The organism is Microbacterium sp. NPDC003461 (assembly GCF_053588335.1).
This window is the reverse complement of sequence record NZ_JBSFPT010000007.1, coordinates 1-55,534: the sequence shown is the minus strand read 5'-3', so window position 1 is coordinate 55,534 and position 55,534 is coordinate 1. Positions and strand designations below refer to the sequence as shown.

Genomic DNA, 55,534 nt, shown 5'->3' with positions numbered 1-55,534 from the left:
CTCGACGCGGCCACGCGGTCGCGCCATCAGTCCCGCTTCCTGCGCGAGGACGGCGTCGTCGTCGTGGCGACCATCGCCTTCGGCATGGGCATCGACAAGCCGGACGTGCGCTTCGTCGCCCACATCGACCTGCCGAAGTCCGTCGAGGGCTACTACCAGGAGACCGGCCGCGCCGGTCGAGACGGCGAACCGGCCGTCGCGTGGATGGCCTACGGACTGGGCGACGTCGTGCAGCAGCGGCGCATGATCCAGCAGGGCGAGGGCGACCGCGCCATCCGGCAGCGCCAGCAGCAGCATCTCGACGCGATGCTCGCCCTGTGCGAGACGGTGGACTGCCGCCGTCAGAACCTGCTCGCGTACTTCGGGCAGGAGTCGGGCCCGTGCGGCAACTGCGACACCTGCCTCGAGCCGCCCGAGGTGTGGGACGGCCTCGTGCCCGCCCAGAAGCTGCTCTCCACGATCGTGCGGCTGCAGCGCGAGCGCAATCAGGCGTTCGGTGCCGGTCACCTGATCGACATCCTGAGGGGGGCCTCGACGGATCGCATCCGCAAGATGCGACACGACGAGCTGTCGACCTATGGGATCGGCAAGGACCTGTCGGAGCAGGACTGGCGCAGCGTCATCCGCCAGCTGCTCGCCCGCGGCCTGCTCGTGGCCCAGGGCGAGTACGGCACCCTCGCCACGAGTCCGGCCGGTGCGGGCGTGCTCCGCGGCGAGACGCCGGTGCGCCTGCGGCGCGATGTGATCGGCCGCGTGTCGCGCGCGAGCGGCGCGAAGAAGTCGTCGACCGCCGAGCAGCTCGCCCCCGACGACCGGCCGCTGTTCGAGGCGCTGCGCGCCTGGCGCGCGGAGCAGGCGCGCGAGCAGGGGGTGCCGGCCTACGTGGTGTTCGGCGACGTCACGCTGCGCGCCCTCGCCGAGCACCGCCCCGCCTCGATCGCCGATCTGGACGGCATCACGGGCATCGGCGCGAAGAAGCGCGACGCCTACGGCGACGCCGTGCTCGAGGTCATCGCCGCGCACTGACCGGCACCGTGCACCGGCCGCGGTCCGCGGGCGCCACGTCGCCGCGGTGCGCCCTCGCCGGGCGTCATCCGAGCGCGCCCGAGCACAGCGCGAGCGCGCCCTCGGTGAGCTCATCGCCGCGCGGCGGACGCCCGCCGGGCCAGCCCTGCCCGGGCATCCGAAGGGCGTAAGGCGGATTCCGCGATCCATCAGCAGCTCGGCCTGACCTTCGTCACCGACGGCGTCATCGACAGCGCGGGGATCGAGCTCGGCGCCGTCTCGTCGACCGCCACCGCGACCGGCGATCCCGTGACGGGCGCGGTCGACATCGCCTCGCAGTACCAGATCGCCGACGCGCAGCTGGAGCTGTCCAGCCCGCTCGTCGCCGGCCTGACGACCACGCTCGACAGCGTGCTGACCCAGGCGATCGGCTCGACGCTCGACGCGGCGGTGGGACCGGAGGGACTTCTCGGATCCGCCCTGGCGGCCGCCGATCTCAACCTGTCGGTCCTCGGTCTCGCGACGGTCGACGTCTCGACCGGCACCATCGGCGTCGACGGCGTCGAGGAGGGCGTCGACGCGCTCATCCAGCAGCTGCTGCTCACCCCGCTGCAGGACGAGGCGGGCATCGCGTCGATCGACCTCGCCAACGGCCAGATCACGGTCGACCTGCAGCGCATCTCGTACGCGGAGGGCACGACGGGCCTGAACGGCCTGCCGGCGAACACCTCGCTGCTGAACGCCGCGACGCTCACGGCCATCACCGACGCCGTGGCCGAGGCGCTCGGCGCCCTGACGGCGCGCGTGCAGGCGGGTCTCGCCGGCCTCATCGGCAACCTCTCGGCTCACGTCGAGCTCGGCGCCGAGCTCGACCTGCTGTTCGGTGTCCTTCCGGCCGCGGACATCACCCTGGAAGGCCGTGGACGTCACGTGGAACGACACCCCGGCCGGCAACCGCTACCTGATGATCCAGGACGGCGAGTTCACCGAAAGCGCCGAGCGCACGGAGGACGACTACTGGATGGTGGACCGCTTCCTCGCCGACTACGCCACGAGCTGAGGTCTGTACCGCGCGCACAATCGCGGCCGTCCGTCGGGCGGCGGGGCGGTGTCGATGGTGCACAACGATCGTGACGCGCCTCTGTGGAGTCCCTAACGTGGTGTCATCCGCCGATCGCGCGTCCCGCGCGCGTCCGAAAGAGGTAATCCCGCATGGCCGACACCGTGGTCCGTCCCGTCGAGAGCGCCGAGCACGCCGACGCTCGCATCGACATCTCCCTCGTGAACGACGCCCTCCTGGGCACGTGGGCCGACATCCGCCGCGAGGCGCGCGAGATGATCAAGGATCCCGCGTTCTGGCGCATCGAGGGGCAGCCGATCGCCGAGCACCGCGAGCGCACGCTCGCCCAGCTCGACCTGCTCGTGCAGCACGGCGCGTCGATGCGCGCCTACCCGAAGGAGTACGGCGGCCTCGAGAACCAGGGCGGCAACCTCGCCGGCTTCCAGGAGCTCGTGGCCGCGGACCCCAGCCTGCAGATCAAGTCGGGCGTGCAGTGGGGCCTGTTCGCCTCGGCCATCCTGCAGCTGGGCACCAAGACCCACCACGATCGCTGGCTGCGCGACGCCGGCGAGATGCGGCTGCCCGGCGCCTTCGCCATGACCGAGACCGGGCACGGATCGGACGTGCAGGCGATCGGCACGACCGCGACGTACGACCCGGAGACCGAGGAGTTCGTCATCCACACGCCGTTCCGCGGCGCGTGGAAGGACTACCTCGGCAACGCCGCGCTGCACGCGAGGGCGGCCACCGTCTTCGCGCAGCTCATCTCGAACGGCGTCAACTACGGCGTGCACTGCTTCTTCGTGCCGATCCGCGACGAGGACGGCGCGTTCCTGCCCGGCGTGGGCGGCGAGGACGACGGCCCCAAGGGCGGCCTGAACGGGGTCGACAACGGCCGCCTGCATTTCGACAACGTGCGCATCCCGCGCGATCACCTGCTCAACCGCTACGGCGACGTCGCGCCCGACGGCACCTACTCGAGCCCGATCCCCAGCCCCGGCCGCCGCTTCTTCACGATGCTCGGCGCGCTCGTGCAGGGCCGCGTCTCGCTCGACGGCGCCGCCACGTGGGGCTCGGCGCTCGGCCTCTACATCGCCGTGACGTACGGCAACCAGCGCCGCCAGTTCGACAACGGCGCGGGCGAGACCGTGCTGCTCGACTACGGGCGTCACCAGCGGCGGCTGCTGCCCCTGCTGGCGACCACCTACGCCCAGGCGTTCGCGCACGACGAGCTGCTGCAGAAGTTCGACGCGGTCTTCAGCGGCGCGAACGACACCGACGAGAGCCGCCAGGACCTCGAGACGCTCGCGGCGGGTCTGAAGGCGCTGTCGACGTGGCACGCGCTCGACGCGCTGCAGGAGTGCCGCGAGGCGTGCGGCGGATCGGGATTCCTCGCCGAGAACCGCATCGTCGGGCTGCGCAGCGACCTCGACGTCTACGTGACCTTCGAGGGCGACAACAACGTGCTGCTGCAGCTGGTGGGCAAGCGCCTGCTCGGCGACTACGCCAAGCAGTTCAAGGGCAAGCAGCCGGCGGAGCTCGCGGCGATGGTCGCCGGCCAGACCGCCGGTCGCGTGTTCCACGGCGCCGGCCTGCGCCGCCTCGGCCAGGCCGTGGCCGACCTCGGCTCCACGGCCCGGTCCGTGGAGCTCGGGCTGCGGGGCAAGGACCAGCACCAGCTGCTCGCCGACCGCGTGCAGACGATGGTGGCCGACGTCGCCGCCCGCCTGCGCCCGGCGTCCAAGATGTCGGCCGCCGACGGCGCCGCGCTGTTCAACGAGAACCAGAACGAGCTGCTCGAGGCCGCGCGCGCCCACGCCGAGCTGCTGCAGTGGGAGGCGTTCACCGACGCGCTCGAGCGCATCGACGACGCGGGCACGAAGCAGGTGCTCACGTGGGTGCGCGACCTGTTCGGCCTCGGGCTGATCGAGAAGCACCTGTCGTGGCACCTCATCCACGGCCGGCTCTCGACGCAGCGCGCCGCGGCCGTCTCGCGCTACATCGATCGGCTCTGCGCGCGGCTGCGCCCGCACGCGCAGGATCTCGTCGACGCGTTCGGGTACGAGCCGGAGCACGTGCGCGCGCCCATCGCGTCGGGCGCCGAGCAGGCGCGCCAGGACGAGGCCGCGCAGCACTACGCCACGCTGCAGGCCTCGGGGAAGGCGCCGAAGAAGGAGCCGAAGCCGCCGCGGCGATGAGGTTTCGGGCCGGACGGATCCGCGACTCGCGTGGGCGCGATGTCGCGGATTCGTCGCATCCGCGGTGCGTGTGCTGACATGATCATCTGTGACGCTCCCGCGCGCGCTCGCGAGCGGCGCGGCGATGCAGGGAAGGATGGGTGAGATGAGCACGCCCCAGTACCCCGGCCACCTGCCGGATCCGTACGGGCAGCCCGCTTACCCGGGACAGCAGCAGTTCCCGGGAGCGGACAGCTACGGCCAGCCGGTCGCCGATCCGTACGCCGCCCCCGGGTACCCGTCCGCCCCCGCGGATCCGTTCGCCGCGTCCCCCGGCTACCCGCCGGCCCCGGCCGAGTACGCGGCGCCCGCGCCCGCCCACCCGGCCGCGCCCGCGGAGCACGCCTACGGCGGCGCGCCCGCGAACCCCTACGGCGGCGCCCCCGAGTACGCGCAGGGCGCCTCCGCGTACCCGCCGCCCGATCCCTCGTACCCGCCGGCCGATCCCTACGCCCGCCCGGCGTACGGCGTCGGCCTGCCCGCCGAGCCGGGCCGGCGCGTGGTCGCGTTCCTCATCGACTCGCTCATCGCCGGCGGCATCGCCGTGGTGTTCGGCGCGCTGGCGGTCGTGCTCACCCTCACGGTCGACATGGCCGCAGGCATGATCGCGCTGCTCGTGATGTACGCGGCGGTGCTCGCCTGGTTCCTCGTCTACACCGGCATGCAGGGCGGATCCGGATCGATCGGCGCGCGGGCGCAGAAGATCCGGATCGTGCAGGCCGACACCGGCGCGCCGCTGGGGTTCGGCAGGGCGCTGCTGCGCAACATCGTGCTCGGCGCCACCGGCACGATCCTCCTGCTCGGCTACTTCTCGATCCTGTTCGACAAGTCGGGGCGCCGCCAGGGGTGGCACGACAAGGCCGCCGGCGCCATGGTCGTCGACGCCCGGCCGGCGGAGCAGGATCCGTACGGATCCCCGCTCGACGCGTACGGGGCGTACCAGGGCGAGACCTACGGCGCCGCGCCCTCATCGGCCGGCGAACCGTACGGCGCGCCGCACGCCGGCTACGCGCCGGAGGCGCCGGCCGCTCCTGCCCACGACCCCTACGGGGCGCCGGCGAACCCCTACGACGGCGCGGCCGATCCGTACGCGGCCCCCGCCGACCCGTACGCCGGCCCGGTCGATCCCGTCGCCACGGCGGCCGTGACGATGGACCCGTCCGCCGCGGAGGCCGACCCGTACGCGCCGCCGCCGGCCGCCTACGCGCCGCCGCCGGCCGTGCCGCCTCGCCCCGCCGATCCGGTCGCCGACGCCTCGGCCACGGCCATCCCCGAGCCGTCGGCGTTCTCGGCCTCGAATCCGCCGTTCCCCGCGGCGGCACCCGCCGCGCAGCCGGGGGCGTCGCTCATCTCGTCGGTGCCCGGCGTGCCGGTGGCCGCGCCCGAGCCGCGCGAGACCGCCCCGCAGCGTCGGGAGCCCGTGCCGCCGCCGGCCTCCGACGACTTCGTCGACGACACCGTGATCGTGCAGCGTCACCGCCCCGGCGCGATCAAGCGCGCCGTGTTCGTGTGGGACGACGACATCCGCCACGTGGTGACCTCCCGCACGGTGTTCGGCCGCAACCCCCCGCCCGTCGAGGACGCCGAGGTCGTCGCGGTGCGCGACACCACCCTGTCGCTGTCGAAGACGCACTTCGCGATCGACGTCGATCCGACCGGCGCCTGGCTGACCGACATGCATTCGACCAACGGCGTCGTGATCGTGCGTCACGGCGATCGGGTCGAGGTCACCCCCGGCCTGCGCACGCCACTCGAGCCCGGCGACGCCCTGGAGATGGGAGACCGGGTCGTCACCTTCGAGGCGCTCGCGTGACGGCCCCGATCGTCGTCGAGAGCGGCGCCGCCACCGACGTGGGGGCGCGCCGCACGCTGAACGAGGACGCCCACCTCGCCGAGGCGCCCGTGTTCCTCGTCGCCGACGGGATGGGCGGGCACGAGGGCGGCGAGCTCGCCTCGGCGGCGGCGCTCGAGGCGTTCGCGCCGTTCGTGGGGCGGCCGAGCGTGTCGGTGAGCGAGGCGCGCGACGCCTTCGACCGCGCGCGGCGCAGCGTCGACGGCCTCTCGGCGGCGCGCGAGCGCGGTGCGGGCACGACGTTCGCCGGCCTGATCGTGACCCACGTCGACGGCATCGGGTACTGGCTCGCGATCAACCTCGGCGACTCGCGCGTGTACCGCATGCGCCGCGGCGAGCTCGAGCAGATCAGCGTGGATCACTCCCTCGTGCAGGAGCTGCTCGACGCCGGCGAGATCACGGCCGAGGAGGCGGCGCACGACCGACGCCGCAACGTCATCACGCGCGCGATGGGGGCCGGCAGCCACGCGCAGGCCGATTTCTGGATGCTGCCGGCGGCGCGCGGCGACCGGATGCTCGTGTGCTCCGACGGCATGTCGAACGAGCTGACCGCCGAGCGGATCGCCACGATCCTGCGCCTCGAGGTGCTGCCGCAGACGGCGGCGGACCGCCTCGTGCGCGAGGCCCTGCTCAACGGGGGCCGCGACAACATCACGGCCGTGGTCGTCGACGCGGTCGCGGTCGCCTCCTCGCGCGATCACGACATCGACGAGGACACCCGCCCCCGCGAGGCCGTCTCGCGCTGAGCCGGCCGATCAGGCCGTGGCGTCGTGCAGGTGCCGCGCGCCGTGGCTGAGCACCTTCACGACGATGCCCTTGCGGCCGAGCGCCGCGACCGTGCGCGCGCCCTCCGCCGCATCGCGCCCGAGCGCGCGGATGCCCGCCACGACGAGCACGTCCCCGGGCCGCAGCGTGTCGAACAGGCGCCTCAGGCGCTGCTCCCAGGTCTCCAGGATGTCGGGCGCCGGGTGGCGGAAGCCCTCGATCGGCACGCCGAAGCGCGCCAGGTCCTCGCGCTGCTGCACGACGGGCGGCATGTCCTCGCGGGCGACGACGAGGCCGACCAGCCGCGCACCCTCGGGGCGCGCCTGCCACCAGCCGCGATCGCGCTGCAGCTCGATGAAGCACTTCGGGCACTCGGCCGCGGCGTGCGGAAGATGCAGCGGGCTCGTCTCCGCATCGATCGTGTCGACCACGCGATCCTCCTTCGTCCCCTCTATTGTGCCGGCTCCGGCCGGGTGAGAAGGAGTCCGCGAGCCGCGGATCCGCCAGGCTCGAGTGTCAGATCAGGTTGAGCTCGCGCAGCTTCGCCTCGACGTCGGCGTTGCTGGGCTCGACGTGGTGGCTCGAGTCGGGGTACACGACCACCGGGATGTTGGTGCGGCCGGAGATCTCCTTGGCCACGTCGGCGGCCGCGGGCTCGGCCTCGAGATCGATGTACTGGTAGGCAACGCCCAGCTCGTCGAGCTGCGCCTTGGTGCGGCGGCAGTCGCGGCACCACTCGGCGCCGAACATGCGGATCTCCTGCGAAGTCGTCATACATCCAGGTTACGTCCGCCGCGGGCGGCCGGCTCGGGACGGTGCGCGCGGTCACAGCCGCGCATGGAACGATAGGCAGGTGCGCCCCGCTCCCGAGGTGACGGTCATCGTCCCCACGCGCGACGAGAGTCCGAACGTCGCGCCACTCGTCGCGCAGATCGCGGCCGCCCTCGCCGGCCGCGGCGCGGAGATCCTGTTCGTCGACGACAGCGACGACGACACCCCGGGTGAGATCGCCCGCGTGGCGGCATCCGCGCCCCTGCCCGTGCGCGTGATGCACCGGCCGCACGGAGAGCGCACGGGCGGGCTGGGCGGAGCCGTGGCGCGCGGGCTCGCCCTCGCGGGCGCCGACGTGTGCATCGTGATGGACGGCGACCTGCAGCACCCGCCCGCGCTGCTGCCGGAGCTGCTGGAGCGGTACGAGCGCGGCGGCGTCGACGTCGTGCTCGCGTCGCGGTACATGCGCGGCGGCGACGGCGAGGGGCTGGGCACGCGGCTGCGCGCGGCCGTGTCGCGCGTGTCCACGGCCGTGACGAAGGCGATGTTCCCCGTGCGGCTGCACGGTGTGAGCGACCCCATGACCGGGTTCTTCCTGGTCGACCGCCGCCGCATCGATCTGGCCGCGCTGCGCCCCAACGGCTTCAAGATCCTGCTCGAGATCCTGGCCCGCGGCGACCACCGCACGGCGGAGCTGCCGCTGCGCTTCGACCGCCGCCGCGACGGGATCTCGAAGGCGACGCTGCGGCAGGGCGGCGCATTCCTGGCGCACCTGGGCCGGCTGCGGTTCGGCAAGATGTCGATCTTCGCGCTCATCGGCGCGGCCGGCGCCGTCGCGAACATCGGGATCGTGTGGGCGCTCACGGCGCTCGGGGTCGACTACCTGTGGGCGGCGATCGCGGCGGCGGAGATCACGATCGTGGCGAACTTCCTGCTGCAGGAGCGCTTCGTCTTCGCCGACATGCGCGATCAGGCCGCCGGGTTCGGGCGGCGCTTCGCCACCTCGTTCACGTTCAACAACGTCGAGGCCGCCATCCGCATCCCCGTCATGGCCCTCATGGTCGAGACGTGGCACATCTCGAGCGTGCTCGCCACGGCCATCACGCTCGCCGTCGCGTTCCTCGCGCGCTTCGTCTTCCACTCGCTCGTGGTCTACCGCCCGCGCCGGCCCGCCGAGCTCGCCGCCGACACGGGTGCGCTGCGCATCCTCGACGACATCGCCGCGCACCGCGAGCGGGAGAGGATGGATGACATCGCGGGGGAGCGGAGGGAGAACCGATGAGCGTCGCCGTCGTCGGCAGCATCAACATGGACGTCGTCGCGCGCGTGCCGCGCATCCCCGGCCCGGGCGAGACGCTGCTCGCGTCGAGCTCGTCGCGGGGCGGCGGCGGCAAGGGCGCGAATCAGGTCGTCGCGGCGGCGCGGGCGGGTGGGGCGCCCGCGGCGTTCATCGGCGCGATCGGCGACGACGCCGACGGCGCGCAGCTGCGGGCGCTGCTCGAGGCCGACGGCATCGACGTGTCGGGGCTGTCGCTCTCGCCCGAGCAGACCGGGGTGGCGCTCATCGCGGTGGCCGACGACGCCGAGAACGCGATCATCGTCGTGCCGGGGGCCAACGGCGCCCTGCAGGGGCTCGAGGCGCACCAGCGCGAGCTCGTCGCGGCGGCCGACGTCGTGGCCGCCCAGCTCGAGATCCCCGTGCCGCTCGTGGTGGCGGCGGCCGAGGCGCGCTCCGAGGGCGCGCTGTTCGTGCTCAACGCCGCCCCCTCCGCGCCGCTCGCAGACGCCGAGACGGCGGCGCGGGTGCTGCCGCTCGTGGACGTGCTCATCGTCAACGAGCACGAGCTGACCGACATCGCGGGCACGGCGGATCGCGAGGCGGCGATCGAGGCGCTCGCGTCCCGCGTGCCGGCGCTCGTGGTGACCCTCGGCGCATCCGGATCCATCGTGGTCCTCGGATCCGAGCGGGCGACGGTGCCCGCGTTCCGCGTCGACCCCGTCGACACGACCGGCGCCGGCGACACGTTCTGCGGCGTGCTCGCGGCGCGCCTGGGCCGCGGCCCGCTCTCGCTCGACGCGCTCGCCGAGGCGGCGCGCGCGGGCGCGGCGGCCTCGGCCATCGCCGTCACGCGCGTGGGCGCGCAGGCCGCGGTCCCCACCGCCGCCGAGGTCGAGGCCCTCCTCGCCCGCTGATCCCGCCGGGTCAGGCCGCTGCGGCCTCGGCGTGCCTCCCGCAGGCCGCCGCGTCGCCGCACGACGCGCACAGCACCACGCGCGAGCGGCACGCGTCGTCGGCGCAGTTGACCATCCGGTCCTCGGGTGCGCCGCACGACGCGCACCGGCCGATCACGGCGGCGTCGTCGCCGAAGGTCATCGTCTCGCGGCCGTCGAACACGTACAGCGAGCCCTCCCACAGCCCGGTGTTGCCGAAGGTCTCGCCGTAGCGCACGATCCCGCCGTCCAGCTGGTACACCTCCTCGAAGCCGCGCGAGCGCATGAGGCCCGAGAGCACCTCGCAGCGGATGCCGCCGGTGCAGTACGTGACCACCGGCTTGTCCTTGAGGTGGTCGTAGCGGCCCGACTCGAGCTCGGCCACGAAGTCGCGCGTCGTCTCGACGTCGGGCACGATCGCACCCTTGAACCGGCCGATCTCGGCCTCGAACGCGTTGCGCCCGTCGAAGAACACGACGTCGTCGCGCGACGCGACGAGCTTGTGCAGCTCGCCCGGTCCCAGGTGCGTGCCGCCGCCGACCACGCCGTTCTCGTCCACCCGCAGCTGCTCGGGCGCGCCGAACGACACGATCTCGTCGCGCACCTTCACCGACAGGCGCGGGAAGTCCCGGCTCCGACCCTCCTCGTCGAGCCCCGTGCCCGGGGACCACTTGAAGTCGATCGCCTTGAACGGCGCATACTGCTTGGTCTTGCGCACGTAGGTCTTCAGCGCCGCCATGTCGCCGCCGAGGGTGCCGTTCATCCCGTGCTCGGAGATCAGGATCCGCCCGCGCAGCCCCAGCAGCTCGCACAGGTCGCGCTGCCACAGCCGCACCGCCTCGGGATCGGCGAGGGGCGTGAACACGTAGTAGAGCAGGATCTTGGCGACCATGCCCCCAGATTATTCGGCGCCGGATGGACATCGGCCGGGCGCGGGCGGGCGGCGGGCGGTCTGGGATGATCGAGGGGCGCGACGGCCGACGGAAGGGGATCCATGCCTGACGCCCCGCTCGAGGCCGCCGCGGGCATGACGAAGATCGCGCGCCCCTGGGGCACCCGCGCGGTGCTGTGGATCGACCCGTCCTGGGTCGAGGCGCCGCCGCCCGTCCTGCGCCCGCTGCTCGAGCGCCGCACACCGGAGGAGTTCTTCGTCGCGTCCGACGGGGATCGCCTCTTCGTGTGCGAGTCCTCCCGCGAGGACGAGCGAGCCGTGCTCGATCGCCTGCGCTACGGCGACGACATCCTCCGCGCCCTCGGGGCGTGACCGGCGGCGGCCCGAGGGCGCGGCGCCGACCGCGGGTCCAGGAAAAGCGCCGCGTTTTGGAGGCGGTCCACAAAGGCCTTCGGGGCGTGCGGCAGGGCTGGTTCACTCGATGCCGTGAACCTGTACTTCCGGCTGTTCCTGCTGTGGCTGCGCAGCCGCCGCGCGCCGCGGGTGTCGCTGTGGGGCGAGGGGCGCACGACGTTCCGTGTGCTGCCGACGGATCTCGATCCGCTCCTGCACATGAACAACGCCCGCTACCTGGCGCTGCTCGACCTGGGCCGCACCGATCTGCTCTTCCGCTCGGGGTTCTGGGCCGAGGTGAGCCAGCGCGGCTGGTACCCCGTGGTGACGGCGCAGACGATCAGCTACAAGCGCTCGCTCACGCTGTGGCAGCGGTTCGAGCTGGCCACGCGCGTGCTCGGGTTCGACGAGCGCCACGTCTACATGGAGCAGGAGTTCCACCGCGGCGGCAAGGTGATCGCGCGCGCCGTGGTGCAGGCGCGCTTCCTTCGCAAGGCGGGCGGCACCGTCGAGCCGCCCGAGCTGCTCGAGGCCGCCGGGGGAGCCCCCGGCCACCTGAGCCTGCCCCACTGGGTCGAGCCCTGGGCCGCGGCGGTGCGGATCTCCCACTCGCAGGCCTGAGCGGGCCGGTCCGGATCAGGCGGGCGCGGCGAGACGATCCCGCAGCCACGCGAGCTGCGCGGCGCGCTGGTGCGGGCCGCCGCCCTCGTGCTCGTTGTACGGGTAGATCTCGATCGCCTTGTCGTCCGACGCCCACGCGTTGTAGGCGGCGAACACCGTCGAGGGCGGGCAGATCGGATCCATAAGCGCCACCGAGAACAGCGCGGGCGCCGTCGCGAGGGCCGCGAGGTGGGCGCCGTCGAAGTACGACAGCGTGCGGTGTGTCTGCTCGACCCGGTCGCGGTGCCCCGCGAGGTAGGCCACGATCTCGCGATACGGATTCGTGCTGACGAGCGAGACCGCCCGCGGGAAGTCGCACAGGAACGGCACGTCCGGCATCGCCCCCGCCACGGCGCCCCCGGAGAAGGCATCCAGCGCGACGGCGGCGATGGTGAGCCCGCCGCCCTGGCTGCCGCCCGTCACGAAGACCGGCAGATCGTCGCCCGCCAGCCCCCGGGCGACGTCGATCGCGAGCGCGGCGTCGGTGTAGAGCCGGCGGTAGTAGTAGGTCTCCGGGTCCTCGATGCCCCGCGTCATCTGCCCCGCGGCGGCCGCACCGCCGCTGCCGTGCGGGTCGGGCGTGTGCCCGGGCGACCACGCGCCGGTGCCCTGGCCCCGGGAGTCGACGAAGAGGTGCGCGCATCCGGCCAGCGGCCACTCCTCCTGCTGGTGCGCGAGGCCGCGGCCGCCGCTGTATCCCTGGAACTGCACGACGACCGCGCGCGGTGCGCGATCGGCGGGGACGTGCCACCACGCGCGGATCGGGTCGCCGTCGTAGCCGGCGAAGGTCACGTCGCTCGTCTCCACGAGCTCGAGCCCGGTGTCGACGCGCTCGACGCGCGGCTCCCACGCCTTGCCGCGCGCGTCGGCGAGCGTGCGGCGCCAGAAGTCCGCGAGATCGGACGGCGGCTCCTGGGCGATGCGGTGCTCGCGCAGCAGGTCGAGGGGCAGATCGAAGAACGGCATGGGTCTCGCTTTCCGGCGTCGGCGGCGGGTACTGCATCAGACCTACCATGGCGCGGCGCCCGACGCCGCGCGGAGGTCGCCCGCGCGCCGCGTCGTCGGTAGCGTGGGGGAATGGTCGCCGCCTCTCCCGTGGTCGTGATGGGCGTCTCCGGCGCCGGCAAGTCGACGGTCGGAGCCGCGCTCGCTGCGCGGCTGGGCGTCGAGTTCGTCGACGGCGACGAGCTGCACCCCGCGCGCAACGTCCGCAAGATGGAGGCGGGCATCCCGCTCGTGGACGAGGATCGCGCCGACTGGCTGGACCGGATCGGCGAGGTGCTGGCGCGCGGATCGGTCGTCATGGCCTGCTCGGCGCTGAAGCGCTCCTACCGCGACCGGCTGCGCGCGTCCGCTCCCGGCACCCGCTTCGTCTATCTGCGCGGCGACCGCGAGCTGCTCGCCGCCCGCGTGACCGGCCGTCGAGGCCACTTCATGCCCGCGACCCTGCTCGACTCGCAGCTCGCCGCCCTCGAGGAGCCCGGCGACGACGAGCGCCCGGTCCGGGTCGAGGCGGCCGACGAGATCCCCGCGATCGTCGAGGCCGCCGCGCGCGTGCTCACGGGCGAGGCCGCCTCGCCCGAGTGATCAGGGGCGCAGACCGGCCAGGACGACCGAGAGCAGCAGGTCGCGGTCGCCGCCGTCGCCGAGCCGCACCGCGTGCTCGGCGCCGCAGACCAGACGCTGCACGTGGTCGACGGTGATCTCGGGGCGCACCGCGCCGGCGCGCATCCGTTTTGAGGAGGGCACATGTCCTGGAATCCCGACCGTCTCCCGGATCTGCGGGGCCGCGTGTACGCCGTGACCGGTGCGACGGGCGGCATCGGCTACTTCGCGGCCGAGCAGCTCGCCGCCGCGGGGGCGGAGGTCGTGCTCGTCTCGCGATCCGCCGCCAAACTCGAGGTGGCCGCCGCCGCGATCCGCGGCCAGGCGCCGAACGCCGTCACGCGCCCCGTCAGGCTCGACCTCACCTCGCTGGCGTCCGTCGCCGAGGCGGGGGAGCAGCTTGCGGCGCTGCCGCGCCTGGACGGCATCTTCCTCAACGGCGGGCCGATGGAGTTCTCGACGCGCGCGGTGACGCGCGACGGTCTGCCGCTCATGCTCGGCGCGCACACGGTCGCCAACGTCGCGCTCGTGGCGCGCCTGCTGCGCGATGCGGATCGCCTGGCGGCAGATCGGCCGCTGCGGATCGTCCACACATCCACCGGATTCGTGCAGCGCTTCGGGGCCGATCCGCGCGAGGCCCGCCGCACGCCGCGCACGGGCGTGGGTGCGTACACCAAGGCCAAGGCGCTCACCGAGGTCTACGCGTTCGAGCTCGACCGCCGGCTGCGCGCCGCGGGCGTGCGGGCCGCGTCGATCGTGACGCGGCCCGGCGTCGGCGTGGATGCGCGCACGCCCGAGCGCCCCGGCATCCGCGACGCGACCGTGCCGTACCGGCGGAACCCGTTCACGCCGTGGGCGCAGGGCAAGGATGCGGCGGCGTGGCCGGGCGTGCGCGCGCTGACGGACCCCGCGGCCACGGGCGGCGAGTACTACGCGCCCGAGCGCGCCATGCGCGGCCGGCCGGTGCCGATCACGCCCGACCCGCGCACGGCGGCGTCGCCCGCCGCCGCGGACATCTGGCGCGAGCTGCACACGCTCGCCGGGGTGCCCGTGTCGGTCTGAGCCGGGACGACGCGGGTTGCGGCGGTCGCTTCATCTCCGCGCCCTCCGGGCGCTCCGTTCAGCAACCGATCGGGCCGGCCCGCGCGCCGCGCCCCCTCCCGCGGCGCGCGGAGTCCGGGTCAGGCGCGGGCGACGTCGAACTCGACGACCGCCCACGACAGCGGCGGCAGGGTGGCGCGCAGCGCGCCGTCCTCCACGCCCACCTCGCGCAGCGGCACGAGGCCCACGTTGTCCTGCTCGGTCTCGGTGTTCTTCGCGTGGCGGTCGCCGCCCTCGGGCACCGTGAGCACCTCGGCCGAGCGCAGCTGCCCGGCCGACAGGCCGCGCAGGTCGACGGTCACGCTCGCGGCGTCGTCCAGCGACCGGTTGGCCAGGAACAGCGCGATCCGCCCGTTCTCCTCGTCCCACGTGGCGGCCGCGTCGACGGCGTCGACGTCGCCGAACTTGGGCGTCGGCACCTGCGAGGAGTCCACGGCGAGGCGCAGGATGCGCCCGCGCGCGGCCTGCGCGATGCGCGCGAAGGGCCAGAAGATCGACTGCCGCCACGCGGGACCGCCCTCCTCGGAGCGGATCGGCGCGATGACGTTGACCAGCTGGGCCTGATTGGCGATCTTCACGCGGTCGCCGTGGCGCAGCAGGCTGTGCAGGAACGTGCCGACGACGACGGCGTCGGTCACCGAGTAGGTGTCCTCGATGAGCCGCGGGTGCTCGCGCCACCCGGCGGCGACCTTGTGCGGCTGGTCGTCGGTGTCGAGGCCGCGCTGGTACCAGACGTTCCACTCGTCGAACGAGATGTTCACCTGCTTGCGGTGCTTGCCGGCCGCCTTCACGGCGTCGATCGTCGCGACGACGCCGTCGATGAACGCGTCCATGTCGACCGCCTCGGCCAGGAACGACGCGGCGTCGCCGTTCTCCTCCTGGTAGTACGCGTGCATCGAGATGTAGTCGACCTCGTCGTACGTGTGCGTGAGCACCGTGTGCTCCCACGATCCGAACGTCGGCATGCCGCGGCCCGACGAACCCACCGCCACGAGCTCGATGGTCGGATCGACGAAGCGCATCGCCTTCGCCGTCTCCTGCGCGAGGCGCCCGTACTCGTCGGCCGTCTTGTGGCCGATCTGCCACGGGCCGTCGAGCTCGTTGCCCAGGCACCACAGCCGGATGTCGAACGGCTGCTCGGCGCCGTTGCGGCGGCGCATGTCGGACCAGCGCGTGCCGCCCGGGTGGTTGGCGTACTCCACGAGCGCGCGGGCCTCCTCGACGCCGCGCGTGCCGAGGTTCACGGCCTCCATCACCTCGACGCCGGCCTCCTTCGACCAGTCGACGAACTCGTGCAGGCCGAACGCGTTCGTCTCGATCGTGTGCCACGCGCCGTCGAGGCGCCGCGGCCGCTCCTCGACCGGGCCGACGCCGTCCTCCCACAGGTAGCCCGAGACGAAGTTGCCGCCCGGGTACCGCACGACCGTGGGGCCGAGCTCGCGCACGAGCTCCAGCACGTCGCGGCGGAAGCCCCGCTCGTCCGCCTGCGGGTGCCCCGGCTCGAAGATGCCGGTGTACACGCAGCGCCCCATGTGCTCGACGAACGAGCCGAACAGGCGGCGGGGCACGTCGGCGATCGTGAAGTCGCGGTCGATGGTGATGCGGGCGTGGGTCATGATTCTCCTGTTCTGAGGTGGGGGTCTACTGGCCGCCGAAGCCGGTGGTCGCGACGCCCTTGACGATCTGGCGCTGGAAGAAGAGGAAGACGACGATGAGCGGCAGCGCGGCGAGCACGGCCTGGGCCATGACCTGCGCGTACTGCACACCGTAGGCGCTGATGACGGTCTGCAGTCCGACGGGCAGCGTCATGAGCGTCGTGTCGTTGATGACGAGGAACGGCCACAGGAAGTTGTTCCACGCCCCGATGAACACGAAGATCGACACGGCGCCCAGGATGGGCCGCGACAGCGGCAGCACGATCGACCAGAACACCCGCAGCCGGCTCGCGCCGTCCACGCGCGCGGCGTCCTCGAGCTCGATCGGCACGGCGTCGAAGAACTGCTTGAGGATGAACACCATGGCCGGTGCCACCACCTGGGGCAGGATGAGGCCCCAGTGCGTGTCGATCATGTTGAACGCGAGCATCTCGTAGAACAGCGGGATGATCAGCACCTGGGGCGGCACGACGATCGACGCGATGACGACGACGTAGAGCCAGCGGCGCCCGCGGAACGACAGCCGCGAGAACGCGTAGGCCGCCAGCGCCGAGATCGCGACGGTGATGAGGGTGACGGCGGCCGAGGTCCACAGGCTGTTGAACGCCCAGATGTAGACGTTGCCCTGCGAGAGGATCGCCTCGAACGCGGCGGTCGTCGGTCCGCTCTCGCCGATCCAGGTTGCCGCGCCCGCGGCATCCGTCTCGGTCTTGAACGCCGTCGCGACGGCCCACAGGAACGGCAGCAGCCAGCTGATCGCCAGCAGCAGCAGCACGACGAAGGCGAGGATCCGCGCGATGCCGAACGGGCGCTCGCCCGGCTTGCGGTGGCGCACGCGGTCGCCCAGCGGCGGCGCGACGAGGGTCTCCGTGGCGGTGGCGGTGGTCATCGCGATTCCCTCCTGCGCCCGACGATCCCGAGCTGGATGAGCCCGACGATGACGATGAGCGCGAAGAACACGTAGGAGATGGCGGCCGAGTAGCCGAACCGGTAGCCGACGAAGCCGGCCTCGTAGATGTACTGCACGATCGAGCGGGTGGTGTCGCTCGAGACGCCGCCGAGCATCTGGTACGCCTGGTCGAACAGCTTCAGCGACGCGAGGATCTGCAGCAGCACGATGAGCACCGTCGCCGGCCCCAGCTGCGGCAGCGTGATGGAGAACAGCTGCCGCCACTTGCCGGCGCCGTCGATCGACGCCGCCTCATACTGCTGGGCGGGGATGTTCTGCAGGGCCGCGAGGTAGAGCAGGAAGTTGAATCCCACCGTCCACCACACGGTCGCGATGACGATCGCGAGCATGTTCGTCCGCGGATCCTGCAGCCACGCGAGCGGCTCCATGCCGATCGACTCCAGCAGCGCGTTGGCCGCGCCGATCTGCGGGTTGAAGATCCACACCCAGATCTGCGAGATCACGGTGGAGGCCAGCAGGAACGGCATGAAGAACGACAGCCGCCACAGCCACTGGCCGGGCAGGCCCTGGTCGACGAGCACCGCCATGATGAGCGCGATGAGCACGAGCGGCACCGTCGACAGGACGGTGAACCACACGGTGTTGCCCAGCGACTGCCACATGACCGGGTCGGTGAGGGCCTCGGCGTAGTTCGCGAAGCCGACGGGGTCGCCGCCGGCGCCGGTGAGCGACTGGTTCGTGAAGCTCAGGTAGATCCCGTGCAGGATCGGCCACACGAGGAACAGCGCGAACGCGATGAGGAACGGCGTCAGGAACGCCCAGCCCACGAGCTGCTCGCGGCGGTCGCCGGCGTGCGAGAAGCGGCCCTGCTTCACGCCGGTGACGATCGTGTGCGTGGACGGGGCCACGGTGGTGGTGCTCATGACTGCCACGTCCCCTCGGGATCGGCCGGGTTCGGCATGGCCAGCTGCTCGTCGACGCGGGCGCGGAACGAGGCGATCGCGGCGGCCGGATCGGCCCCGCCGAGCAGCACGTTCTGCACGGCCTGGCCGAAGTCGCCCTGGAAGTTGGAGCCCGACCCGGTGAACCACGCGGGCGGGTCGTACGTGACGTGCTCGGCCGCCTCGGCGTAGTGCGCCTGCGGCACGAGGTCGGCGTACTCGGGGCTCTCGGTGATGGGCAGATACGCCGGGATGTGACCGGCGCCGGCCCAGTCGAACGATCCCTTCAGCAGATCCGCGACGAACTGGTAGGTCAGCTCCCGCTTGGCGGGGTCGGGGTTGCTCTGATGCGGCAGCACGAAGGAGTGCGAGTCGGCGTAGACGGAGGGCGTGCCGTAGAGCGTGGGGATCATCGCCGCGTCGAAGGGGATGCCCGCCTCCTGCATGGTGCGCAGCTCCCACACGCCGGTGAGCAGCATGCCGCTGCGGCCCGTGGCGAACTCGGCGATGGCCGAGGCGTAGTCGTTCTGCGGGGCGGCGATCTCGCCGTCGAGCAGGCTCTGCATGAGCGTGAGCGACTCGACGGCGATGTCGTCGTCGAACTCGGCGGGGCCGGCCTCGGGCAGCGTCATGGCGGCGCCGTGCTGGGTGTACAGCGTGTAGAAGAGCCGCCACATCTGCGCGCCGTCGCCGAGGTAGCCGTACGACAGGCCGTGCTCCTCGGCGGATCCGGCGACGGCCCGCAGCATCTCGAGGAACGCCTCGGGCGAGTCGACCGGCGCGAGGCGGCCGTCGCTGGAGAGCACGCCCGCGGCGTCGCACACGTCGGTGTTGTACATGAGGATGAACGGGTGCGCGTCGAGAGCGACGCTGTACACCTCGCCGCCCGTGATGCCCTTCTCCCAGATGGGCGCGGGGAACGTCGTCCCGTCCACGCCGAGCGCGGCGAGCCTGTCGAGGTCCCAGGGATCGAGCAGGCCGCCGGGCGCGTAGCCCTCCACGCGCGTGGCATGCATGACCGCCACATCGGGGGCGCGGCCGCCCGTGCCGGCCATCGCGAGCTTCGTGTAGTACGGGCTGCCCCAGGCCAGCACCGTGGGGCGCACGGCGTAGTCGCTCTGCGACGCGTTGGCCTCGTCGATGAGGCCCGACATCGTGACGCCGTCGCCGCCGCTGAGCAGATGCCAGAACTGCAGGGTGGTCGGGCCGCCGATCGTGCTCGCCGGCGTGCAGGCGGTGAGTGCCGCGGCGCCGGCGAAGGTCGCCGCCCCCGCGAGGAGCTGACGTCTTGTCAGCTGAAACGGTGGTGTCATAGCCACTCCCTTGTGACGTGAACCTCGAACCGGTGGACCGGGTCGGCGCCATCATTACATCGATGAAATGGGCGGCGCAAGGGTTGTCGTTCGCGGCCCGGATCGTGTAGGCGGCGGGCGCAGACCCGTCGTTCAGGCCGACGGGTCGTAGCCGCGGGGCTCGTCCATCGTGCTGCCGCGCACGATGAGGCGGTGGGGCACCGTCACCGCGCGGGGAGGGGTCGAGCGGTCGTCGAAGCGCGACTCGAGCAGCTCGATCGCGGCGCGGGCGAACTCGTGCCGGTCGAAGCCGATCGTCGTCAGGGGCGGCGCGGTGTAGCGGGCGACCTCGACGTCGTCGAAGCCCGCCACGAGCACCTGCTCGGGCACGCGGATGCCGTGGTCGTGGAGCGCGTGCAAGGCGCCGACGGCGATCGAGTCGGTGAACGCGACGACCGCGTCGAACGGCACCGAGCGGTCGAGCAGCTCGCGCGCCGCCGCGGCGCCGCCCGCCATCGTCCACGGGAACACGTACAGCTCGAGCGCCGGGTCGGGCGCGATCCCCGCCTCGCGCAGGGCGTCGCGGTACCCGGCCAGGCGGATGCGACTCGTCGCGGTCGTGCCCGGGGTGCGGGCGTCGCCGCCGAGCACGGCCACGCGCCGGGCGCCCTTGGCGAGCACGTGCGCCGTGAGGTCGCGGGCGGCGGCGCGACTGTCGACGAGCACGCGATCGGTGCGGTGCTGCTCGACCTCGCCGATCAGCACGACCGGCGGCAGGCGATCCGCGTGCTCGATGACGCTGTCCTCGATCCGGATCGGGTTGAGGATGAGGCCGTCGATCAGGTGCGCCCGCGCCCGCGACAGCAGCTCGCGCTCGCGCTGCGGCTCGGACGCCGTCTCCTCGATCTGCACCGCCAGCCCCCGGCTGTGCGCCACCTGCACGAGCCAGTGCATGAGATCGGCCGAGAACGCCGTGCCGAGATCGGGCAGCGCCACCGCGATCGTGCCGGAGCGGCCGTTGCGCAGGCCGCGCGCGCTGAGGTTGGGCACGAACTCGAGTTCGCGCATGGCCGCCTCGACGCGCTCGCGCGTCTCGGGCCGCACGAACGTCACCCCCGTGACGACGTTCGACACCGTCTTCGGCGACACGCCGGCCAGCGCGGCGACATCCTTCATCGTCGCGCGAGAGGAACGAGGCCCCGGCATGCGCACCAGGATACGAGCCGGGCGGGTCTCGCGGATGTCGGTGCCCCCGCGTACCGTCGGGCGTGAGAGAAGCGAGGACGCCATGGACTTCCGGATCGAACTCATCTTCGTGCCCGTCTCCGACACCGATCGCGCCGTCGCGTTCTACGGCGACACGCTCGGCTGGAACGTGGATCACGACCATCGCGTGAGCGAGACGCTGCGCTTCGTGCAGGTGACGCCGCCGGGCTCGGCCTGCTCGATCGCCTTCGGCGACGGCCTGAGCGACGACGCCCCCGGCAGCATGCGCAACGTGCAGGTGGTGGTCGACGACGCCGACGCGGCGCTGGCCTACCTGCGCGAGCGCGGCGTCGAGGCCGACGGCGTGGACGACCAGCCCTGGGGTCGCTTCGTCACCTTCGTCGACCCCGACGGCAACGCCTGGACGCTGCAGCAGCTCGTGCCTCAGTAGGCGGGTTACACCGCGACGGTGATCGCGACCTTGCCCGATCGGCTCTCGGCGTGCTCGTGCGCGCGCGCCACGTCGTCGAGAGCGAACGTCGCGGCGACCCGAGGCGTATACCGGCCCGCGGCGCCGAGCTGCGCCGTCGCGGCGAGCGACGCCGAGACATTGGCGGCGTTCACGTGGCGCACGCCGAGGTCACGGGCGCCGGCGGCGTCGGCGACGGTGACGACGCGGTCGGCGGAGCCGGCCAGGGCGACGAGCTTGGGCAGAGTCCCGGCCCCCGCCGCGTCCAGCGCGAGGTCGATGCCCTCCGGCGCGACGGCGGCGACGCGATCGGTCAGCCCCGGGCCATAGGCGACGGGCGTGACGCCGATCGAGGAGAGGAACGCGTGGTTGCGCTCGCTGGCGGTGCCGATCACGCGGGCGCCGCGACTCACGGCCACTGCGGATGCGGCCGTGCCGACGCCGCCGGCCGCGCCGTCGACGAGGAGCGTCTTGCCGTCGAGGTCGCCGAGCGCGGCGAGGGCGGGAATCGCGGTCGCCGAGGCCAGCCCGGCGGCCGCGGCCTCGGGCATCGTCCACGTCTCCGGCACGGGCGCCCATGCCGACAGCACGGTGCGCTCGGCCGTCGCGCCGGTCACGCCGGTGAGTCCGAACACCAGGTCGCCGATCGCCGTGTCCGTCACGCCCTCGCCCACCTCGTCGACGACGCCGACCGCGTCGCGGCCGGGGATCGCGGGGAAGGTCACGGGGAAGATCCCCTCGAGGCGACCGGCACGCAGCAGCCAGTCGATGGGGTTCACGCTCGCGGCGATCGTCGCGATGCGCACGGTCCCCGGCGTCGCGTGGGGCTCGGGGAGGTCCTCGACGGCGAGCACCTCGGATCCTCCATAGGTTCGGTAGGCTGCGGCTCGCATGGTCGACTCCTTCGTGGGATGACGTGACACGGTAGGCAACGCACGGCGCTCCACTTTCCATTCCGAAGCGCTCTCGGCGACGGGGCAGGTCGGGTCTCGAGGAGCGCCTCGTGGCATGGGGTGCGGAGGCTAGCGTGGGGAGGTGCCCCGTCCTCTCACGCTCATCACCGGTGGAACCCGCGGCATCGGCGCCGCCGTCGCGCGGCGCCTCGCCGCGGAAGGCCACGACCTCGTCCTCGGCTACGTGCGGGACGAGGATGCCGCGACCCGGACGCGCGCCGCGGTCGAGTCGTTCGGAGCGTCCTGCCGACTCGTGCGCGCCGACCTCACGACTGACGAAGGCATCGACGCGCTCTTCGCGGAAGCGGCCGAGGTCGGGCGTCTCGCCGGCGTCGTCAACAACGCGGGTGCGACCCTGCATATCGGGCCTCTCGCCCAGACGCCGAGCGACGTCATCCGGCGCGTCATCGACCTCAACCTGACCTCCGCCGTGCTCGTCGCGCGCCGCGCGGTCGCCGAGCTGACGCAGGGCGGCGTGCTCGTCAACATCTCGTCGGGCGCGGCGACGACCGGCTCTCCGGGGGAGTACGTGCACTATGCCGCCGCGAAGGCGGGCGTGGATGCGCTGACGAAGGGCCTCGCGATCGAGGCGGCGGATCGCGGCATCCGCGTGGTCGGCGTCGCGCCCGGCACCATCGACACCGACATCCACGCCGACGCGGGCGATGCCGGTCGCGTGGCGCGCGTCGCGGCCTCTCATCCGCTGGGCCGCGCCGGCCGGGCCGAGGAGGTCGCCGGCGTCGTGGCTTTCGCGCTCTCGGCAGACGCCTCGTACGTGACCGGCACGACGATCCGGGTGGCCGGCGGCCGCTGAGCGGTCCTGCGGAACGAGAAAACCCCCGGCGAACCGGGGGTTTCAGGTGGTGGCTCCGACGGGCGTCGATCCCGTGACCTCACGATTTTCAGTCGTGCGCTCTACCAACTGAGCTACAGAGCCTCGCGGCTGCGATCCGAAGAACGTGCCGCGTCCTATGCGAAAGGCCTCCTCGAAGGTGGTGCTATCGAGAGGGCCCGTCGCTTGGAGCGACCCTGACGGGACTTGAACCCGCGACCTCCGCCGTGACAGGGCGGCACGCTAACCAACTGCGCTACAGGGCCAGATCTATGTAATTGTATCGGTTCGTGTGACCCCAACGGGATTCGAACCCGTGCTACCGCCGTGAAAGGGCGGCGTCCTAGGCCGCTAAACGATGGGGCCGGAGTGAACCCGGGGCTCACGCTTGCCGACGATCCAGCATACGCGGAAGCCTCGCGGATTTCCAAAACGAGGGCGCGGCGCGCGCTCCCCGGGTGTGTCGCGCGACAGAATCGCGGGGGTGCCCGCACGCTCTCGACAGGCGCGCGAGCGGGAGCCGGTCGGCATCCGACAGTTGCGGATGTTATTGATGTTGTTAGTGTGATGCCTGTGAAGGAAGGTGCCGGCAGCCAGATGTCCCAGGGAATCGACCCGGACGCGTGTGGCTGCGCACCCACCGAGGCGGAGCGCCGCGTGCTGTGGGGCCCGGTCTCGCGCCGCGTGGCCCTCGCCGCGGGCGCGATCGGCGCCGCCGCGCTGAGCGTCAGCGCCTTCGGCAAGCCGGCATACGCCTACAACGCAGCCGACTACCCCTCGTGGGCCGACGTGGAGGCCGCGCGCAACAACGAGTCGGCCAAGGCCGCCGAGGTCAAGCGCATCGAGGGCCTCATCAACCAGCTCGCCGCCGACGTGGCCGCGAAGCAGCAGGCCGCGCAGAAGGCCGCCGACGAGCATTACGAGGCGCAGCAGGCGCTCTTCGAGGCCGCGTACCGCGCCGACGAGCTGCAGCGCCAGGCCGACGAGCAGTCGCAGAAGGCGGACGCCGCGGCGCTCGCCGCCGCGCGCGTCGCGTCGCAGCTGTCGCGCACGAGCGGATCGGGCACCTCGCTTGAGGTGCTGTTCGCCGACTCGGCCGAGAACGCCGATGAGCTGCTCACCAAGCTCGGTCAGATGGACAAGCTGGCCGAGAACAACGACTCGATCTACGCCGGCGCCGCCAGCGCGCGCGACGCCGCCAAGGCGCTCAGCGAGCAGGCCGAGGTCGCCAGGGCCGAGCGCGACCGCCTGAACAAGGAGGCGGAGGCCAAGTCGCTCGCCGCGCAGCAGGCGCACCAGGCCGCGCAGGCCGCGCTCGCCGTGCAGGAGGAGCGCCAGGTCACGCTCGAGGCGCAGCTCGCCGCGCTCAAGGACAGCACCGCCAAGACCGTCGCCGACTACCAGAAGGGCGTCGAGGCGAAGAAGGCGTGGGAGGCCGAGCAGGAGCGCAAGCGCCGCGAGCGCGAGGAGGCCGCCGCGCGGGCGCGCGAGGCCGAAGCGCAGCGGCAGCGCGAGGAGGCCGCGCAGAACAGCGGCGGCGGCGGTGGCGGTGGCGGCGGGAACGTCGGCGGCGGGGGCCAGGGGCCGGGCAACGGCTGGGTGCGCCCGTCGAGCGGGCGGTGGACATCCGGCTACGGCCCGCGTCAGGGGCAGTGCAACAGCAGCTACTGCGCGAGCACGTGGCACTACGGCGTCGACATGGCGGCCGGCTGCGGCGCGCCCATCTACGCCGCGCACTCCGGCACCGTGACCTACGCCGGCTACAACGGCGGCTACGGCAACTACGTGCGGATCGACCACGGCGGGGGTGTGGCCACCGGCTACGCCCACTCCAGCAGGATCGTCGTCGGCTGGGGCCAGTGGGTCAACGCCGGCCAGGTCATCGCCTACGAGGGCCAGACGGGCAACTCGTTCGGCTGCCACGTGCACTTCGAGGTGTACGTGAACGGCGGCACGGTCAACCCGAGCCCGTTCATGAGCGCCCGGGGCGTCTGGCTGTAAGTCCTTCGCCGGGACCGGTGCGAACCCGATCCGGGAACGACGAAGGGGACCCGCCGTGGCGGATCCCCTTCGCGGACAGCGTCAGCTGACGGAGTTCGGGAACTCCCCGGCGCCCTGCGTGCGGGTGTCGCCCTCGTGCTGCTGGAAGCGCTCGAAGGCCTCGGTCACGAGGCGCTCGGCCTCGGCGGCGCCGGCCCACTCGTCGACCTTGACCCACTTGTTGGGCTCGAGGTCCTTGTAGTGCTCGAAGAAGTGCCCGATCTCCTTCTTCGTGAACTCGGGCAGGTCGTCGACGTCCTGGATGTGGTCCCAGCGCGGGTCCTTCGCGATGACCGCGATGACCTTGTCGTCGCCGCCGGCCTCGTCGCTCATCTTCAGCACGGCCACGGGGCGCACCTTGACGCCCACGCCCGGGTAGACCGAGTGGTCCATGACGACGAGCACGTCGAGCGGGTCGCCGTCCTCGCCGAGGGTGTTCTCGAAGAAGCCGTAGTCGGTGGGGTAGCCGAACGTCGTGTACAGCACGCGGTCGAGGAACACCCGGCCCGTGCCGTGGTCGACCTCGTACTTCACGCGGCTGCCGCGCGGGATCTCGATGACTGCGTCGTACGCGCCCATGCCTTTTGCTCCTTGAGAAGACGGCTGATTAGTCGGCTAAAGCCTATCCGCAGTACTTTGGCGAGCGTGCTCGATCCCTCCGTCGCCGCCGTCCGCCTCGCCGTGCGCGAGGCCCTCGCGCCGCTCGAGGGCAGCGGATCGGTCGTGCTCGTCGCGCTCTCGGGCGGCCCCGATTCGCTCGCGCTCGCGGCGGCGGCCGCGCACGAGGCACCCAAGCTCGGCCTGAGGGTCGCGAGCGCCACGATCGATCACGGCCTGCAGGAGGGATCGGCGGATGTCGCGGCGCGCGCCGCCGAGGCCGCCCGCGAGGTCGGGATCGCCGACGCCCGGGTCGTGCGCGTCGAGGTGGGCACGGAGGGCGGCCCGGAGGCGGCCGCCCGCGAGGCCCGCTACGCCGCGCTCTCGCGCCTGGCCGTGAGCGCCGACGCGGCGGCGGTGCTGCTCGGGCACACGCTCGACGACCAGGCCGAGACCGTGCTGCTCGCCCTCGCGCGCGGATCCGGCGCCGGGAGCCTGCAGGGCATGGCGCCGCGCCGCGTCGACGAGCGGGGCACGGCGTGGATCCGCCCGCTGCTGGGCCTGCGCCGCGAGCAGACCCGCGCCTTCTGCGCGGCGTCGGGCCTGGAGGCGTGGACCGATCCGCACAACGCCCAGCCCCGGTTCGCCCGCGTGCGCGCCCGCGACCGGGTGCTGCCGGTGCTCGAGAGCGAGCTCGGCCCCGGCATCGCCGAGGCCCTCGCGCGCACGGCCGAGCAGCTGCGCGAGGACAACGAGGCCTTCGCCGACATGATCGACGAGACCATCGAGGACATCGTCGAGCACGCCGAGGCCGGCATCGCCGTCTCGGCCGCCGCGCTCGCGGCCAACCCCGCCGCGATCCGGAATCGGATCATCCGGCACGTGGCGCAGAGCGAGTTCGGCGTGAGCCTCACCCGCACGCAGACCCTCGAGATCGCCCGCCTGGCCACCGACTGGCGCGGCCAGGGACCGATCGACCTGCCCGTGTTCACCGCCACGCGGCGGGGCGGGATGATCGTGCTCTCGGCGCGGTGACCGATGTGTGGTCGAACCCGCGCACGTCCATTCAGCAACCGGTGAGGTGCGGCCGGCGCGCGTCCGTAGACTCGGAGCATGCGCGCGGCCGACATCTCCGATGATCTGACCACCGTCCTCGTCACCCAGGAGCAGATCGACGCCAAGCTGGCCGAGCTCGCCCAGCGGGTCGAGGCCGACTACGAGGGCAAGGAGCTGCTGCTCGTCGGCGTGCTGAAGGGCGCCGTCATGGTCATGGCCGACTTCGCGAGGCACCTCACGGGCCACATCCAGATGGACTGGATGGCCGTGTCGAGCTACGGCGCGGGCACGAAGTCGAGCGGCGTCGTGCAGATCCGCAAGGATCTCGACACCGACCTGCACGGTCGGCACGTGCTGATCGTCGAGGACATCATCGACTCGGGCCTCACGCTCAGCTGGCTGCTCGAGAACTTCGACTCGCGCGGTGCGGAGTCGATCGAGGTGCTCGCCCTGCTGCGCAAGCCCGAGGCGGCGAAGGTGCACGTGGACTGCAAGTACCTGGGCTTCGACATCCCCAACGAGTTCGTCGTGGGCTACGGCCTCGACTACGCCGAGCGCTACCGCAACCTGCGCGATGTGGCGGTGCTCGCGCCGCACGTCTACAGCTGATCCGCCGCCCGTTACGCCCGGGGCGAATCCCAGACGGGGCATAGCCGCCCGGCGGTAGCCTGGACGGCAACGCGCGCGAGCGTGCGTTTCGGCGACGCCGATGCGACGAAGAGGAGCCCGGGCCCGGCCCAGATATGAACGTCAAGAAGATCACCCGCAACCCGCTGATCTACGTGCTGCTGATCGGCGTGCTCCTGGTCGTCGGCTTCTCGCTGCTGTCCAACCTGGGCGGTCCCCGCCAGGTCTCCACGCAGGAGGGCCTCGAGCTGCTCTCCGGCGACACGGTGCAGCAGGTGACGATCACCGACCGCGATCAGCGCGTGGATCTGACGCTGTCGGAGGCGTACGAGGACGCGACCTCGGTGCAGTTCTACTACGTCGACGCGCGCGCGGCCGAGGTCGTCGACGCCGTCGAGGGCGCGGAGCCCGAGGACGGCTACAACGACGTCGTGCCGCAGCCGTCGTTCTTCGACGGCCTGCTGTCGCTGCTCATCCCCATCCTGCTGCTGGGCGCGCTGTTCTGGTTCCTCATGTCGAGCGCCGCCGGCGGCAGCCGTGGCGTGATGCAGTTCGGCAAGTCGCGCGCCAAGCTCGCGAACAAGGAGCACCCCGACGTCACCTTCGCCGACGTCGCCGGCGCGGACGAGGCGCTCGAGGAGCTCGCGGAGATCAAGGACTTCCTGAAGGACCCCGCCAAGTACCAGGCCGTCGGCGCGCGCATCCCCAAGGGCGTGCTGCTGTACGGCCCTCCCGGCACCGGCAAGACGCTGCTCGCGCGCGCCGTCGCGGGCGAGGCGGGCGTGCCGTTCTACTCGATCTCCGGATCGGACTTCGTGGAGATGTTCGTCGGCGTCGGCGCGAGCCGCGTGCGCGACCTCTTCAAGGAGGCCAAGGAGAACGCCCCGGCGATCATCTTCATCGACGAGATCGACGCCGTCGGGCGCCACCGCGGCGCCGGCATGGGCGGCGGGCACGACGAGCGCGAGCAGACGCTGAACCAGATGCTCGTCGAGATGGACGGCTTCGACCCGAAGGCGAACGTCATCGTGATCGCGGCGACCAACCGCCCCGACATCCTCGACCCGGCGCTGCTGCGCCCGGGCCGCTTCGACCGGCAGATCGGCGTGGACGCCCCCGACCTGGCCGGCCGCCGTCGCATCCTCGAGGTGCACGGCCGCGGCAAGCCGCTCGCCGACTCCGTCGACCTCGACGTGGTGGCCCGCAAGACGCCGGGCTTCACGGGCGCCGACCTGGCCAATGTGCTCAACGAGGCCGCGCTGCTCACGGCGCGCTCGAACGCCCAGCTGATCGACAGCCGCGCGCTCGACGAGGCGATCGACCGCGTCATCGCCGGCCCGCAGCGCCGCACGCGCGTGATGAAGGACAAGGAGAAGCTCATCACGGCGTACCACGAGGGCGGCCACGCGCTCGCGGCGGCGGCGATGAACCACACCGATCCCGTGACGAAGATCACGATCCTGCCCCGCGGCAAGGCACTGGGCTACACGATGGTGCTGCCGCTCGAGGACAAGTACTCCGTCACGCGCAACGAGCTGCAGGATCAGCTCACCTATGCCATGGGCGGGCGAGTCGCCGAGGAGATCGTCTTCCACGACCCCACCACGGGCGCCTCGAACGACATCGAGAAGGCCACCGACATCGCCCGCAAGATGGTCACCGAGTACGGCATGACCGCCGCCGTCGGCCCCGTCAAGCTCAGCGCGGGCAGCGGCGAGGTCTTCATGGGCCGCGACATGGGTCACGGCCGCGACTACTCGGACGTGCTCGCGCAGCGGATCGACGACGAGGTGCGCGGGCTCATCGAGCAGGCGCACGACGAGGCGTATCAGGTGCTCTCGGCCAACCGCGAGATCCTCGACCGCCTGGCCCTCGAGCTGCTCGAGAAGGAGACCCTCGACCACCTGCAGATCGAGGAGATCTTCAAGGACATCCAGAAGCTGCCCGAGCGCCCGCAGTGGCTCTCGAGCGAGGATCGTCCCGTCTCGGAGCACCCGCCCGTGCAGATCCCGCGCCGCCCCGAGCAGCACCCGGGCGTCGCCGCCCAGACCGCCGCCGAGCGCGGGGGCGCGCCCGTGCACCATCCGTCGCCGGGCACGGGGAAGGCGCGTCCCGCGACGGCCTGATCCGTCCTGACGGGAATCCGACCGAAGGGGGCGGGCGTGGGTGTCGATCGCAGGCGCGTCGCGGAGCTGACGCGCGAGCTGCTGCTGGCCGTGGGCGAGGATCCGGATCGTCCCGGGCTCCGTCGCACGCCGGAGCGGGTGGCCGACATGGTCGCCGAGCTGTTCGCCGGCGTGGGTGAGGACCCGGCGGCGCCGCTCGCGCACACGATCAGCGTGGCGCAGGGCCCGGCGCCCGAGACGCTGCCGACGGGCGCCGTGATCGTGCGCGACATCCGCTTCCGCTCGATCTGCGAGCACCACCTGCTGCCCTCGGCCGGGCGCGCCCACATCGCGTACCTGCCGGGCGAGCGCGTGGTGGGGCTCAGCACGCTGCCGCGCGTGGTCGACATCCTCGCGAACCGGCCCCAGGTGCAGGAGCGACTGGGCGAGCAGATCGCCGACGTCGTCGCCTCGTCGCTCGACGCGCGCGGCGTGCTCGTGGTGCTCGACGCCGTGCACCAGTGCGTCACGATGCGCGGCGGACGCCAGCCCGACAGCTCGACCGTGACCGTGGCGGCGCGCGGCGAGCTGGCCGAGCCGGCCGCCCGCGCCGAGGTCATCGCGCTGATCGCGGCGGCGCGGCCGACGGGGGAGCACGCATGATCGACATCTGGGGGATCGTGAACGTCACGCCCGACTCGTTCAGCGACGGCGGCGCGCACTTCGACCACGACGCCGCGATCGCGCACGGTCGGCGGCTGCGCGCCGACGGCGCGACGGTGCTCGACGTGGGCGGCGAGTCGACGCGCCCCGGGTCGGAGCCGGTCGGGGCGGACGAGGAGATCCGGCGCATCGGGCCCGTGATCGCCGCGCTCGCCGCCGAGGGCGCCGTCGTGAGCGTGGACACCTACCGCGCCGCCACGGCCGAGGCGGCCGTCGCGGCGGGGGCGCGGATCGTGAACGACGTGGCGGGCGGGCTCGCCGATCCGGACATCCTGGGCGTGGTCGCCGGCTCCGACGCGGAGTACGCGATCGGGCACTGGCGCGGCCCCTCGGTCGACATGTACGCGCAGGCGCGGTACGCGCACGTGGCGCGCGAGGTGGCCGCCGAGCTGCGCGCGCGGGCCGAGGCGGCGCTGGCCGCCGGCATCCCCGCCGAGCGGATCATCCTGGATCCGGGGGTCGGGTTCGCCAAGCACGGCGAGCAGAACTGGGAGCTGCTGCGCGGCCTGGGCGAGGTGACGGCGCTCGGGTACCGGGTGCTCGTCGGCACCTCGCGCAAGCGCTTCCTCGAGGCGGCGCTCGGGGAGGGGCCGTCGATGGCGCGACGCGACCTCGCGACCGCCGTGACGAGCGTGCTGGCGGCGCAGGCGGGAGCGCACGCCGTGCGCGTGCACGATGCGGCCGCCTCGCGCGACGCGCTCGCGGTGGTCGGCGCGTGGGAGGGACGGAAGTGAATCCCGTGGACATGATCGAGCTCACGGGCCTGCGGTGCTTCGGCCGCCACGGGGTCTTCGACTTCGAGCGCGAGCAGGGGCAGGAGTTCGTCGTCGACCTGCGGCTGAGCGTGCAGACGGCGCGCGCGGCCGAGACCGACGACGTCGCCGACACCGTGCACTACGGCGAGCTGGCCGAGAAGGTGGTGGCGATCGTCGGCGGCGAGCCCGTGAACCTCATCGAGACGCTCGCGCACCGCATCGCGCGCGCGGTGCTCGAGGACGAGAGGGTCCTGTTCGTCGCCGTCACGGTGCACAAGCCGCAGGCGCCCATCGCCGCGCAGTTCGCCGATGTGTCGGTCACCGTGCACGACGGCGTGCCCGAGCGGCTGCCGGGCGCACCGGGGGCGCGGCGATGAGCCGCCGCCTCGCCGAGCCCCTGCCGCCGCGCGAGCCGCGGGAGCCCGCCGCGCCCGTGGACGCCGTCGTCGCGCTCGGCTCGAACCTGGGCGACCGCGAGCGGCTGATGCGCGAGGCGATGCACGATCTGCGGCACCTGCCGCTCACGGAGCTCGTGGCGGCGTCCGAGCCGATCGAGTCGGTCGCGCTCACCCTCGACGGCCCGAGCGCGGACCGGCCGGCGTACCTCAACGCCGTCGCGATCGTGCGCACGCGCCTCGCGCCCGACATGCTGCTGGCGATGCTGCACGTCATCGAGTCGCGCCACGGGCGGGTGCGCGCCGAGCGCTGGGGCGATCGCACCCTCGATCTCGACCTCATCGCGTACGGTGACCGGATGAGCGACGACGAGCGGCTGCAGCTGCCCCACCCGCGCGCCGCCGAGCGCGACTTCGTGCTCGGGCCGTGGCTGTCGATCGATCCGGATGCCGTGCTGCCCGGCCGCGGCCGCGTGGCCGACCTGCTCGCGGCGCTCGGGAAGGACGCGCGATGAAGCGCACCGGCCCCGTCTCCCTCCTCATCGCCGCGCTGCTCGGCGGCGGCGCGGCGTTCCTTATCGACCACCTGCTCACCGCGAGCGGGCGCGCCACGTTCACGCCCGCGGTGTCGCTGCCGATCCTGCTCGTCCTGCTGGGCGCGGCGTGCGTCGCGCTGGCGTGGCCGATCCGGCGCTCGCTGCTCGATCCGAAGGCGCCGCGCGTCGATCCGTTCCGGGCGGTGCGGATCGCGATGCTCGCGCGCGCCTCGAGCATCGTCGGCGCCGCGCTCGGGGGAGCGGGTCTCGGCTTCGTCGCCTACCTCGCCACACGGCCGGTGAGCCCCGGGATAGGCTCGATGGGCACGATCATCGCAACCGCGGTGGCGGGGGCCGTCCTCGTGACCGCAGCGCTGATCGCCGAACACTGGTGCACGCTGCCGAAGGATCCCGATGACCGAGAGCCCGACGACCCCGGAGCCGGCGCGCCCGCCGCACACTGACGGGCAGGTGCCGCCCGCGGCGCCACCCGTGCCAGGCGCGGCCCCTCCCCTTCCCGAGGGCGCGCCGCCCGTGCCGCCCCGGCCGGCCGATCCGCCTCGCGCCGAGCAGCTCGGCGCCGAGGCCGCGGGCGCCGAGGTGAGCGCCGCGTCGGGCGAGCCCGCCCACGTGCCGCTCGCGCCGCCGTCCGGCCACAGCGCCCCCGAGGCCGCGCCCGCACTCGATCGCGGCACCTACACGGCCGTCCGCGAGCCCCGCGGCCAGGGCCGACTCGCGCTCGACGGGCACTGGCACCAGATCTCACCCAAGTACGTCGTGTCGCAGACCGTGCAGAACGCGATCTTCGCCGGGCTCGTGATCGCCGCGATGCTCGTCGTCGGTCTCGCGCTCGACCAGCCGTGGGTCTGGTGGCCGGGGGCCGCGCTCCTCGCGGTCACGCTCATCACGCAGCTCGTGCTGCCCCGCCAGGCTCGCGCGCTGGGCTACATGCTGCGCGAGGACGACATCGTCTTCCGCAAGGGCATCCTGTGGCAGCGGATCGTCGCCGTCCCCTACGGTCGCATGCAGCTCGTCGACATCACGCACGGGCCGATGGATCGCGCCTTCGGCATCGCGAAGCTCAAGATGGTGACGGCCGCCGCGACGACGGGCGTGGAGATCCCCGGCCTGTCGCAGGAGGCCGCCGAGGCGCTGCGCGACACCCTCATCCAGGTCGCCGAGACCCGACGGACCGGGCTGTGACCGATCCGAGCCTCCCCACCGGCCGGGCCGCCATCGCCGGCGACGCGGCTCCCGCTCCGCTCGCCGGCGGCGGCTCGTCGGCGCTCGCCGACGGCGACTGGCACCGGCTGCACCCGCTGACGCCGCTGTTCAAGGGCGGGATCGCGCTGATCATCGTGATCGGCATCCTGCTCGCGAACCTGCGCGACCGGATCATCTACGGCTTCATCTCGGTCGTGGCGCCGCACGAGCTGGCCGACGACGAGTACGACTACGAGAACGGCGATCCGATCGGCTGGGCGATCGACTGGACGGTCGCGAACAACATGGTGATCGTCGCGCTGCTCGTGCTGCTGGCGATCGTCGCGATCGTCACGGGCCTGTTCTGGCTCAGCTGGCGCGTGCACCAGTTCCGCATCACCGACGAGCACGTCGAGGTGCGCAAGGGCATGATCTTCCGCACGCATCGCCGCGCGCCGCTGGATCGCGTGCAGGGCGTCAACCTCACCCGGCCCTTCCCGCCGCGGCTCATCGGCATGGCCAAGCTCGAGGTGGACGGCGCGGGCACCGACGCGAACGTGCCGCTCGAGTACCTCGCCGTGCGCCGGGCCGAGGAGGTGCGCGCCGACATCCTGCGCCTGGCCTCCGGCGCGCGCGCCGCCAAGCGCGCGGCGCGGGAGGGCACGGCACCGGACGCGGGTGGAGCGGGAGCCGGCGCGGCGCCGCACGGCCGGCTGCAGCAGACGGTGTCGGCCGGCGTGCAGGAGCTCGTCGAGGGCGCCGACCTGGCGGACGTCGCCCCCGAGAGTGTCGTGAAGCTGCCGCTCGGGCGCGTGATCGCCTCCCAGCTGCTCGACGCCGTGGTCTGGATCATCTTCTTCGGGGGGATCTTCCTCGTCTCGCTCGTCGGGCTCATCCCCGTCGCGCTGACGAACGAGGACGGCGAGGGATTCATCATCCTCGGGATCACGGCGCTGACCACGGGCGTGCCCATGGCGCTGGCCGTGGTGAGCGTCGTGTGGAGCGGCCTGAGCAAGGCACTGCGCTACGCCATCGCGCCGACGCCCGACGGTGTGCGCGTGACCTTCGGGCTGCTCACGACCGTCACCCAGACGATCCCGCCAGGGCGCATCCACGCCGTCGAGCTCGTGCAGCCGCTGCTGTGGAAGCCGTTCGGCTGGTGGCGCATCAACATCAACCGCGTGTCGGGCCAGAGCGCCGCCGCCCAGGCGTCGGCGCAGCAGCAGTTCAGCCAGGTGCTGCCCGTGGGCACGCGCGACGACGCGATCCGGGTGCTGCAGCTGATCCTGCCGTACCTGCCCGCCCAGGACCTGCCGTTCGTGATCGATCACGGCGTGCTCGGCCCCGGGGAGGGCGACCCGTACCGCGTCATGGCGCGCCGGGCACGGTGGCGCCGCCTCGCCTCCTTCAAGCGGCACGGCGCCCTCGTCACCGCGTACGCGCTGCACCTGCGCCGCGGCACCGTGTGGCGCCGGCAGGCGATCCTGCCGCTCGCGCGGCTGCAGGGGGTCTCGATCTCGCAGGGGCCGATCAGCCGCCTGCAGACCGTCGGATCGCTGCAGGCGCACACCGTCACCGGCGCCGTGTCGGGCACCGTCGTGGGCCTGGACCGCGCCGACCTGATGGCCGTGTTCGCCGAGGTGCGCGCCGGGGCCGTCGCCGCCGCGGCGGCGGACCGCACCCATCGCTGGGGTGAGCACGGCGACGCTGCCGTGGGCGGCGCGGACGGCTCGCGGGCCGTGCCGGCCATGGCCGCCGGCGCGATCGGCGCGCCCGTCGCGGGCGCCGGGCAGCCCGGCGCGGCTGCCTGGCGGCCCGGCGGCGAGCCGGGCGCGGATCAGTAGATCGGCAGCGCGAATTCGAGCGGGTCGTCGAGCATCGGCTCGAACGCCAGCTGGGCGGCCCCGACGAGCAGGCGGTCGACGCCGAGCGTGCCGCGCGAGAGCTCGAGAGCCTCGGCGATGGGCGGCATGAGCTGCTCGCGCAGGGCCGTCTCGAGCGTCTCGGGCTGGGACTCGTAGAGGGCGCTGAGGAAGCCGCCGAGCACGATGAGCGACGGGTTGAATGCGTTCACCGCGTTGCGCAGGCCCACGGCCAGCATGCGCAGCTGCCCGGCGATGATCTCGTCGAGCGCAGGGCTGCGGTGGCTGGCGATGGCGGCGCCGACCTCGCGCAGGTCGAGGTCGTCGAGGCCCATCGCGCGCAGCAGCGCGTCGAAGCGCACCTCGGTCTCGAGGCAGCCGATGGCGGAGCAGTGGCACCGCCGGCCGTGCGAGTTGACGAGGGTGTGCCCGAGCTCGGCGATGTAGCCCTGCGCGCTCGGCAGCTGCTGCCCGCGCGCCCGCACCCCGCCGCCGATGCCCGAGGACCCGCCGTGCAGGTACAGCACGGTGTCGTGGCCGCGGCCCGCGCCGAACATCGCCTCGGCGGCGGCGCCGAGGCTCGCGTCGTTCTCGACGTACGCCGGCAGTCCCGTGCGCATCGTGATGGTCTCGGCCATGTGCACGTCGTGCCAGCCCAGGTGCGGCGCCAGGCGCACGACGCCGGAGTCGGGCTGGACGAGCCCGGGCACCGCGATGCCGACACCCACGACCTGCTCCGTCGTGAACCGCGCGTGCACGGCTCCGACGAGCTTCGTGATGAGGTCGATCGCCGCCGCCGCGCTGTGGTCCTGCACCTCGTGCCGCATGCGGAAGCGCACCGCGCCGCCCAGCCCGACCGCGCCGATCGTGATGGAGTCGAGCTCCGGGTTCACCGCGAGCGCGACGATGTCGTCGCTCGGGCGCACGATCGGCGACGGCCGGCCGGCCGCGCCGGTGTCCTCCGGCGCGGCCTCGACCACGAAGCCGCGCGCCGCCAGATCGGCGACGAGGCCGCCGATCGTCGAGCGGCTGAGCTCGGTCAACCGCGTGAGCTCCGCGCGCGAGAGCGGGCCGTGCTCGTTGGTGAGGCGAAGGAGGCGTGCGACGTTCGCGCGGCGGACCTGACTCGATCCGCCGCGCGACGACACGATGCCGGGTACTGCCACCGGCCTCGTCAGCCCTTCGACGAGCGGCGCTTGTTGAAGAGGTCGAACGCCACCGCCAGGAGCAGCACGAGGCCCTTGATGGCCTGCTGCCACGCCTGGTCCACCGAGAGGATCGACAGACCCATGTTCAGCACGCCCATCACGAACGCGCCGATGACGGCGCCGATGACGGTGCCGACGCCACCCGTGACGGCCGCGCCGCCGATGAACACGGCCGCGATCGCGTCGAGCTCGTAGCTCGTGCCCGCGGTCGGGTTGGCCGCGCCGGCGCGCGCCGCGACGAGCACACCGGCGAGACCGGCGAGCGCGCCCATGTTCACGAAGATGAGGAAGTCGACGCGCTTCGTGCGCACGCCCGACAGCGCCGCGGCCTGCAGGTTGCCGCCCATCGCGTAGATGTTGCGGCCGAACACCGTGCGGTTGAGCAGGAACGAGTAGCCGATGATGAGCACCGCGAGGATGATCAGCACGACGGGGACGCCGTTGTACGCGGCCAGCAGCACGCCGAGGAACAGCAGGAAGACCGCGGCGAAGACGATCTTGCCGATGTACGCGAAGCCCGGCTCCTTGGGCAGCTCGAGACGGGTGAGCTCGCGGCGCTTGCGCCACTCCCCGCCCCCGAACGCCGCGGCGACGAGCACGACGACGACGAGCGTGAACAGGTCGACCTCGTCGAACAGCCGCCCGAAGATGCCCGAGACGTCGAACGTGCCGAACAGTCCGGGCACCCAGCCGCCGGCGAGGTTGTTGAACTCCTGGGGCAGGCCGCCGATCGTCTGGCTGTTGAGCACGACGAGGGTGAGGCCTCGGAACAGCAGCATTCCCGCGAGGGTCACGATGAACGCGGGGATGCCCACGTAGGCGATCCAGAATCCCTGCCAGGCGCCGATGAGGCCGCCGACGAAGATGCCCAGCAGGACGGCGACGGGCCAGGGGAGGTGCCACTGCGTGATGCCGATCGCCGTGACGGCGCCGACGAGCGCGACGACGGAGCCGACGGAGAGGTCGATGTGCCGCGCGATGATGACCATGACCATGCCGATGGCGAGCACGATCACGTACGCGTTCTGCGTGATGAGGTTGTTCACGTTGCCGGGCAGCAGCAGTCGGCCGCCCGTGAGGATCGTGAACAGGGCGATGATCGCGATGAGCGCGGCGAGCAGACCGTACTGCCGCATGTTGTTGCTGAAGTAGCGGAGGATGCCGCTCGTGGCGGAGTCCTTCGGCTTCGTCGTGGTGTCGGTCATGCTGCGTTCTCCTGCGTCATGTAGTGCATGAGCACTTCCTGGTTGGCGTCGGCGCGGGCGACCTCGCCCGTGAGCCGGCCGCCGGCGATGGTGTAGATGCGGTCGCAGAGCCCGAGGAGCTCGGGCAGCTCGGAGGAGATGACGATGACCGCCTTCCCCTCGTCGGCGAGCCGGTTGATGATCGTGTAGATCTCGTACTTCGCGCCCACGTCGATGCCGCGCGTCGGCTCGTCGAGGATCAGCACCTCCGGATCCGAGTAGATCCACTTCGAGAGCACGACCTTCTGCTGGTTGCCGCCCGACAGCCCGCCGACGACGGCGGAGACGGACTGCGCCCTGGTGCGCATCGCCTGGCGGAAGCGGTCGGCGACCTTGATCTCCTCGTTGACGTTGATCACGCCGGTGTTCGAGACCTTGTCGAGGGCCGCCGCGGTGGTGTTCTCGGTGATGTCCCCGATGAGGTTGAGCCCGTAGTGCTTGCGGTCCTCGGTGGCGTAGGCGAGGCCATTGTCGATCGCCTCCTGCACCGTGCGCGTGGAGATCGGCTTGCCGTCGAGGAAGACCTTGCCGGAGATCTGCTGGCCGTAGGAGCGGCCGAAGATGCTCATCGCGAGCTCGGTGCGGCCGGCGCCCATGAGGCCCGCGAAGCCGACGATCTCGCCGGCGCGCACCGAGAACGACACGTCGTCGACGACCTTCCGCGAGCCGTCCACCGGGTGGAAGACCGTCCAGTTCTCGACGCGGAACTTCTCCTCGCCGATCTTCGGCTCGTGGTCCGGGAACAGGTTGTCGAGCGGGCGGCCCACCATCGAGCGGATGATGCGCGACTCCTCGATCTCGTCGCCCGAGATCGTCTCGATCGTCTTGCCGTCGCGGATGACCGTGACGGTGTCGGCGATGCGCTTGATCTCCTTGAGCTTGTGGCTGATGATGATCGACGTGATCCCCTGCCCCTTGAGGTGCAGGATCAGGTCGAGCAGGTGCTGCGAGTCCTCGTCGTTCAGCGCCGCCGTCGGCTCGTCGAGGATGAGCAGCTTGACGTTCTTCGAGAGGGCCTTCGCGATCTCGACCAGCTGCTGCTTGCCGACGCCGATCTGGCTCACGGGCGTGGCGACGTTCTCGTCGAGCCCGACGCGCGCGAGCAGCTTGGCCGCCTCGAGGTTGGTCTTGCCCCAGTCGATCACGCCGAAGCGCTGGATCTCGTTGCCGAGGAAGATGTTCTCGGCGATCGAGAGGAAGGGGCTCAGCGCGAGCTCCTGGTGGATGATGACGATGCCCTTCGACTCGGAGTCGTTGATCGTCCGGAAGTGCTGGGGCTCGCCTTCGAAGACGATCTCGCCGTCGTAGGAGCCGGTCGGGTAGACGCCCGAGAGCACCTTCATGAGCGTCGACTTGCCCGCGCCGTTCTCGCCGCAGATCGCGTGGACCTGGCCGCGCTCGACCGTGAGCGTGACGTCATCGAGGGCCTTGACCCCGCTGAATTCTTTCGTGATGCCGCGCATCTCGAGGATTGCTGACATGTGCCCTCCCAGGGTGAGGTTGAATGCGTGCGCACGCCGTCGCGGCGGCGGCGCCGCGCACCGTGAGCGCCGGTCGGTCGCCGGCGCTCACGGTGCTGTGGGGTGCGCGGGGGCGTGATGCGCCCCCGCGCGAGGCGGATGCCGCCGTCGGCTCAGAGGCCGAGCTCGTCCGCGGAGTAGAAGCCCGACTCGACGAGGTGCTGCTCGATCGTGTCCGGCTCGACGACGATCGGCTCGAGGAGGTAGGCCGGCACGACGTGGTCGCCGTTGTCGTAGGTCTCGGTGTCGTTGACCTCGACCTCTTCCTCGTTCAGGACCTGCTCGATCATCGTCGCGACGCGCTCACCGAGCTCGCGCGTGTCCTTCCAGACGGTCATCGACTGCTGGCCGGCGATCATCGCCTGCACGTTGGCGAGGTCCGCGTCCTGACCGGTGATGATCGGCCACTCCTCGCCGACCGAGTAGCCGTTGCCGAGGAGCGCCTGCTCGATGCCGAGCGCGAGGGAGTCGTTGGGCGAGAGCACGACGTCGACCTGCTCGCCGCCCGAGTAGAACGACTGCAGGCGGTTCTCCATCTCGGCCTGGGCGTCGTCCGAGCCCCAGCCGAGGATGCCGAGCGACTCCACCGAGGGCGTCTTGCCCGAGCGGATCACGAGCTGGCCGCTGTCGACGTACTCGGAGAGCACGTCCCACGCGCCGTCGAAGAAGAACTGGGCGTTGTTGTCGTCGGGGCTGCCCGCGAACGGCTCGAAGTTGAACGGGCCGGCGCCGTCGGCCAGGCCGAGCTGGTCGACGATGTACTGACCCTGCAGCTGGCCGACCTGGTAGTTGTCGAAGGTCGCGTAGTAGTCGACGTTCGGCGTCTCGTTGATGAGGCGGTCGTACGCGATGACCGTGATGTCCTGGTCCGCGGCCTCCTGCAGCACCGGGCCGAGCACGGTGCCGTCGATCGCGGCGACGACGAGGACGTCGACGCCCGAGGCGACCATGTTCTGGATCTGGCTGATCTGCTGGTCGGTCTCGTTGTCGGCGTACTGCAGGTCGGCCGAGTAGCCGTCCTCCTCCAGGAGGTCCCGCAGGTGCTCGCCGTCGTTGATCCAGCGCTCGAGCGAGCGCGTGGGCATCGAGATGCCGACCGCACCGGCCTCGCCGCCACCGCCGCCGTCCGCCGCGCAGGCGCCGAGGCCGAGGGCGAGTGCGCCGGTGGTCGCGACCACCAGCAGCTTCTTTGTCACTCCCATGTGACTGTTCCTTTCGCAGTGGGCGGTGCAGCAGCGCAACGCGCCAGCGTTATGTTGACGGGTCGAACATAATCCCCTCCGGAGGGCCCCGCAACCGGCGAGTGTCACGATTCGGCCACGGCCATGGCGGCTCTCGGCGGCTTCACAGCGGGGGTTTGTCCTGAGCACGCACATTCGCCGAGCCGGGCAACCGCCTTCCCGGCGGGACCCCCGCGGCGCGGGAGCGGCGTGCGCGGGCCGGGCCGCTCGGGGCAGGTGCTCGGCCAGGCGCTCGGGCCAGGCGCCCGGGCCACGGGGCTCGCGTAGGCTCGACGACGTGAGGCGCGACGGCAGGCTCGGGGTCGGCATCGTGGGCTCGGGGCGGGTGGGGCCCGTCATCGGGGCGGCGCTCGCCGGGGCGGGGCACGCGCTCACCGGCCGCACGCGCGCCTCGGACGAGGAGCGGGCGTCGGCCGTGCTGCCCGACGTGCCCGTGCTCGAGGCGCCCGAGGTGCTGCGCCGCAGCGAGCTCGTCGTCGTCGCGGTGCCGCGTGCCGATCTGCCCGGCGTGGTGGGCGGACTGGCGGAGGCCGGGCACTGGCAGATGGGGCAGCTCGTACTGCACACCGACGCCGCGCACGGGATCGAAGTGCTGCGGCCCGCCGCCGAGAAGGGCGCGATCCCGCTTGCCGTGCACCCCGCCATGGCGTTCACGGGCACCTCCATCGACCTGCGCCAGCTGGCCGCCACCTATGCGGCCGTGACCGCGCCGTCGGCCGTCCTGCCCATCGCGCAGGCGCTCGCGGTGGAGCTCGGGTGCGAGCCCGTCGTGGTGGCAGAGTCCGACCGCGCCGCCTACGCGGAGGCGATCGCCACCGCCAGCGAGTTCTCGCGTCAGATCGTGCAGCAGGCCACCGGCATCCTGCGCGGCATCGGCGTCGAGAACCCGGGCGGCTTCCTGTCGTCCCTCGTGCGCTCCACCGTCGATCACGCGCTCGCCGAGGCCACGCCCGCGATCCCGGACCTGCCGCCCGACCTCGACGACTGATCCGGCCCGCCCGCCACGGTGCGGTCGTGTGGCCGGGCCGCTGTGCGCCCGCCGAGTGGGGCCGCGGCGGGCGATCACTAGACTGGGAGCCGTCTTCCGCGGTCGCTCGGCCGCGATCCGCCTCCCGTGTCTGTCGAGGATCCCGCGCATGTCCGAAACCCCCGCCGAGAACGCCGCCGCGAGCGAAGAAGAGGACATCTTCGAGCAGAAGGCGGTGCGCCTGGCCAAGCGCGAGCGGCTCATCGCCGAGCGCGACTCGGCCGCCGGGGGCGCGTACCCCGTGTCGGTGCCGGTGACGACGACGATCGCGGCGCTGCGCGCGCAGCACGCCGACCTCGAGGCGGGTGCCGAGACCGGCGAGACCGCCGCCGTCGCGGGCCGCGTGGTGTTCAGCCGCAACACGGGCAAGCTCTGCTTCGCCTCGCTGCAGGCCGGTGACGGATCGCGCATCCAGGCGATGGTGTCGCTCGCCAACGTGGGGGAGGAGTCGCTCGCCCGATGGAAGGAGCTCGTCGACCTCGGCGACCACGTCTCGGTGTCGGGCGAGGTGATCTCGAGCCGCCGCGGCGAGCTGTCGATCATGGTCGAGGAGTGGCAGATCGCCGCGAAGGCCGTGCTGCCGCTGCCGAACCTCTACAGCGACCTGAACGAGGAGACGCGGGTCCGCCAGCGCTACCTCGACCTGATCGTGCGCGAGCAGGCCCGCACCACCGTCGTCGCCCGCGCCAAGACGAACGCGAGCCTGCGCGAGACGTTCGCCCGCCACGGCTTCCTCGAGGTCGAGACGCCCATGCTGCAGGTGCAGCCGGGTGGGGCTACGGCCCGCCCGTTCATCACGCACTCGAACGCGTTCGACACCGAGCTGTACATGCGCATCGCCCCGGAGCTGTACCTCAAGCGCGCGGTCGTGGGCGGCATCGACCGCGTGTTCGAGATCAACCGCAACTTCCGCAACGAGGGCGCCGACTCGACGCACAGCCCGGAGTTCGCGATGCTCGAGGCCTACCAGGCCTACTCGGATTACAACGGCATCGCCGACCTCACGCAGGAGCTGATCCAGAACGCCGCGGTCGCGGTGGCCGGATCCACGACCGTGACGTGGGCCGACGGCACGGAGTTCGACCTGGGCGGCGACTGGGACCGCGTCTCGATGTACCCGTCGCTGTCGGAGGCCGCGGGCGTGGAGATCACGCCCGGGACGACGATGGACGAGCTGCTCGCACTGGCCGAGAAGTCGGGCGTCGAGGTGCCGCGGCACGCGACGCACGGCAAGCTCGTCGAGGAGCTGTGGGAGCACTTCGTGAAGACGCATCTCGAGCGCCCCACCTTCGTGATGGACTTCCCCGTCGACACAAGCCCGCTCGTCCGCGAGCACCGCTCGATCCCCGGCGTCGTGGAGAAGTGGGACCTGTACGTGCGCGGGTTCGAGCTGGCCACCGGCTACTCGGAGCTCGTCGACCCCGTCATCCAGCGCGAGCGCTTCGTGGAGCAGGCGGCCCTGGCGGATCGCGGCGACGACGAGGCCATGCGCATCGACGAGGACTTCCTGCGCGCCCTCGAGCACGGCATGCCGCCCACGGGCGGCATGGGCATGGGCATCGACCGCCTGCTCATGGCGATCACGGGCCTCGGCATCCGCGAGACGATCCTCTTCCCGCTCGTCAAGTAACGCGGCGCCCGCCGCGGCGGTTGCGCTCATCGCCCACCGCGCTCGGGGCGCTCGAACGCCCACGCCGGAAGGTAGCCGTTCGCGAGCATCGTCGCGAGGATGCGCGCGAGCCCGTGCCCGGGGTCGACCTCGAGCGCGCGCGAGACGTACCAACCCGCGTGCGTGGAGTTGCCGAGCGCCCAGCTGAGCCACCCCGCGCTCGCCAGGGGACCGACGCGCCGGCGCGAGCCGACGCTGGCCGCCACCATCCTCGCCAGCTCCAGCCCGCGCCGCAGGCGCTCGGGGTCGGGCCGCGGTCCGTCACCCGCCAGCCGCACCGGCTCGTCCGGCACGCCGGCGTCCCCCTGCGCGAACCGCAGCTGCCAGGCGAGCGTGCGCCGGCCGGCGTCGAGGTCGGCGCTCCACTGCGTGAGGGCGACATCGCGCAGCAGAGGCGTGCCCAGCGCAAGCGCGAGGAACGCGGCCTCGGTGGGGTGCAGGTCGTCCGGATCCCACGACAGCGCGTCTTCGAGGACGCCGGGCAGATCCGCGAGTGACTGCTCGTCCGGCGCGGCGCCGCCCTGAGCGCCGCCCTGAGCGGCACGTGGCTCCGCACCGCCGCTCGGCCGCGCGCCCGCGTCGTCGTCGTCGCCGGGCCCCTCGCCGCCGCCGACGGCGCCGGGCACGCGTCCCTGCAGGGCGTCGATCGCCTCGGCCACGCGGCGGCGCGCGGCCTTGCCGACGCGGGGCAGCTCGAGCCCCGCGTGCTGGTCGCGGGAGACCGGACCGCGCCCGCCGTCGACATCCGGCGGCGGCTCGATCTCGGTGAGCGGGCGCGGCGGAGCCGGGTCGCCGTACGAGGCCCAGCCGTCGCGCGCGACGAGGTGCGCCCCGAGCACCGCCAGACCGCACTCACCGGCGCGGCCGGTGATGCGATCCACGAGCCGGCGCCGCACGAGCCCGCCGGCGCCGCTGCGCCAGGCGCCGTGGCACGGCGCGTCGGTGTACACGACGAGCGCCACGCCGTCGGCGTCGCGCACGCGGCAGACGGTGCCGATCGCGGTGGCGGCGAAGGCGGCCTCGTCCTCACCAGGCGAGGGCAGGTCGAGCCGCAGCACGCCGAGGCTGCGGCTGTCGCGGAACGGCACGAGCACCACGCTCTCGCGCGGCGTGAAGCCGGCGAGATGCGGCACGAGCGAGAGGAACCGGGCGGGGGAAGGGGCGCGAAGGATCGTGGTCATGCCGACGATCCTTCGCCTCCCGCCCCCGCCGTGTCCCGCGATCCACAGGACGGATCCGCCGATCCACGCGATCCGGCGCTTGTGGACGGGTCGAGCCCCCGCGTCGAGCCCACCCCCGGCCGAGCCCCCGAGCCAACGTACCGCCGCCCGCGCTCCCAGGATCCGGTGCGCCCGCGCGGATAGGATCGATGCGTGGACAGCTACTGGGCAGCCGTGGTGTGGTCGCTGCTGCCGACGATCGCGATCGCGCTCGTCTTCTGGTTCGTGTTGCGCAACATCCTGCGCTTCGACCGCACCGAGCGCCGCGCCTACGCCAAGATCGAGGCCGAGGAGCGCGCCAAGCGCGGCCTTCCGCCCCGCGCCGACGCCGGCTCCGCGAGCACCCAGGGCGCTGCGCCCGGATCCGAGTGACGCGCACGCCCCCGGTACGCTGAGGCGAGGAGGGGCGCGTGGAGTTTCTGGACTGGCTGTGGGGAGCACTCGGCGCGTCGTGGTGGGCGATCATCGTCTGGATCGTCGATATGACCATCCGCATCGTGGCCGTGCTCATCGTGCCCGCCAATCGCAAGCCGACCTCGGCCATGGCGTGGCTGCTCGCCATCTTCCTGCTGCCGATCCCCGGCATCCTGCTGTTCATCCTCATCGGCAGCCCGCGCCTGCCGCGTGACAAGCGGCGGCGCCAGGCGCAGACGAACGAGTACCTGCGCGAGGTGAACGACATGCTCGAGGGCGGCAGCCTGCGCCCCGGGCAGCCGGAGTGGTTCACGGCGCTCGTGCGCATGAACCGCGAGCTCGGCGCCCTGCCGATCTCGGGCGACAACGGCGTGCGGATCATCTCGGACTACCAGCAGAGCCTCGACGAGATGGCCGCCGACATCCGCCGCGCCCGCTCGTACGTGCACGTGGAGTTCTACATCTTCAAGTCCGATGCGACGACGGACGGCTTCTTCCGCGCGCTCGAGGACGCCTGCGCGCGCGGCGTGCAGGTGCGCGTGCTGCTGGATCACTGGGCGAACCTCGTCAAGCCGCACCACCGCCGCACGATCCGCCGGCTCAAGGCCATGGGCGCCGACTGGCGCTTCGCCCTGCCCATCCAGCCGCTGCGCGGCAAGTGGCAGCGGCCCGACCTGCGCAACCACCGCAAGCTCGTCGTCGTCGACGGCGTGGTGGCGTACCTCGGGTCGCAGAACATCACGGACCGCACCTACAACCTGCGCGCGAACATCCGCCGCGGCCTGCGCTGGGTCGACGTGATGGTGCGGCTGGACGGGCCCGTCGTCTCGAGCGTCGACGCCGTGTTCCTCTCCGATTGGTTCAGCGAGACCGACAGCGTTCCCGACGGCGTCGACCTGCGCGAGATGCCGTCCGGATCGGGCGACCTCGACTGCCAGGTGGTGCCGTCGGGACCCGGGTTCGAGGTGGAGAACAACCTGCGCCTGTTCCTCTCGCTGATGTACGCGGCGCGCGAGAAGATCATCATGATCAGCCCGTACTTCGTGCCCGACGAGGCCCTGCTGCTCGCGGTGTCGTCGGCGTGCGACCGCGGCGTGCAGGTGGAGCTGTTCGTCTCGGAGGTGGGGGATCAGGCGGTCGTCTACCACGCGCAGCGCAGCTACTACGAGGCGCTGCTGAAGGCGGGCGTGCGCATCTGGCTGTATCGCAAGCCGTACATCCTGCACACCAAGGGCCTCACGATCGACGACGAGGTCGCCGTGATCGGCTCGAGCAACATGGACATGCGCTCGTTCGGCCTCAACCTGGAGATCTCGCTGCTCGTGCGCGGCGAGGAGTTCGTGCGGCAGATGCGCGAGGTCGAGGACACCTACCGGGGCCTGAGCCGCGAGCTCACCCTCGAGGAGTGGATGCGCCAGCCGCTGCGCTCGCGCGTGCTCGACAACCTCGCGCGGCTGACCTCGGCGCTGCAGTAGGGCTGTTCGGGCCGGATCAGATCGCGGCGATCGGGTGGCCCTTCGGGACCGCCGCGAGCAGGCCGCCGGGGTGCACCGTGCAGTCCATGCGCGTGGCCGCGCCGAACTCGTCGCCGTCCAGCTCGATGGGCTGCGGATCGGGCGTGGCCGTCTCGATGTCGGTGGCCTGCAGGTACCGCACCGAGGTGTCGTGCCGCCGCTCCACGATCCGTCGGCCGGCGCGGAAGCGCCGCAGCACCGAGTTGTCCCACCACACCTTGCGCCACACGCCCAGCCAGCCGAACACCCCCGTCGGCTGGATGATGGCGACATCGAGCGTGCCGTCGAGGATCGAGGCGTCGGGGATGAGCGCGATCCCGCCGGGCAGCGCGCCGCAGTTGGCGACGAGGATGCTCTGCACGCGCGCCGAGTGGATGCGCGTGAGCGTGCGCGTGGCCGTCTTCGATCCGGGACGCGGATCGGTCTGGTAGACCACGCGGAACGGCTCGGCGCCGATGAGCGAGCGTGCCGCCCCGTCGACGTACGCCACCCAGCCGACGGCCTTCTTCAGGTCGGCCTTCGTGTTCGCGATCATCGCCGCGTCCAGCCCCATGCCGGCCATGACGACGAACGCGTGCTCCTCGGTGGTGCCGTCGGCGCGCAGCAGCCGCGCGATGCCGATGTCGACGGGCACGGTCTCGCCCTCGAACGCGGCGCGCACCATCTCCTGCTGATCGCCCAGCGGCAGCAGCAGGTTGCGGGCGAGCAGGTTGCCCGTGCCGCTGGGCACGATCGCGAGCGGCACGCCGGATCCGTCCATCACCTCGGCCACCGCGCGCACCGTGCCGTCGCCGCCGGCCACGAGCACGGCCGCCGCCCCCTGCGCCAGGGCCTCGCGCGTGATCCCCTGCCCGGGGTCCTCCACGCTCGTCTCGAGCAGGATCGGCTCACCCCATCCGGAGCGCGCGGACTGCGCCTCGACGAGCGCGCGCAGCTTGGCGCCGTTCACCTTCGACGGGTTGTACACGAGCGCGGCCCGCCGTGTGCGTGCGTCGGTCTGGGCCATGTCGTCAGCCTATTCCGGGGTGCCGCGGGTGACCGGTTGCTGCACCTCATCGGCTGCACTTAATCGGTTGCTGAACGCAGCGAGCGCCAGCGAGCGAAGATGAAGCGACCACCGCAAGCCCGCGGCGGTAACCCGCCCGCGCCTACCGATTCGCCCGCCGCCGCCCGTCCACGGCCCGCGGCGCGAACATCTCCACGGTGATCCCGCTCAGCAGCTCGCCGGGCTCGACATCGAGCGCCTCCGCGATCCGCACGAGCGACTGGATGCTCGGCAGCGACCGCCCGCTCTCGTACGCGCGGATGTTCGACGAATCGATCGAGGTCGCCGCCGCCAGCTGATCCTGCGTCATCGTCAGCCGCGTCCGCCGGGCCGCCATCAGCCGCCCGATGTGCGCGGCGGCATCGGAGGGAACGCGGGGCACCGATCCAGCGTGAACGTGCCCGGTCCCCAGCGCCAGGGTGCATAGACCCGGGTACTTGTACCATGATGGTCCCGACATGGTTATCGAGCTTCGGGTAAAGGTGGGCGATTCGCGCAGGCGACGACCCGTCGTCGGGCCATGAACAGCACTCTCACCGACCATCAGGCGAAGTACTTCGCGCACGAGCTGCAGCGCTCCTACGCCAACGACCAGGTGGGCAAGCTCGCCGGGCTCCTCTTCGACGCACAGGTCGAGCCGAAGCCCCACCAGATCGACGCGGCGCTCTTCGCACTGCAGACGCCGTTCCTGCCCGGCGTGATCCTGGCGGACGAGGTCGGCCTCGGCAAGACGATCGAGGCCGGCATCGTCATCTCGCAGTACTGGGCGGAACGCCGCCGCCGAATCCTGATCATCGCACCATCGCCTTTGCGGCAGCAGTGGCAGCAGGAGCTGCTCGAGAAGTTCGCACTGCCGTCGGCGATCATCGACCCCCGCTCGAAGGAGGATCTGCTGGCGCCCGGTCATGCGGCGCAGGTGCTGATCTGCTCCTACGAGTTCGCACAGCGTCACGAGCACTCACTGCTGGCCTCGTGGGATCTGGTGGTCGCAGATGAGGCGCACCGTCTGCGCAACCATTGGACGGGCAAGACCAAGTCGGCGGCGGCCGTGGCGCGCATCGTGCAGAACGCGCACAAGACGGTGCTGCTCACGGCGACTCCGCTGCAGAACCGCTTGGAAGAGCTCTACGGGCTGGTCTCGGTCTTCGACCCGGGCTACTTCACGTCTCTTGACGCGTTCCGTGAGCGGTACGTGAAGGGCGGCGACGACGACCTCGTGGAACGCGTCGCTGCGATCTCGAAACGCACGCTGCGACGCGATGCCGACAAGTACATCCGGTTCACGGAGCGTCTGCCTCTGACCGTCGAGTTCACGCCATCGGAGGACGAGCAGACCCTGTACGACCTCGTCAACGAGTACCTGCAGCGTGAGCATCTGTATGCGTTCAGTGGTTCCCAACGTCACCTCGCTGCGCTCATCATCCGAAAGCGCCTGGGGTCCTCGACCTACGCGGTCGCCAGCACATTGCAACGGATCGCGGATCGTCTCGCGGACGAGGCGGCGTGCGGTCGCCCGACGCAGCGATCGATCGCCGCGGACTTCGCCGTCGACGACGACCTCGCCGGCGACGTGCTCGAGGAGGCCCAGGAGCAGCGATTCGGGCCGTCTGCAGCGCCCGCGTTCGACGCGAGCGACCTCGCGGCGATGGCCGACGAGGCGGCCGAGCTGCGCGAGTACGCAACCCTGGCGCGTTCGATCACGGTCAACCAGAAGGCCGTGAAGCTGCTCGAAGCGCTTGATCTGGGCTTCGCGCGGCTGCGTGAACTCGGCGCCGCCGACAAGGCGATCATCTTCACCGACTCGACGAAGACGCAGGAGTACCTCGCGCGCACACTGCGAGAGGCGGGGCGCGGGGAAGGGCTCGTCCTCTTCAACGGCTCGAACGACGCCCCCGAGCAGACCGAGATCTACCGCCGCTGGCTCGAGGCCCACCGCGACAGCGACCTCGTGACGGGCATCCCTGCGGTGGATCGGCGCAAGGCGCTCGTCGACCACTTTCGCACGACGAACGCGCCGGGCGGATCGATCATGATCGCCACCGAGGCGGCCGCCGAGGGTATCAACCTGCAGTTCTGCTCGATGCTCGTCAACTACGACCTGCCGTGGAACCCGCAGCGCGTCGAGCAGCGGATCGGGCGCGTGCACCGCTTCGGCCAGAAGCACAACGTCGTCGTCGTCAACCTCGCGAACAAGGGCAATGTCGCCGAGGCGCGGATCCTCGAACTGCTCGCCGACAAGTTCCGCCTGTTCTCCAGTGTGTTCGGCGCGAGCGATGAGGTGCTGGGCTCGATCGAGGACGGCTTCGACTTCGAGAAGTCCATCGGCGACATCCTCACGCGGTGCAAGACCGCCGCCGAGCTCGAATCCGCCTTCGACGCACTCGAGGCGCAGTACGCGACCGAGATCTCCCGCGAGATGGCCAGCGCGAAGGCGAAGGTGTTCGACCACCTCGACCCGCACGTTCAGGAACGGCTCAAGGCCTATGACGCCGAGGCCGGCGTCGTGCTCAACACGTTCGAACGGCTGCTGCTCGCCGTCACGCGCCACGAGCTCGCGGAAGTGGCCACCTTCGAGGGCGATGGGCGCACATTTGTTCTGCACAAGTACCCGGTTACTGGTGTGCCCACCGGGCGCTACTTCTTCAAATCCCAGCCGCTGGAGAACGCCCACCAGTACCGGTACGCCGGCCCGCTGGCGCAGGACGTCATCCGGCGGGCGAAGGAGCGAGAGACGCCGTCGCGGGAACTGGTGTTCTCGCTTTCCGCGTCAGAGCGTGTCCCGGCCGCGCTGAAGAGCCTCGTCGGATCGACCGGAACGCTGACTGCCAGCGAGATCACCTTCCGGATGTCCGCGCGCGGGGAGGACGTCTCGGAGTCGTACATGCTCGCCGGCGCACTGACCGACGACGGGCGGTGGCTCGACGAGGAGTACGTCGCCGATCTGCTCGGGCTCGCGTGCATCGAGGTGCGAGAACTCGCGGCCGCGATCGATGAAGCGCCGTTCGCCGAGCGCCTCGAGTTGCGCCGCGTCGAACTGACGCAGGACGTGCAGGGGCGCAACGCCCGGCATTACGCGCAGCAGGAGGAGCTGCTCTACCGCTCGCAGCAGGACCGCAAGGCCGAGCACGAGGGCCGCATCCGCGAGTTCCGGGCGAAGGAGAAGGAAGCGCGCAAGCTCGCCCGCGCCGCGACCGACCCGATGGAGCAGCTGCGCCTCAAGAAGGCGGCCCGGGGCTGGGAGCAGCGCGCGGAAGACGCCGACGAGGAGTCCCGCGTCGTGCGCCGGCAGCTGCGCGAAGAAGCCGACTCCTACCTCGACCTGATCGAGCAGTCCCTGCGCGGCACGCAGACCACCGACCACCTCTTCACCATCCGCTGGCGTCTCGACGCCTAGCGGCGTCGGGCATCTCACAAGGGCAGTCACACATGACCGACGACACCGACGACCTCATCCACGAGACCGAGCCGGCCACGCCGAACTTCCGCACCGAGCTCGCCGCGCAGCTGCACGACCTCGTGCCCGAGGCGATCGCCGACGGCAAGGTCGACGTGGAGAAACTCAAGGAACTGCTGGCTGAGGACGTCGCCGATGACTCGGAGCGATTCGGCCTGTTCTGGCCCGGCAAGAAGCGCGCGATGCGCGCGGCGCAGGAGCCCACGACGGCGACGCTGCGACCCGACTTCGAGAATTCGAAAGACTGGGACACGACGAAGAACGTGTTCATCGAGGGTGACAACCTCGAGGTGCTCAAGATCCTGCAGAAGCACTACCACGCCAAGATCAAGATGATCTACATCGATCCGCCGTACAACACCGGCAAGGACTTCGTCTACCCGGACAACTACAAGGAAGGGCTCGACACCTACCTCGAGTGGACGAGGCAGGTCAACGAGGAGGGCAAGAAGGTCACATCGAACTCTGAGAGCGAGGGACGTTACCACTCCAACTGGCTCAACATGATGTACCCGCGACTCAAGCTCGCGCGGAACCTGCTGACCGAGGACGGGTTCATCTTTGTCAGTATTAGCGGCTCTTCGCAGTTGAGGGTGTAGCCCGGGACCGCCGGCTGGTTCGCGGATAGGCGTCGAGGTCTTCCAGGATGGAAGTTCTCACGCTCACCATCCGCCGGAAGACCTCGACTTGCACCACCCTACGTTCGCGACCCCTGACCTGACCACGTTCTGCCGTCTTGACGAGCTCGGCCTTCAAGCCGTCGGGCAGCTGCTCGAGCCTGATCGGGCGGTGCTGGAGTGCCGCGTCGTCGAGGACGACCCGTGGTGTCGGAAGTGCGGCGCGGAGGGCGTGCCGCGTGACACGGTGACGCGGCCGCTGGCGCATGAGCCGTTCGGGCATCGGCCGACGACGCTGCTGGTCCGGGTGCGCCGCTACCGGTGCACGCACTGCCGCCGGACCTGGCGGCAGGACACGTCGAAGGCGGCGGCGCCGAGGGCGAAGATCTCCCGCGGCGGGATCGGGTGGGCACTCACCGCGATCGTGGTCGACCACCTCACCGTCTCCCGAGCCGCAGCAGGCCTCGGGGTGTCGTGGCATACCGCGAACACCGCGATCCTCGCCGAAGGCAAGCGTCGCCTGATCGACGATCCGGCGAGGTTCGACGGGGTGACCACGATCGGTGTCGACGAGCACGTCTGGCGTCACACACGGTTTGGCGACAAGTACGTGACGGTGATCATCGACCTCACCCCCGCGAGGAACAAGACGGGCCCGGCACGGCTGCTGGACATGGTCGAGGGCCGCTCGAAGCAGGTGTTCAAGGAGTGGCTCGCCGCCCGGCCTGCGGAGTGGTCGAGCCGGATCGAGGTGGTCGCGATGGACGGGTTCTCCGGGTTCAAGACCGCCGCGGCCGAAGAGCTCCCCGACGCGGTCCCGGTGATGGACCCGTTCCACGTCGTCCGCCTCGCCGGCGACGCGCTCGACCGGACCCGGCAGCGCGTCCAGCAAGACACCCTCGGGCACCGCGGTCACGCCGGAGACCCGCTCTACGGGGTCCGCCGCACCCTCCACACCGGCGCGAGCTTCCTCACCGAGAAGCAGACCGCCCGGCTCGACGCGGTGTTCGCCGCCGAGGAGCACGTCGAGGTCGAAGCGACCTGGGGCATCTACCAGCGCATCGTCGCCGCCTACCGCGAACCCGACAAGAACAAGGCGAAGGAGATGATGCGGGCGGTGATCGACTCTGTCAGCAACGGCGTCCCCGCGCTGCTCAAAGAGGTCCGTCGCCTCGGCCGCACGCTGAAGCAGCGCGCCGCGGACATCCTCGCGTTCTTCGACCGCCCCGGAACGAGCAACGGCCCAACGGAGGCCATCAACGGCCGGCTCGAGCACCTTCGCGGTTCCGCCCTCGGCTTCCGGAACCTCACGCACTACGTCGCCAGATCGCTCCTCGAAGCCGGCGGATTCAGACCGCTCCTACACTCTCATTCGCGATGAGCCACTATAGCAGCGGAGGGGTTGGATCCATCAGGCAACGACGGGCTGCTGCCGGCCATCAGCGGACGCAGGGAGGACTTTCCGCAACCGGCCGTTCGATGCGGCACCGATGGCCTTCGCGCAGGGGTAGTGAATCCGCCAGGATTGACTTGCGCTGCCCTACCTCTCACTAGTGAGGGGCGGCAGCGCATCAAGCGGTGAGCGCACTCCGGCACCGCCAACTTTCAGCACATGCGTGTAAATCATCGTCGTAGAGACGTCGGAATGGCCGAGCAGATCCTGCACGGTTCGAATGTCGTAACCGCTGCGGAGCAAGGCCGTCGCGAACGAGTGGCGGAGGGTGTGCGGTGTGGCGGGCTTCGTGATGCCTGCTTGTTCTACGGCACGTTTGAAGGCGCGCTGAAAGGTCTGGTCATACATGTGATGGCGACGCACGACACCGCTCCGTGGATCGGTCGAATGCGTGTGCTGCGCAAAAACCCAGAACCACGGCCAGGAATGCCCGGCGCGCGGATACTTCCGCTCAAGGGCGTCGGGAAGCGCAACGCCGCTGCGGCCCTCGGCCTGGTCCTTCAGCCACCATGCCCGTGCACGCGACAGCTGCTCGCGCAGGCTGGGTGCCAAGCTCTCGGGTAACATCAAGGCCCGATCCTTGGAGCCCTTGCCCTCCCGCACGATGATCGTGCCGTGATCGAAATCCAGATCCTTGACCCGCAGTTGCAAACCCTCACTGATCCGCATGCCCGTTCCATACAGAAGCTGGGCGAACAAACGATGCTCGCCTTCCAGAAAACCGAGGATGCGAACCACTTCATCCGGGGTCAGCACCACCGGCAAGCGCCGCGACGGCCGAGGTCTTCCGATCTCCTGAAGCCAGGGCAGATCCGTGCACAGCACCTTGCCGTAGAAGAACAGCAAGGCCGCCAATGCCTGACGATGCGTGGAGACCGAAACCTTGCGCTCGTTCGCCAGCCAGGACAGAAATGCCTCGACTTCGCTGCTGCCCAAGGTTGCCGGGTGACGCACACCGTGGAAACGGATGAAGGCACGAACCCAGTGGACATAAGCCTGTTCGGTTCGTAAACTGTAATGCAAGTAGCGTATGCGCTCACGCAACTGGTCCAGAACCTTGACCGAACGCAGCGGTGGTAACGGCGCAGTGGCGGTTTTCATGGCTTGTTATGACTGTTTTTTTGTACAGTCTATGCCTCGGGCATCCAAGCAGCAAGCGCGTTACGCCGTGGGTCGATGTTTGATGTTATGGAGCAGCAACGATGTTACGCAGCAGGGTGACGGTGTTCGGCATTCTGAATCTCACCGAGGACTCCTTCTTCGATGAGAGCCGGCGGCTAGACCCCGCCGGCGCTGTCACCGCGGCGATCGAAATGCTGCGAGTCGGATCAGACGTCGTGGATGTCGGACCGGCCGCCAGCCATCCGGACGCGAGGCCTGTATCGCCGGCCGATGAGATCAGACGTATTGCGCCGCTCTTAGACGCCCTGTCCGATCAGATGCACCGTGTTTCAATCGACAGCTTCCAACCGGAAACCCAGCGCTATGCGCTCAAGCGCGGCGTGGGCTACCTGAACGATATCCAAGGATTTCCTGACCCTGCGCTCTATCCCGATATTGCTGAGGCGGACTGCAGGCTGGTGGTTATGCACTCAGCGCAGCGGGATGGCATCGCCACCCGCACCGGTCACCTTCGACCCGAAGACGCGCTCGACGAGATTGTGCGGTTCTTCGAGGCGCGGGTTTCCGCCTTGCGACGGAGCGGGGTCGCTGCCGACCGGCTCATCCTCGATCCGGGGATGGGATTTTTCTTGAGCCCCGCACCGGAAACATCGCTGCACGTGCTGTCGAACCTTCAAAAGCTGAAGTCGGCGTTGGGGCTTCCGCTATTGGTCTCGGTGTCGCGGAAATCCTTCTTGGGCGCCACCGTTGGCCTTCCTGTAAAGGATCTGGGTCCAGCGAGCCTTGCGGCGGAACTTCACGCGATCGGCAATGGCGCTGACTACGTCCGCACCCACGCGCCTGGAGATCTGCGAAGCGCAATCACCTTCTCGGAAACCCTCGCGAAATTTCGCAGTCGCGACGCCAGAGACCGAGGGTTAGATCATGCCTAGCATTCACCTTCCGGCCGCCCGCTAGCGGACCCTGGTCAGGTTCCGCGAAGGTGGGCGCAGACATGCTGGGCTCGTCAGGATCAAACTGCACTATGAGGCGGCGGTTCATACCGCGCCAGGGGAGCGAATGGACAGCGAGGAGCCTCCGAACGTTCGGGTCGCCTGCTCGGGTGATATCGACGAGGTTGTGCGGCTGATGCACGACGCTGCGGCGTGGATGTCCGCCAAGGGAACGCCCGCCTGGGACGTCGCGCGGATCGACCGGACATTCGCGGAGACCTTCGTCCTGAGATCCGAGCTCCTAGTCGCGAGTTGCAGCGACGGCATCGTCGGCTGTTGCACCTTGTCGGCCGAGGATCCCGAGTTCTGGCCCGACGCCCTCAAGGGGGAGGCCGCATATCTGCACAAGCTCGCGGTGCGACGGACACATGCGGGCCGGGGTGTCAGCTCCGCGCTGATCGAGGCTTGCCGCCATGCCGCGCGAACGCAGGGGTGCGCCAAGCTGCGGCTCGACTGCCACCCGAACCTGCGTGGCCTATACGAGCGGCTCGGATTCACCCACGTCGACACTTTCAATCCCGGCTGGGATCCAACCTTCATCGCAGAACGCCTAGAACTCGAAATCTAACGTCCGTTCGGGCATCGAGGTCCATGTCGGGGTGGGACGGGCCCGTGGCTTCAAGATCACTTGCAGTCCGACCGCGATGTCTTGGTTGCGCGAGAGGTTGTCGATATCCTCCACTTCCATCATCAACCCTGGATAATGCCGCCGCCGTCATCGCCGCCGACGCCCGTGCCGGGCTTTTCGGGCCTGTCAGGCTTGCTCGGCCTTCAGCCTGCCTGGGCGAGATCTCCGGCGGACGGATTAACGGCGGAGCTTCGCCGCCTTTCGTGCGTGTGAAGGCCGAAGATAGTTCTCTCAAAAACATCCGTTTATGAGAGATACCAAATGTCATTTTCAGAAGACGACTGCACCAGTTGATTGGGCGTAATGGCTGTTGTGCAGCCAGCTCCTGACAGTTCAATATCAGAAGTGATCTGCACCAATCTGGCTCTTCGGACATCCGGTGGGGTGAGGGTGGCCGGGCGGTGATTCGGCGGTAGGGGTCGAGGTCCCCGAGGATCAGAAGCGCTAACTCTCTGAT

Annotated in this window: 53 protein-coding genes and 3 tRNA genes (1 of these 56 cut by a window edge); 33 read left to right on the top strand and 23 right to left on the bottom strand. The window is 71.3% G+C overall.

Annotated elements, in window-relative coordinates; genetic code table 11:
* From recQ to ACWDR7_RS04835, 5 genes are all read left to right on the top strand, one after another.
* A protein-coding gene (gene recQ / locus ACWDR7_RS04855; protein WP_449853798.1) for a DNA helicase RecQ crosses the window boundary here: on the top strand, window positions 1-1,026 show its 3' portion. The gene continues 984 nt to the left of window position 1, outside the view; the window shows 1,026 of its 2,010 coding nt (coding positions 985-2,010); its start codon lies off the left edge, out of view; its stop codon occupies window positions 1,024-1,026.
* A gap of 183 nt (window positions 1,027-1,209) precedes the next feature.
* Window positions 1,210-2,139, top strand: coding sequence for a choice-of-anchor G family protein (locus tag ACWDR7_RS04850; RefSeq protein ID WP_449853834.1), 930 nt, complete (start codon window positions 1,210-1,212; stop codon window positions 2,137-2,139).
* A 78-nt stretch (window positions 2,140-2,217) separates the two neighbouring features.
* Window positions 2,218-4,263, top strand: a complete 2,046-nt coding sequence (locus ACWDR7_RS04845) for an acyl-CoA dehydrogenase family protein (protein WP_449853797.1) — start codon at window positions 2,218-2,220, stop codon at window positions 4,261-4,263.
* A gap of 145 nt (window positions 4,264-4,408) precedes the next feature.
* Window positions 4,409-6,115: an RDD family protein gene (locus ACWDR7_RS04840; RefSeq protein WP_449853796.1), complete on the top strand. Its 1,707-nt coding sequence runs from the start codon at window positions 4,409-4,411 to the stop codon at window positions 6,113-6,115.
* Window positions 6,112-6,900 (top strand): PP2C family protein-serine/threonine phosphatase, encoded by a 789-nt coding sequence (locus ACWDR7_RS04835; RefSeq protein WP_449853795.1) that lies wholly within the window; start codon window positions 6,112-6,114, stop codon window positions 6,898-6,900. The genes ACWDR7_RS04840 and ACWDR7_RS04835 overlap by 4 nt, the downstream gene beginning before the upstream one ends.
* A gap of 9 nt (window positions 6,901-6,909) precedes the next feature.
* Here the strand turns inward: ACWDR7_RS04835 and ACWDR7_RS04830 are convergent, their stop codons facing one another.
* Window positions 6,910-7,350, bottom strand: a complete 441-nt coding sequence (locus tag ACWDR7_RS04830) for a recombinase family protein (RefSeq protein WP_449853794.1) — start codon at window positions 7,348-7,350, stop codon at window positions 6,910-6,912.
* A gap of 85 nt (window positions 7,351-7,435) precedes the next feature.
* Window positions 7,436-7,693 (bottom strand): glutaredoxin family protein, encoded by a 258-nt coding sequence (locus tag ACWDR7_RS04825; protein ID WP_449853793.1) that lies wholly within the window; start codon window positions 7,691-7,693, stop codon window positions 7,436-7,438.
* A gap of 79 nt (window positions 7,694-7,772) precedes the next feature.
* On the opposite strand from ACWDR7_RS04825, the gene ACWDR7_RS04820 reads away from it, so the two are divergent.
* Window positions 7,773-8,972, top strand: a complete 1,200-nt coding sequence (locus tag ACWDR7_RS04820) for a glycosyltransferase (protein ID WP_449853792.1) — start codon at window positions 7,773-7,775, stop codon at window positions 8,970-8,972.
* Window positions 8,969-9,883: a ribokinase gene (locus ACWDR7_RS04815; RefSeq protein WP_449853791.1), complete on the top strand. Its 915-nt coding sequence runs from the start codon at window positions 8,969-8,971 to the stop codon at window positions 9,881-9,883. The genes ACWDR7_RS04820 and ACWDR7_RS04815 overlap by 4 nt, the downstream gene beginning before the upstream one ends.
* A gap of 10 nt (window positions 9,884-9,893) precedes the next feature.
* Here ACWDR7_RS04815 and trhO read toward each other — a convergent pair whose 3' ends face one another.
* Window positions 9,894-10,793 (bottom strand): oxygen-dependent tRNA uridine(34) hydroxylase TrhO, encoded by a 900-nt coding sequence (trhO, locus tag ACWDR7_RS04810; protein WP_449853790.1) that lies wholly within the window; start codon window positions 10,791-10,793, stop codon window positions 9,894-9,896.
* A 102-nt stretch (window positions 10,794-10,895) separates the two neighbouring features.
* Here trhO and ACWDR7_RS04805 point away from each other — a divergent pair, with 102 nt between their 5' ends.
* Together ACWDR7_RS04805 and ACWDR7_RS04800 are read left to right on the top strand one after the other, a co-directional pair.
* Window positions 10,896-11,165 carry a hypothetical protein gene (locus tag ACWDR7_RS04805; protein ID WP_449853789.1) on the top strand — a complete coding sequence of 90 codons (270 nt, stop codon included), beginning with the start codon at window positions 10,896-10,898 and terminating at the stop codon, window positions 11,163-11,165.
* Window positions 11,166-11,279: 114 nt separating this feature from the next.
* A complete protein-coding gene (locus ACWDR7_RS04800; RefSeq protein WP_449853788.1) occupies window positions 11,280-11,807 on the top strand; it encodes an acyl-CoA thioesterase in 528 nt (175 codons plus the stop codon).
* A 15-nt stretch (window positions 11,808-11,822) separates the two neighbouring features.
* On the opposite strand, the gene ACWDR7_RS04795 is transcribed toward ACWDR7_RS04800, so the two are convergent.
* Entirely contained in the window at window positions 11,823-12,812 is a 990-nt protein-coding gene (locus ACWDR7_RS04795) for an acetylxylan esterase (RefSeq protein WP_449853787.1), read from the bottom strand.
* Between the two features lie 111 nt (window positions 12,813-12,923).
* Here ACWDR7_RS04795 and ACWDR7_RS04790 point away from each other — a divergent pair, with 111 nt between their 5' ends.
* Window positions 12,924-13,433: a gluconokinase gene (locus ACWDR7_RS04790; RefSeq protein WP_449853786.1), complete on the top strand. Its 510-nt coding sequence runs from the start codon at window positions 12,924-12,926 to the stop codon at window positions 13,431-13,433.
* On the opposite strand, the gene ACWDR7_RS04785 is transcribed toward ACWDR7_RS04790, so the two are convergent.
* Window positions 13,434-13,577 (bottom strand): hypothetical protein, encoded by a 144-nt coding sequence (locus ACWDR7_RS04785; protein WP_449853785.1) that lies wholly within the window; start codon window positions 13,575-13,577, stop codon window positions 13,434-13,436.
* 18 nt (window positions 13,578-13,595) lie between these two features.
* On the opposite strand from ACWDR7_RS04785, the gene ACWDR7_RS04780 reads away from it, so the two are divergent.
* On the top strand, window positions 13,596-14,513 hold the full coding sequence (locus tag ACWDR7_RS04780; protein WP_449853784.1) for an SDR family NAD(P)-dependent oxidoreductase: 918 nt from the start codon (window positions 13,596-13,598) through the stop codon (window positions 14,511-14,513).
* A 119-nt stretch (window positions 14,514-14,632) separates the two neighbouring features.
* On the opposite strand, the gene arfA is transcribed toward ACWDR7_RS04780, so the two are convergent.
* From arfA to ACWDR7_RS04755, 5 genes are all read right to left on the bottom strand, one after another.
* A complete protein-coding gene (gene arfA / locus ACWDR7_RS04775) occupies window positions 14,633-16,168 on the bottom strand; it encodes an arabinosylfuranosidase ArfA (protein ID WP_449853783.1) in 1,536 nt (511 codons plus the stop codon).
* A 25-nt stretch (window positions 16,169-16,193) separates the two neighbouring features.
* Complete coding sequence (locus tag ACWDR7_RS04770) at window positions 16,194-17,096, bottom strand: carbohydrate ABC transporter permease (RefSeq protein ID WP_449853782.1); 903 nt, start codon at window positions 17,094-17,096, stop codon at window positions 16,194-16,196.
* Window positions 17,093-18,040 (bottom strand): carbohydrate ABC transporter permease, encoded by a 948-nt coding sequence (locus tag ACWDR7_RS04765; RefSeq protein ID WP_449853781.1) that lies wholly within the window; start codon window positions 18,038-18,040, stop codon window positions 17,093-17,095. Before ACWDR7_RS04765 ends, ACWDR7_RS04770 begins: the two co-directional genes overlap by 4 nt.
* Window positions 18,037-19,371: an extracellular solute-binding protein gene (locus ACWDR7_RS04760; protein WP_449853780.1), complete on the bottom strand. Its 1,335-nt coding sequence runs from the start codon at window positions 19,369-19,371 to the stop codon at window positions 18,037-18,039. The genes ACWDR7_RS04765 and ACWDR7_RS04760 overlap by 4 nt, the downstream gene beginning before the upstream one ends.
* A gap of 132 nt (window positions 19,372-19,503) precedes the next feature.
* A complete protein-coding gene (locus ACWDR7_RS04755; RefSeq protein ID WP_449853779.1) occupies window positions 19,504-20,556 on the bottom strand; it encodes a LacI family DNA-binding transcriptional regulator in 1,053 nt (350 codons plus the stop codon).
* An 82-nt stretch (window positions 20,557-20,638) separates the two neighbouring features.
* On the opposite strand from ACWDR7_RS04755, the gene ACWDR7_RS04750 reads away from it, so the two are divergent.
* Complete coding sequence (locus tag ACWDR7_RS04750; RefSeq protein WP_449853778.1) at window positions 20,639-21,007, top strand: glyoxalase superfamily protein; 369 nt, start codon at window positions 20,639-20,641, stop codon at window positions 21,005-21,007.
* 5 nt (window positions 21,008-21,012) lie between these two features.
* Here the strand turns inward: ACWDR7_RS04750 and ACWDR7_RS04745 are convergent, their stop codons facing one another.
* Complete coding sequence (locus ACWDR7_RS04745; RefSeq protein WP_449853777.1) at window positions 21,013-21,918, bottom strand: NADP-dependent oxidoreductase; 906 nt, start codon at window positions 21,916-21,918, stop codon at window positions 21,013-21,015.
* A gap of 142 nt (window positions 21,919-22,060) precedes the next feature.
* On the opposite strand from ACWDR7_RS04745, the gene ACWDR7_RS04740 reads away from it, so the two are divergent.
* Window positions 22,061-22,792: an SDR family NAD(P)-dependent oxidoreductase gene (locus tag ACWDR7_RS04740; RefSeq protein ID WP_449853776.1), complete on the top strand. Its 732-nt coding sequence runs from the start codon at window positions 22,061-22,063 to the stop codon at window positions 22,790-22,792.
* Window positions 22,793-22,839: 47 nt separating this feature from the next.
* Here ACWDR7_RS04740 and ACWDR7_RS04735 read toward each other — a convergent pair.
* From ACWDR7_RS04735 to ACWDR7_RS04725, 3 genes are all read right to left on the bottom strand, one after another.
* Window positions 22,840-22,915 (bottom strand) — tRNA-Phe (locus ACWDR7_RS04735).
* An 87-nt stretch (window positions 22,916-23,002) separates the two neighbouring features.
* Window positions 23,003-23,076 (bottom strand) — tRNA-Asp (locus ACWDR7_RS04730).
* A 27-nt stretch (window positions 23,077-23,103) separates the two neighbouring features.
* A tRNA-Glu gene (locus ACWDR7_RS04725) sits at window positions 23,104-23,176 on the bottom strand.
* A gap of 231 nt (window positions 23,177-23,407) precedes the next feature.
* Here ACWDR7_RS04725 and ACWDR7_RS04720 point away from each other — a divergent pair.
* Window positions 23,408-24,811: a M23 family metallopeptidase gene (locus ACWDR7_RS04720; protein ID WP_449853775.1), complete on the top strand. Its 1,404-nt coding sequence runs from the start codon at window positions 23,408-23,410 to the stop codon at window positions 24,809-24,811.
* Window positions 24,812-24,892: 81 nt separating this feature from the next.
* Here ACWDR7_RS04720 and ACWDR7_RS04715 read toward each other — a convergent pair whose 3' ends face one another.
* On the bottom strand, window positions 24,893-25,429 hold the full coding sequence (locus ACWDR7_RS04715) for an inorganic diphosphatase (protein WP_449853774.1): 537 nt from the start codon (window positions 25,427-25,429) through the stop codon (window positions 24,893-24,895).
* A gap of 66 nt (window positions 25,430-25,495) precedes the next feature.
* Between ACWDR7_RS04715 and tilS the strand changes: the two genes are divergently transcribed.
* The 10 genes from tilS (at window position 25,496) to ACWDR7_RS04665 (ending at window position 34,691) form a co-directional block, all read left to right on the top strand.
* A complete protein-coding gene (gene tilS, locus ACWDR7_RS04710) occupies window positions 25,496-26,482 on the top strand; it encodes a tRNA lysidine(34) synthetase TilS (RefSeq protein ID WP_449853773.1) in 987 nt (328 codons plus the stop codon).
* Window positions 26,483-26,560: 78 nt separating this feature from the next.
* Window positions 26,561-27,112: a hypoxanthine phosphoribosyltransferase gene (gene hpt, locus ACWDR7_RS04705; RefSeq protein WP_449853772.1), complete on the top strand. Its 552-nt coding sequence runs from the start codon at window positions 26,561-26,563 to the stop codon at window positions 27,110-27,112.
* Between the two features lie 134 nt (window positions 27,113-27,246).
* Window positions 27,247-29,256 (top strand): ATP-dependent zinc metalloprotease FtsH, encoded by a 2,010-nt coding sequence (gene ftsH / locus ACWDR7_RS04700; RefSeq protein ID WP_449853771.1) that lies wholly within the window; start codon window positions 27,247-27,249, stop codon window positions 29,254-29,256.
* 36 nt (window positions 29,257-29,292) lie between these two features.
* Window positions 29,293-29,898 (top strand): GTP cyclohydrolase I, encoded by a 606-nt coding sequence (gene folE, locus ACWDR7_RS04695; RefSeq protein WP_449853770.1) that lies wholly within the window; start codon window positions 29,293-29,295, stop codon window positions 29,896-29,898.
* Window positions 29,895-30,692: a dihydropteroate synthase gene (gene folP, locus ACWDR7_RS04690; RefSeq protein ID WP_449853769.1), complete on the top strand. Its 798-nt coding sequence runs from the start codon at window positions 29,895-29,897 to the stop codon at window positions 30,690-30,692. Before folE ends, folP begins: the two co-directional genes overlap by 4 nt.
* A gap of 11 nt (window positions 30,693-30,703) precedes the next feature.
* Window positions 30,704-31,090: a dihydroneopterin aldolase gene (gene folB, locus ACWDR7_RS04685; RefSeq protein ID WP_449853768.1), complete on the top strand. Its 387-nt coding sequence runs from the start codon at window positions 30,704-30,706 to the stop codon at window positions 31,088-31,090.
* A complete protein-coding gene (gene folK / locus ACWDR7_RS04680; RefSeq protein ID WP_449853767.1) occupies window positions 31,087-31,623 on the top strand; it encodes a 2-amino-4-hydroxy-6-hydroxymethyldihydropteridine diphosphokinase in 537 nt (178 codons plus the stop codon). The genes folB and folK overlap by 4 nt, the downstream gene beginning before the upstream one ends.
* Complete coding sequence (locus tag ACWDR7_RS04675) at window positions 31,620-32,108, top strand: DUF3180 domain-containing protein (RefSeq protein WP_449853766.1); 489 nt, start codon at window positions 31,620-31,622, stop codon at window positions 32,106-32,108. The genes folK and ACWDR7_RS04675 overlap by 4 nt, the downstream gene beginning before the upstream one ends.
* The gene (locus tag ACWDR7_RS04670) at window positions 32,059-32,847 is read left to right on the top strand and encodes a PH domain-containing protein (RefSeq protein ID WP_449853765.1); all 789 of its coding nucleotides are present in this window, start codon (window positions 32,059-32,061) and stop codon (window positions 32,845-32,847) included. The genes ACWDR7_RS04675 and ACWDR7_RS04670 overlap by 50 nt, the downstream gene beginning before the upstream one ends.
* Window positions 32,844-34,691 carry a PH domain-containing protein gene (locus ACWDR7_RS04665; RefSeq protein WP_449853764.1) on the top strand — a complete coding sequence of 616 codons (1,848 nt, stop codon included), beginning with the start codon at window positions 32,844-32,846 and terminating at the stop codon, window positions 34,689-34,691. The genes ACWDR7_RS04670 and ACWDR7_RS04665 overlap by 4 nt, the downstream gene beginning before the upstream one ends.
* Here the strand turns inward: ACWDR7_RS04665 and ACWDR7_RS04660 are convergent.
* The 4 genes from ACWDR7_RS04660 to chvE form a co-directional block, all read right to left on the bottom strand.
* Window positions 34,685-35,875 (bottom strand): ROK family transcriptional regulator, encoded by a 1,191-nt coding sequence (locus tag ACWDR7_RS04660; protein ID WP_449853763.1) that lies wholly within the window; start codon window positions 35,873-35,875, stop codon window positions 34,685-34,687. The two genes, ACWDR7_RS04665 and ACWDR7_RS04660, sit on opposite strands and share 7 nt — an antisense overlap.
* Before the next feature lie 8 nt (window positions 35,876-35,883).
* Entirely contained in the window at window positions 35,884-37,122 is a 1,239-nt protein-coding gene (gene mmsB / locus ACWDR7_RS04655; protein ID WP_449853762.1) for a multiple monosaccharide ABC transporter permease, read from the bottom strand.
* A complete protein-coding gene (gene mmsA, locus ACWDR7_RS04650) occupies window positions 37,119-38,642 on the bottom strand; it encodes a multiple monosaccharide ABC transporter ATP-binding protein (RefSeq protein WP_449853761.1) in 1,524 nt (507 codons plus the stop codon). Before mmsA ends, mmsB begins: the two co-directional genes overlap by 4 nt.
* A gap of 152 nt (window positions 38,643-38,794) precedes the next feature.
* The gene (chvE, locus tag ACWDR7_RS04645) at window positions 38,795-39,883 is read right to left on the bottom strand and encodes a multiple monosaccharide ABC transporter substrate-binding protein (protein WP_449853760.1); all 1,089 of its coding nucleotides are present in this window, start codon (window positions 39,881-39,883) and stop codon (window positions 38,795-38,797) included.
* A gap of 316 nt (window positions 39,884-40,199) precedes the next feature.
* Here chvE and ACWDR7_RS04640 point away from each other — a divergent pair, with 316 nt between their 5' ends.
* Complete coding sequence (locus tag ACWDR7_RS04640; protein ID WP_449853759.1) at window positions 40,200-40,910, top strand: DUF2520 domain-containing protein; 711 nt, start codon at window positions 40,200-40,202, stop codon at window positions 40,908-40,910.
* A 148-nt stretch (window positions 40,911-41,058) separates the two neighbouring features.
* Entirely contained in the window at window positions 41,059-42,579 is a 1,521-nt protein-coding gene (gene lysS, locus ACWDR7_RS04635; protein ID WP_449853758.1) for a lysine--tRNA ligase, read from the top strand.
* 26 nt (window positions 42,580-42,605) lie between these two features.
* Here the strand turns inward: lysS and ACWDR7_RS04630 are convergent, their stop codons facing one another.
* Window positions 42,606-43,799 (bottom strand): DUF4192 family protein, encoded by a 1,194-nt coding sequence (locus tag ACWDR7_RS04630; protein ID WP_449853757.1) that lies wholly within the window; start codon window positions 43,797-43,799, stop codon window positions 42,606-42,608.
* Window positions 43,800-43,991: 192 nt separating this feature from the next.
* On the opposite strand from ACWDR7_RS04630, the gene ACWDR7_RS04625 reads away from it, so the two are divergent.
* Together ACWDR7_RS04625 and cls are read left to right on the top strand one after the other, a co-directional pair.
* A complete protein-coding gene (locus tag ACWDR7_RS04625; RefSeq protein ID WP_449853756.1) occupies window positions 43,992-44,210 on the top strand; it encodes a hypothetical protein in 219 nt (72 codons plus the stop codon).
* Between the two features lie 110 nt (window positions 44,211-44,320).
* Complete coding sequence (gene cls, locus ACWDR7_RS04620) at window positions 44,321-45,727, top strand: cardiolipin synthase (RefSeq protein WP_449853833.1); 1,407 nt, start codon at window positions 44,321-44,323, stop codon at window positions 45,725-45,727.
* Window positions 45,728-45,743: 16 nt separating this feature from the next.
* Here cls and ACWDR7_RS04615 read toward each other — a convergent pair whose 3' ends face one another.
* Window positions 45,744-46,772, bottom strand: a complete 1,029-nt coding sequence (locus ACWDR7_RS04615; protein ID WP_449853755.1) for a diacylglycerol/lipid kinase family protein — start codon at window positions 46,770-46,772, stop codon at window positions 45,744-45,746.
* Window positions 46,773-46,914: 142 nt separating this feature from the next.
* The gene (locus ACWDR7_RS04610) at window positions 46,915-47,193 is read right to left on the bottom strand and encodes a helix-turn-helix domain-containing protein (RefSeq protein WP_449853754.1); all 279 of its coding nucleotides are present in this window, start codon (window positions 47,191-47,193) and stop codon (window positions 46,915-46,917) included.
* A gap of 138 nt (window positions 47,194-47,331) precedes the next feature.
* Between ACWDR7_RS04610 and ACWDR7_RS04605 the strand changes: the two genes are divergently transcribed.
* From ACWDR7_RS04605 to ACWDR7_RS04595, 3 genes are all read left to right on the top strand, one after another.
* A complete protein-coding gene (locus tag ACWDR7_RS04605; protein WP_449853753.1) occupies window positions 47,332-50,205 on the top strand; it encodes an SNF2-related protein in 2,874 nt (957 codons plus the stop codon).
* 32 nt (window positions 50,206-50,237) lie between these two features.
* A complete protein-coding gene (locus ACWDR7_RS04600; RefSeq protein ID WP_449853752.1) occupies window positions 50,238-50,864 on the top strand; it encodes a DNA methyltransferase in 627 nt (208 codons plus the stop codon).
* A gap of 88 nt (window positions 50,865-50,952) precedes the next feature.
* The gene (locus tag ACWDR7_RS04595; protein ID WP_449853751.1) at window positions 50,953-52,263 is read left to right on the top strand and encodes an ISL3-like element ISPfr18 family transposase; all 1,311 of its coding nucleotides are present in this window, start codon (window positions 50,953-50,955) and stop codon (window positions 52,261-52,263) included.
* 159 nt (window positions 52,264-52,422) lie between these two features.
* Here the strand turns inward: ACWDR7_RS04595 and intI1 are convergent, their stop codons facing one another.
* Complete coding sequence (gene intI1, locus ACWDR7_RS04590; protein ID WP_000845048.1) at window positions 52,423-53,436, bottom strand: class 1 integron integrase IntI1; 1,014 nt, start codon at window positions 53,434-53,436, stop codon at window positions 52,423-52,425.
* 101 nt (window positions 53,437-53,537) lie between these two features.
* On the opposite strand from intI1, the gene sul1 reads away from it, so the two are divergent.
* A complete protein-coding gene (gene sul1, locus ACWDR7_RS04585) occupies window positions 53,538-54,389 on the top strand; it encodes a sulfonamide-resistant dihydropteroate synthase Sul1 (protein ID WP_000946487.1) in 852 nt (283 codons plus the stop codon).
* A 127-nt stretch (window positions 54,390-54,516) separates the two neighbouring features.
* The gene (locus ACWDR7_RS04580) at window positions 54,517-55,017 is read left to right on the top strand and encodes a GNAT family N-acetyltransferase (protein WP_000376623.1); all 501 of its coding nucleotides are present in this window, start codon (window positions 54,517-54,519) and stop codon (window positions 55,015-55,017) included.
* Window positions 55,018-55,534 lie beyond the last annotated feature (517 nt).

Excerpts from the sequence above, each read along its gene's own strand:
- ACWDR7_RS04795 (WP_449853787.1), bottom strand. The coding sequence starts at position 12,812 with ATGCCGTTCTTCGATCTGCCCCTCGACCTGCTGCGCGAGCACCGCATC.
- folB (WP_449853768.1), top strand. The coding sequence starts at position 30,704 with ATGATCGAGCTCACGGGCCTGCGGTGCTTCGGCCGCCACGGGGTCTTC.
- ACWDR7_RS04840 (WP_449853796.1), top strand. The coding sequence starts at position 4,409 with ATGAGCACGCCCCAGTACCCCGGCCACCTGCCGGATCCGTACGGGCAG.
- folK (WP_449853767.1), top strand. The coding sequence starts at position 31,087 with ATGAGCCGCCGCCTCGCCGAGCCCCTGCCGCCGCGCGAGCCGCGGGAG.
- ACWDR7_RS04790 (WP_449853786.1), top strand. The coding sequence starts at position 12,924 with ATGGTCGCCGCCTCTCCCGTGGTCGTGATGGGCGTCTCCGGCGCCGGC.
- arfA (WP_449853783.1), bottom strand. The coding sequence starts at position 16,168 with ATGACCCACGCCCGCATCACCATCGACCGCGACTTCACGATCGCCGAC.
- intI1 (WP_000845048.1), bottom strand. The coding sequence starts at position 53,436 with ATGAAAACCGCCACTGCGCCGTTACCACCGCTGCGTTCGGTCAAGGTT.
- ACWDR7_RS04770 (WP_449853782.1), bottom strand. The coding sequence starts at position 17,096 with ATGACCACCGCCACCGCCACGGAGACCCTCGTCGCGCCGCCGCTGGGC.
- ACWDR7_RS04750 (WP_449853778.1), top strand. The coding sequence starts at position 20,639 with ATGGACTTCCGGATCGAACTCATCTTCGTGCCCGTCTCCGACACCGAT.
- ACWDR7_RS04825 (WP_449853793.1), bottom strand. The coding sequence starts at position 7,693 with ATGACGACTTCGCAGGAGATCCGCATGTTCGGCGCCGAGTGGTGCCGC.
- hpt (WP_449853772.1), top strand. The coding sequence starts at position 26,561 with ATGCGCGCGGCCGACATCTCCGATGATCTGACCACCGTCCTCGTCACC.
- ACWDR7_RS04755 (WP_449853779.1), bottom strand. The coding sequence starts at position 20,556 with ATGCCGGGGCCTCGTTCCTCTCGCGCGACGATGAAGGATGTCGCCGCG.
- ACWDR7_RS04670 (WP_449853765.1), top strand. The coding sequence starts at position 32,059 with ATGACCGAGAGCCCGACGACCCCGGAGCCGGCGCGCCCGCCGCACACT.
- cls (WP_449853833.1), top strand. The coding sequence starts at position 44,321 with ATGACCATCCGCATCGTGGCCGTGCTCATCGTGCCCGCCAATCGCAAG.
- ACWDR7_RS04765 (WP_449853781.1), bottom strand. The coding sequence starts at position 18,040 with ATGAGCACCACCACCGTGGCCCCGTCCACGCACACGATCGTCACCGGC.
- ACWDR7_RS04715 (WP_449853774.1), bottom strand. The coding sequence starts at position 25,429 with ATGGGCGCGTACGACGCAGTCATCGAGATCCCGCGCGGCAGCCGCGTG.
- ACWDR7_RS04785 (WP_449853785.1), bottom strand. The coding sequence starts at position 13,577 with ATGCGCGCCGGCGCGGTGCGCCCCGAGATCACCGTCGACCACGTGCAG.
- ftsH (WP_449853771.1), top strand. The coding sequence starts at position 27,247 with ATGAACGTCAAGAAGATCACCCGCAACCCGCTGATCTACGTGCTGCTG.
- ACWDR7_RS04845 (WP_449853797.1), top strand. The coding sequence starts at position 2,218 with ATGGCCGACACCGTGGTCCGTCCCGTCGAGAGCGCCGAGCACGCCGAC.
- ACWDR7_RS04600 (WP_449853752.1), top strand. The coding sequence starts at position 50,238 with ATGACCGACGACACCGACGACCTCATCCACGAGACCGAGCCGGCCACG.
- sul1 (WP_000946487.1), top strand. The coding sequence starts at position 53,538 with ATGTTACGCAGCAGGGTGACGGTGTTCGGCATTCTGAATCTCACCGAG.
- ACWDR7_RS04780 (WP_449853784.1), top strand. The coding sequence starts at position 13,596 with ATGTCCTGGAATCCCGACCGTCTCCCGGATCTGCGGGGCCGCGTGTAC.
- ACWDR7_RS04745 (WP_449853777.1), bottom strand. The coding sequence starts at position 21,918 with ATGCGAGCCGCAGCCTACCGAACCTATGGAGGATCCGAGGTGCTCGCC.
- ACWDR7_RS04720 (WP_449853775.1), top strand. The coding sequence starts at position 23,408 with ATGTCCCAGGGAATCGACCCGGACGCGTGTGGCTGCGCACCCACCGAG.
- trhO (WP_449853790.1), bottom strand. The coding sequence starts at position 10,793 with ATGGTCGCCAAGATCCTGCTCTACTACGTGTTCACGCCCCTCGCCGAT.
- ACWDR7_RS04675 (WP_449853766.1), top strand. The coding sequence starts at position 31,620 with ATGAAGCGCACCGGCCCCGTCTCCCTCCTCATCGCCGCGCTGCTCGGC.
- ACWDR7_RS04630 (WP_449853757.1), bottom strand. The coding sequence starts at position 43,799 with ATGACCACGATCCTTCGCGCCCCTTCCCCCGCCCGGTTCCTCTCGCTC.
- folP (WP_449853769.1), top strand. The coding sequence starts at position 29,895 with ATGATCGACATCTGGGGGATCGTGAACGTCACGCCCGACTCGTTCAGC.
- ACWDR7_RS04815 (WP_449853791.1), top strand. The coding sequence starts at position 8,969 with ATGAGCGTCGCCGTCGTCGGCAGCATCAACATGGACGTCGTCGCGCGC.
- ACWDR7_RS04580 (WP_000376623.1), top strand. The coding sequence starts at position 54,517 with ATGGACAGCGAGGAGCCTCCGAACGTTCGGGTCGCCTGCTCGGGTGAT.
- mmsA (WP_449853761.1), bottom strand. The coding sequence starts at position 38,642 with ATGTCAGCAATCCTCGAGATGCGCGGCATCACGAAAGAATTCAGCGGG.
- ACWDR7_RS04805 (WP_449853789.1), top strand. The coding sequence starts at position 10,896 with ATGCCTGACGCCCCGCTCGAGGCCGCCGCGGGCATGACGAAGATCGCG.
- ACWDR7_RS04760 (WP_449853780.1), bottom strand. The coding sequence starts at position 19,371 with ATGACACCACCGTTTCAGCTGACAAGACGTCAGCTCCTCGCGGGGGCG.
- lysS (WP_449853758.1), top strand. The coding sequence starts at position 41,059 with ATGTCCGAAACCCCCGCCGAGAACGCCGCCGCGAGCGAAGAAGAGGAC.
- ACWDR7_RS04605 (WP_449853753.1), top strand. The coding sequence starts at position 47,332 with ATGAACAGCACTCTCACCGACCATCAGGCGAAGTACTTCGCGCACGAG.
- ACWDR7_RS04615 (WP_449853755.1), bottom strand. The coding sequence starts at position 46,772 with ATGGCCCAGACCGACGCACGCACACGGCGGGCCGCGCTCGTGTACAAC.
- mmsB (WP_449853762.1), bottom strand. The coding sequence starts at position 37,122 with ATGACCGACACCACGACGAAGCCGAAGGACTCCGCCACGAGCGGCATC.
- chvE (WP_449853760.1), bottom strand. The coding sequence starts at position 39,883 with ATGGGAGTGACAAAGAAGCTGCTGGTGGTCGCGACCACCGGCGCACTC.